The organism is Pseudomonas sp. R4-15 (genome assembly GCF_055768815.1).
Map to the genome: position 1 here is coordinate 168,607 of NZ_CM147293.1, position 56,074 is coordinate 224,680.

The following is a 56,074-nucleotide window of genomic DNA, read 5'->3' on the forward strand; positions in this document are numbered from 1 at the left end:
AGCCGAGCTCGACGATCTCGTAGTCGTGGGTGATCTCCACGCCCGCGCGCCCGAGCATGATCGAAGCCGAACAGTATTTCTCTGCCGACAATTCAACGGCGCGCTTGACCTGTGCCTCCTTCAACCCGCGCCCCTTGACCACGAAATGCACGTGGATGCGGGTGAAGACCTTGGGGTCTTCATCGGCGCGATCGGCGTCCAGAAAGGCTTCGCAGCTCTCTACCGCCTGCCGGGACTTCTTGAGGATGCTCATCACATCGAAGTTGGTGCAGCCACCCAGGCCGAGCAGCAGCATTTCCATCGGACGCACACCGAGGTTACGACCACCATGATCGGGCGGGCCATCCATCACGACCACGTGGCCGCTGCCCGACTCTCCCAGGAACATCGCCTCACCGGCCCACTGGATTCGCGCTTTCATCGTTTCGTACCCGCCGCGTCTGCTCAGCCAAAGGCTGGGAAAGATAGGGGCTCGGCGCCCCGGGCGCAAGGCCTCCTGGGATGCCCCTTGCCCCCTCAGAGAAGCGCAGCAACGCCAAACCGTTCACAAAAAACGCACTGCGTCCGAGCGTCGTCTTATATGACGCTATTGCAACAGGCAGAATATCCTTTCAAGCCGCAAGGACATGCACTTTCCGCCGCTGGCCACAGACAAAGGACCCCGGGCATGGTAGCCATCAATCCTCTCACGCGACCCCGCCATTTCGACATTCTCCTCGCCCACGCTCACCGGCGCCGTCACGCGGCCAAGAGCACCATCATCTATGCGGGTGATCCCTGCGATTCGCTGTTCCTCATCGTGAAGGGCTCCGTCACCGTACTGATCGAGGACGACGATGGCCGTGAGATGATCATCGCCTACCTCAATGCCGGAGACTTCTTTGGCGAGATGGGGCTGTTCGACACCGACGGCGAGGAGCATCCCCGCAGCGCCTGGGTGCGCACCCGCAGCGAATGCGAAATCGCCGAGCTGAGCTACAGCAAGTGCCGGGAACTCGCCAAGCAGTCCCCGGAAATACTCCTGGCGATCGGCCGGCAGCTCGCCGAACGGCTGCGCAATACCACCCGCAAGGTTGGAGACCTGGCCTTTCTAGACGTCACCGGCCGTGTCGCGCGTACGCTGCTGGACCTGTGCAAGCAGCCCGACGCCATGACCCACCCCGACGGCATGCAGATCAAGATCACCCGCCAGGAGATCGGCCGCATCGTGGGCTGCTCAAGGGAAATGGTCGGCCGCGTGCTGAAAAGCCTGCAGGAGCAAGGTCTGGTACACGTCAAAGGCAAGACCATGGTGGTGCACGGGACGCGCTAGCACTCCGCACCCAATGGAAAAAGCCCGCGAATGCGGGCTTTCTTTTGCGATCAGGCGAAGAACAATCGCTGCAGGGCATCGCCCGGATCATCGGCGCGCATGAATGCTTCTCCGACGAGGAAGGTATAGACCCGGTTGATCGTCATCAGCTCGACGTCGGCGCGGTTGAGAATACCGCTCTCGGTGACCACCAGACGATCCTGGGGAATCTCCGGGAGCAGCTCCAGGGTGGTTTCCAGGCGTACGTCAAAGGTATGCAGGTTGCGGTTGTTGATGCCCACCAAGGGCGTCGACAGACGCAGCGCCCGCTCCAGTTCCTGCGCATCGTGCACCTCGACCAGCACGTCCAGGCCCTGGGCCTGGGCCGTATCGGCCAGTTCATGCATCAACACATCGTCCAGCGCCGCTGCGATCAGCAGCACGCAGTCCGCGCCCAGTGCTCGCGCCTCGACCACCTGGTAAGGATCGATGAGGAAGTCCTTGCGGATCACCGGCAGCGAACAGGCCGCGCGGGCCTGCTGCAAATAGGCGTCGCCGCCCTGGAAGAAATCCACGTCGGTGAGTACCGACAGGCAGGCCGCACCGCCCGCCTCGTAGCTACGGGCGATCTCCGCGGGAACGAAATGCTCGCGCAACACACCCTTGCTCGGTGAAGCCTTCTTCACTTCGGCGATCACCGCCGGTGACTTGCGCGCAGCACGCTCCTGCAGCGCCTGGGCAAAGCCGCGCGGCGCATCGGCCTGGGCGGCGCGCGTCTCCAGCTCGGCGAGGGACACCTGGCCACGGCGTTCGGCAACCTCTTCGGCCTTGCGTGCGAGGATCTTCTCCAGCACGGTCGGAATACTCATCCTGCATTCTCCTGGCGGTAGACGGCGGTAAAGGAGACCAGCTCGTCGAGTTTCTCCCGGGCCAGCCCGGTGTGCAGCGCATCCTGGGCGAGGCGTACGCCATCGGCCAGGTTAGCAGCATGATCCGCGGCGTAGAGGGCCGCGCCGGCGTTGAGCACGATCATGTCAGCGGCCTTCTGGCCACTCTCGGTCTTGCGCTTGCCCAGCGCATCGCGAATCAGTGCCAGCGACTGCTCGGCGCCTTCGACGGTCAGGCCGATCAGGCTCTGGCTCTTGATGCCGAAGTCTTCCGGCTGGATGCGATATTCCTCGACCTTGCCGTCGCGCAGTTCCGCGACGAAGGTCGGTGCGGCCAGGCTGATCTCGTCGAGACCGTCCTGGGCATGCACTACCAGCACGTGCTGGCTGCCCAGGCGCGCCAGCACCTCGGCCATCGGCCGGCACAGGGCCTGGCTGAAGACACCGATGACCTGGTGCTTCACCCCGGCGGGATTGGTCATCGGGCCGAGCATGTTGAACAGGGTACGCAGCCCCAGTTCGCGGCGCGGCCCGATGGCATGCTTCATCGCACCATGGTGAGCCGGCGCGAACATGAAGCCGACCCCGACGCCCTCGACACAGCGCGCCACCTGCTCCGGCTTGAGATCGAGATAGACTCCGGCGGCTTCCAGCAGATCGGCACTGCCGCTCTTGCCGGAGACCGCTCGGTTGCCGTGCTTGGCCACCTTGCCACCCGCCGCGGCGACGACGAAGGCCGCCGCGGTGGAGACGTTGAAGATGTTCATGCCGTCGCCACCGGTACCACAGGTGTCCACCAGGCGCTCGGCGCCGATGCACACCGGCGAGGCCAGCTCGCGCATGGCCTGGGCGGCGCCGACGATTTCGTCGATGGTTTCGCTCTTCATGCGCATGCCCATGAGGAAGGCACCGATCTGCGCGTCGGTGCACTGCCCGGTCATGATCTGCACCATCACCTGCTGCATTTCGTCGGTGCTCAGGTCGAGCTGGGCAACCACCTTGTTCAGCGCTTCCTTGATGTTCATTGGCGTACGCCTCCCTGCTGCTTGAGGAAGTTGGCGAAGAGCTCGTGCCCCTGCTCGGTGAGGATCGACTCGGGATGGAACTGCACGCCCTCGACGTTCAGGGTGCGATGGCGCAGGCCCATGATCTCGTCGACCGAGCCGTCCTCGAGCTGGGTCCAGGCGGTCATTTCCAGACATTCGGGCAGGCTTTCGCGACGCACCACCAGCGAGTGGTAGCGGGTCACGGTGAGCGGGTTGGCGAGGCCGGCAAACACGCCCTGGTCATGGTGGTGCACCGGGCTGGTCTTGCCGTGCATGGCCTGGCGCGCGCGCACCACTTCACCACCGAAGGCCTGGCCGATGCTCTGATGGCCCAGGCAGACGCCAAGGATCGGCAGCTTGCCGGCGAAATGACGGATCGCCTCCAGGGAAACACCCGCTTCGTTCGGGGTGCAGGGTCCCGGGGAGACGACGATGCGCTCGGGCGCCAGCGCCTCGATCTGCGCGATGCTCAGTTCGTCGTTGCGCACCACCTTCACGTCGGCACCCAGCTCGCCCAGGTACTGCACCACGTTGTAGGTGAAGGAGTCGTAGTTATCGATCATCAACAGCATGTCAGCGCCCCTCCACGGACTGCTCGGCCAGGGCCACGGCACGGAACATGGCGCGGCGCTTGTTCAGGGTCTCGACCCATTCGGCGTCGGGTTGCGAGTCGGCGACGATGCCGGCGCCGGCCTGCACGTGCAGTTCGCCGTCCTTGATCACCGCGGTGCGGATGGCGATGGCCGTGTCCATGTTGCCGTTCCACGCGAGGTAGCCGACCGCGCCGCCATAGACGCCGCGCTTGACCGGTTCCAGTTCGTCGATGATTTCCATGGCACGCACCTTCGGCGCGCCGGAGAGGGTGCCGGCGGGAAGGATCGCGCGCAGCGCGTCCATCGCGCTCATCCCGTCCTTGAGTTGGCCGGTGACGTTGGAAACGATGTGCATCACGTTGGAGTAGCGCTCGATCACCATCTTCTCGGTGACCTGCACCGAGCCGGTGGCGGCAACCCGGCCGACGTCGTTGCGTCCCAGGTCGATGAGCATCAGGTGCTCCGCGAGCTCCTTGGTATCGGACAGCAGGTCCTTCTCCAGCGCCAGATCCTCTTCGGCACCGGCGCCGCGCGGGCGGGTGCCGGCGATCGGACGCACGCTGACCAGGCCATCCTCGACGCGCACCAGCACCTCCGGCGAGCTGCCCACCACATGGAAGTCGCCGAAGTTGAAGAAGTACATGTAGGGCGTCGGGTTGAAGCAGCGCAGCGCCCGGTACAGGTCGATCGGCGCGGCGGCGAAGGGGATCGACATGCGCTGGGAGATCACCACCTGCATGCAGTCGCCGGCGAGGATGTAGTCCTTGATGCGCAGCACCGCTGCCTCGTAGTCCTCACGGGCAAAGCTGGAACGGAACGCCGGCTCGGCCCCCGCCGGGGCGTCCAGATCCAGCCCCAGGCGCGGGGTGATCGGCTGACGCAGGCGCTCGCGCAGCTCGGCCAGGCGCGCCTGCCCCGCCTCGTAGGCGTTCTCGACGGCCGGGTCGGCCAGCACGATCAGATGCACTTTGCCGGCCAGGTTGTCGAACACCACCACGGCGTCGGACACCATCAGCAGGATATCGGGCGTGCCCAGCGGATCGGGATTAGGGCAACGCGCCAGCTTCTTCTCCACGTAGCGCACGCTGTCATAGCCGAAGTAGCCGACCAGGCCACCATTGAAGCGCGGCAGGCCAGGCAGCGTGGGCACCGAGAAGCGCGCCTTGTACTGCTCGACGAAGTCCAGCGGATCGCTGCTCTCGCCCTCCTCCACCACCCGGTCATCGCGGTAAATCGCATAGTGGTGGTCGTGGATGCGCAACACTTCGCGGCAGGGCAGACCGATGATCGAATAGCGGCCCCATTTCTCGCCCCCCTGCACGGATTCCAGCAGGTAGGCGTTGGGCGCATCGGCGAGCTTGAGATAGAGCGACAGCGGCGTGTCGAAGTCGGCCAGGGTTTCGAAGGCCAGGGGAATGCGGTTGTAGCCCTGAGCGGCCAACCGCAGGAATTCTTCGCGGGTCATGATCGGTCTCGTGGTGGAGCCAGAAAAAGGGTCGAGCAAGCGGGCCGGGAAAACCGGCAGAAAAGGATCAGGCGCGCCAGCGCCAACGGGCCAGGGCCTTGATGACCTTCATCCACAGCTTGCAGGTAACCACCACGTCATGAATCTCGCATGGGCGGGCAACAGGCGGTCACGTTAGCGCAGCAAGCCCATACAGATCAACCGGGCAACAGCTCGGCCAGGCTGTCCAGTGCCAGCGCCGGCGCTTCCTCGTCGATAGGGCGGCCGTGGTTGTAGCCGTAGCGCAGGGCCACGCAGGGCACCCCGGCCGCCTTGGCGGCACGCACGTCGTTGCGCGAGTCGCCGACGAACAGTGCATCCTGCGCGCCAACCCCGGCCTCTTGCATCACGTGCAGCAGGCCGGCCGGATCAGGCTTCTGCTGCGGCAGCGTGTCGCCGCCAACGATCCAGGCGAAGCGCCCGGCCAGGCCCTTCTCCGCCAGCAGCGGTTCGACGAACTGCGCTGGCTTGTTGGTGACGATCGCCAGTTGCACGCCCTCGGCGGTCAGCCAATCGAGGCATTCGCGCACCCCGGGATAGACCGTGGTCAGCGCATGCCCCCCGGCATACGCCTGCATGAACAGCGCCAGCGCGCGTTCGGCCTCGGCATCGTCTACCGCGGCATGCTCGAGCTGGCCGGCCAGGGCGCGGCGCACCAGCACCTTCGAGCCATTGCCGACCCAGTCGCGCACCCGTTCCACGCCCGCGGGCGGCCGCCCGAGCTGCAACAGCATGGCGTCGATGGCGGCAGCCAGGTCCGGCACCGAATCCATCAGGGTGCCGTCCAGGTCGAACATCGCCAGACGCGGCAGATGTCCGCCGAACAGTGCGCGCAGGCTCATACCGAGCGGGCCTTGGCCAGCGCCTGACGCATGGCGTCGATCACCGTCTTGTAGTCCGGCTGGTTGAAGATCGCCGAGCCGGCGACGAAGGTATCGGCGCCCGCGGCGGCGATCTCGCCGATGTTATTCACGTTGACCCCGCCGTCGATCTCCAGACGGATGTCGCGCCCGGACGCGTCGATCAGCGCCCGCGCTTCGCGCAGCTTGTCGAGGGTGCTGGGGATGAACTTCTGCCCGCCGAAGCCGGGGTTGACGCTCATCAGCAGCACCATGTCGACCTTGTCCATCACGTACTTGAGCACGTCCAGCGGGGTTGCCGGGTTGAACACCAGGCCAGCCTTGGCGCCGCCGTCCTTGATCAGTTGCAACGAGCGGTCGATGTGCTCGGAACCTTCCGGGTGGAAGGTGATGTAGCTGGCACCGGCCTCGAGGAAGTCACCGATGATGCGGTCCACCGGCTTGACCATCAGGTGCACGTCGATCGGCGCGCTGATGCCGTACTTGCGCAGCGCCGCGCAGACCATCGGGCCGATGGTCAGGTTGGGCACGTAGTGGTTGTCCATCACGTCGAAGTGGACGATGTCGGCTCCGGCGGCGAGCACGGCGTCCACTTCCGCGCCCAAACGGGCGAAGTCGGCGGAGAGGATCGACGGGGCGATGGCATAGGGTTGCATGGCGGACCTGCGGGCTGCACGGGGAAAGGCGCGCATTGTACCGGCTCGGGCAGCATCTGGCAGCGCCCCCGACGGGGCGCTGCCCTCGCCATCAGAGGCCCAGGCAGAGGTACTTGATCTCCAGGTACTCGTCCAGTCCGTACTTGGAACCCTCACGCCCCAGCCCGGAAGCCTTCATGCCGCCGAACGGCGCCACCTCGTTGGAGATCAGTCCGGTGTTGACCCCGACCATGCCGTACTCCAGCGCCTCGCCGACGCGGAACGCGCGGGCCAGATCGCGGGTGTAGAAGTAGCCTGCCAGACCGAACTCGGTATCGTTGGCCTGGCGTACCACCTCGGCTTCATCGCTGAAGCGGAACAGCGGCGCCAGCGGGCCGAAGGTCTCCTCACGGGCCACACGCATGTCAGGCGTCACGTCGGCCAGCACGGTGGGCTCGAAGAAGTTGCCGCCCAGCGCCTGGCCGCCCTGCAGCACCCGCGCGCCTTTCTCCAGTGCATCGGCCAGGTGGCTCTGCACCTTGGCCACGGCGTTGCCGTCGATGAGCGGCCCGGTGGTCACACCGGCCTCGACGCCCTCACCCACCTTCAGCTTGGCCACCGCAGCCGCCAGCTTCCCGGCGAACGCGTCATACACGCCATCCTGGACGTAGATTCGGTTGGCGCAGACGCAGGTCTGCCCGGCATTGCGGTACTTGGCGATCATCGCGCCCTCGACCGCCGCATCCAGGTCGGCATCGTCGAAGACGATGAAGGGCGCGTTGCCGCCCAGTTCCAGCGACAGCTTCTTCAGGGTCGGCGCGCACTGCTCCATCAGCTTGATGCCGACACCGGTCGAGCCGGTGAACGACAGCTTGCGCACGACCGGGTTGGCGCATAGCTCGCCGCCGACCTCGCGAGAGCGCTCGGCATCGGCCGGCAGCACGCTGAACAAACCGGCGGGAATTCCCGCGCGCTCGGCCAGCACCGCCAGGGCCAGCGCGCTGAAGGGCGTCTGCGGCGCCGGCTTGAGAACCATCGCGCAACCGGCCGCCAATGCTGGCCCGGCCTTGCGGGTGATCATCGCCGCAGGGAAGTTCCAGGGCGTGATCGCCGCCGTAACGCCAACCGGCTCCTTGGTGACGATCAGCCGCTTGTCCGGCTGATGGCCAGGGATGGTATCGCCGTAGACACGCTTGGCTTCCTCTGCGAACCACTCGATGAAGGACGCGGCATACAGCACTTCGCCACGCGCCTCGCTCAGCGGCTTGCCCTGCTCGGCGGTCATGATCTGCGCCAGGTCTTCCTGGTTGGCCAGCATCAGCTCGAACCATGTGCGCAAGCGCGCGCCACGCTCCTTGGCGGTGAGCGCACGCCAGGCGGGTTGCGCGGCCTCGGCCGCGGCGATGGCACGCCGCGTTTCGGCGGCGCCCATGTTCGGCACGGATCCCAGAGACTCGCCGTTGGCCGGGTTGAAGATTTCCGTGGCGCTGCCGTCATCGGCAGCGCACCAGCGGCCATCGACATAAGCCTGATGACGCAACAGATCGGGGTCGTTCAGTTTCATGCACTACTCCAGCAGCCGGAGGCGCAGGCCATCCGGCAGGTCGGTTCGAGAGCTCACTCGGACGGCGGCAAATCCTTGGTAAAGGTCTGGTCGTTCTCGCCACGGAACATGTGCGCACCGTAGATCAGTGCGCAGAGACCGACGCCGATGGCGAAGGCCCAGCCGGCCCCCTTGATCGCCAGCACCGCACCAATCACCCCGGCGATGCCCAGATCGCGCTGGCTGCGCGCTTCCATGATGCCCAGGCGCACGCTCACGTAGCCCTGGATCAGCAGGGTCAGCGCCAGCGCCACGCCGAGGATCGGCTGCACCAGGGTCACCACCGGCAACAGCAACAGGCCGGTGTTGGTGCCCCAGCGGAACGAACCGACGCCGCCATAGATCGACTTCATCGCCTTGGCGCCACCCTTGAAGCGTTCGGTGATCACCACCTGCATGGCCGACCACTGTGGCCCGCACATGGCCACGTCCGGGCCGAGGATGCTCATCAACGCGTTACGCCCGCCGAAGATCAGGTGCGAGCGGTTCGGGTTGAAGTCGACCTTCTCGTCGCGGCGCACGTGATCGGCCTCGGAAAGAATCGCCCGGGCCCCGAGTACGTCGCCGAACACCACCAGGTAGGCGGCGAACACCGTCGGGATCGCCGTGACGAACATCATCAACGGCGGCATGCCCAGGCCGAACACGGTGTAGTCGCTCCACAGGGTGGCGAAGTCCGGCTTGCTGATGCCCCATTCAATGCTCGGCCAGGGAGCCTCGCCGAAGATCGGCGCGACGAACACCGCCAGCAGGATGATCGGGAAGATCCCCAGCTTGGCGAAGTTCCACCAGAAGCGGTTGCGCTTCTTCAGCGCCTGGAAGTGCACGGAGAACACCAGGTAGAAGGCGATGCCGATGGCAATGGAAATGGTCCAGGGGAAGGTGTCGAAGCGACCGCCTTCCTTGAACACCGTGACCACCGCACTCAGGCCGGCGCCCATGATGATGCCGGCCTTGAGCGCCGAGGGCACCAGCGACACGACCTTGCGTGCCGTACCCGTCATCCCCAGGCCGATGGAGAACGCCCCCAGCATCAACTGGAAGGCGATCAACGCGTGGACCCGCTCCGGTCCCTCCGGGAACTGGCTGCAGTAAGCCATCAGCAAAGGAATCGCCGGGGTGATCCAGCCCGGCACCACCGGGTCGCCGAGCAGATGGTGAACGAGATAGAGCAAGCCGTTGAGCATGACCACGGCCAGCGCCACCTCGAAGGGCATGCCGAGGAATTCGGTCATCAGCGGAATCGCCGCCAGGTCCACCGCGCACATGAGCAGACCCTGCATGTAATCGGCGACTTCGAAGCGGTAATGAATGAACGGCAGACGCACCTTGAAAGGCCCCAACGGCCAGTAAGGGGCTTCCACACCCAGTTCTTGTTGATGCAGTTCGGACATTTGAGTCACCCGGTTTTATTAGAGTTGTAAGCAGCGAGCCCCGGCATGACCGGGGCTGTCCATCGGTTGTTGCAGAGAAATCAGTAGGCTGCGCGGTAGATCTGCTCGATATCGCCCGCCGTCAGACGACGCGGGTTGTTGCGCATCAGGCGATCGATCTTGCTGGCCTCTTCGGCCATAGCCGGGATGGCGTCCTCGGGCACCCCGAAGCTGCGCATGCCCTTGGGGATGTCGACGCTGGCGCACAGCTCGGCCATCGCCTCGACGGCGAGGTCGGCCGCGGCCTTGTCGCTCAGGCCTTGGGTCTGCACGCCCAGGGCCGCGGCGATCTCGGCCATGCGCTCGACGCAGGCGAGCTTGTTCCAGGCCATCACGTAGGGCAGCAACAAGGCGTTGCTGACGCCGTGGGCGATGTTGAAACGCCCGCCCAGCGGGTAGGCCAGCGCATGCACGGCCCCCACGCCGGCGTTGCCGAAGGCCATGCCGGCCATCAGGCTGGCGGTGGCCATGTCCTCGCGCGCGGCCATGTCGGCCGGATTGGCGTAGGCCTTGGGCAGCGCCTTGGCGATCAGCTTGATGGCGCCGATGGCCAGCGAGTCGGTAATCGACGAGGCATTGACCGACAGGTAGGACTCGACCGCGTGCACCAGCGCATCGACACCGCTGGCCGCGGTGACGCCGCGCGGGCAAGTCAGGGTCATCACCGGGCTGACCAGCGCCACGTCGGGCAGCAGGTAGTCGCTGACGATGCCCTTCTTCAACTGCGCTTTCTTGTCGGACAGGATCGACACGTTGGTCACTTCCGAACCGGTGCCGGCAGTGGTCGGGATGGCGATCAGCGGCGGGCCCTTGCGCTTGACCTGATCGACGCCGAACAGCTCCTCCAGCGCGCCCTCATGCCCCACGTAGCCGGCCACCGCCTTGGCGATGTCGATGGCACTGCCTCCGCCGACGCCGATCAGGCCGTCGTGTCCACCGTCGCGATAAGCCTTGGCACAGGCCTCGACGATGGCGATCTCCGGCTCCGGCTCGACGCCATCGAAGATCCCGTAGGAGCACTCGCCCAACTGCTTGAGCACGTGGTCGACGGTACCGGACTCGATCAGGATGGCATCGGTGACGATCAGCGGGTGGGTGATCTTCAGGCGGGGCAGTTCGACCGCCAGTTGCTCCACGGCATGTTGGCCGGTCAGCAACTTATTGGCGATCTTGAATGCAGCAATACTCATCGGCAGGCCCTTTTATGCGTTTTTGCTGAACGGGTTCGGGCCCTGCCATAGCGATTCCTGTGCCAGCTCGCGCAAAGCGGCGTCCCACAAGGCTTGCGTCCATTTGCCACAGTTTTTACAGCGCGCCGAGCGATCAGAAAACCAATCAAAAAAACGCCATACGATCCATTTCTAAATCAACCCTGTTCCCAGCGCTTCATCTTCTGCACCAGGGTCGCCTGGCTCAGGCCGAGGACCTTGGCCGCCTCACGGGTGGTCTTGTGCTGCACCAGGGCCTTGCGGATCAGCCGCCGCTCGAGGTTCTCCACCTGCTTGCGCAGCGGCAGCAGGCTGTCATCGGCGTTTTCGCCCCGTGCGGCGCGCATTTCCTCGGGGAGTTCGAACAGCTCGACGCTCTCGCTGCTGCAGGTGACCACCAGGCGCTCGACCAGGTTGATCAGCTCACGGATGTTGCCGGGCCAGGCGTAGTCGGTCAGCGCATCCAGGGCCTCCAGCCCCCAGCTCAGTTCGCGCCCGTAGCGCTGGTTGAACTCGGCCAGGTAGAAGTCCAGCAGCGGCTGGATCTCCTCGCGACGCTCGCGCAGCGCCGGCACGTGGATCGGCACCACGTTGAGCCGGTAGTAGAGGTCCGCGCGGAAGCGGCCTTCCTCGACCATCTTGCGCAGATCATGGTGGGTCGCGGTGATGATGCGCACGTCCACTTCCCTGAGTTCCAGGCCACCGACCGGAATGAAGCGGCTCTCCTCGATCACCTTGAGCAGCTTTACCTGCAGCGCCAGCGGCAGGTCGCCGATCTCGTCGAGGAACACCGTCCCCTGGTGCGCCAGCTCCAGCAGGCCGCGCTTGCCCTTGCTGCCGGCACCGGTGAAGGCGCCCGCCACGTAGCCGAACAGCTCGGCCTCGATCAGGTTCTCCGGCAGCGCCCCGCAGTTGAGAGCCAGGAACGGCTGCGCCGCACGCGCGCTGCGCTTGTGGATGTACTGGGCAATGAGCGTCTTACCCACCCCGGTTTCACCCTGCAGCAACACCTTCACGTCACTCGCGGCGACCTGCCGGGCCAGTGCGAAGACCCGGCCCGAGGCGGGCAGGCTGGCGACAGGCGAGGCGTCGAGCAGGTCATCGCGCGGAGCGGCGTGCAACTTGGCCGTGCTGTTGCGCAACTGGCGCAGTTGCTGCAACTCGTCGCGCTCGTGCTTCATGCGCAGCAGCTCGGTCATGTCACGCACCGTGCTGACCACGTAGCTCACCCGTCCGTCGTCGGCGAAGATCGGCGTGCCGCTGACCAGCAACCGCTTGCCCTGGCCGACGTTCTGCATCAGCGACAGCGCCTTGGCCTCCTTGAGCACACGCAGGGAAACCGATTGCGAGATCAGCCCCTGCTCCACCAGCGCCTGCATGTGCTGGCCGACCACGTCCTCGCTGCGCAGCCCGGTCAGGCGCTCATAAGCCCGGTTGATCGTGACGGTGATACCGTCTGCATCGGTGATGTAGACGCCGTCATGCAGGGCATCGAGCAACTCGCGAAAACCGGGATCATCGAAGTCCATCTGGCGCCTCGGTAGGACTGGGAGAGCGCCGCATTCTACGCCGGGAAATGCAAAAGGCCCCGCCGGCTAACCGGCGGGGCCTTCGAGCAACGGCTATGCGCCGGCTACTCGGGGGTCTGGGTGCGCAGTCGCTCGCTACGTCCGCGCAGCCACTCCAGGGTCAGCAGCAGCACCACCGAGAAGCCGATCAGCAGGGTCGCGGCGGCCGCGATGGTCGGCGAGAGGTTCTCGCGAATGCCGCTGAACATCTGCCGCGGCAGGGTGGCCTGCTCGGGGCCGGCGAGGAACAGCGTCACCACCACTTCGTCGAACGAGGTAGCGAAGGCGAACAGCGCGCCGGAGATCACGCCGGGAGCGATCAGCGGCAGGGTCACCCGGCGGAAGGTGGTCAAGGGCGCGGCCCCCAGGCTGGCGGCGGCACGCACCAGGTTGTGATTGAAGCCCTGCAGGGTCGCCGAGACGGTGATCACCACGAAGGGCACGCCGAGCACCGCGTGCACCATGATCAGCGACAGGTAGCTGTTGCCCAGCCCCAGCGGGGCGAAGAACAGGTAGCTGGCGACACCGACGATCACCACCGGTACCACCATCGGCGAGATCAGGATGCTCATCACCAGCGCCTTGCCGCGGAATTCGCCACGGTTCAGACCGATCGCGGCGAGGGTGCCGAAGGCCATCGCGAGCAGCGTGGCGGCGGGTGCGACGATCACGCTGTTGGTCAGCGCGCGCATCCAGCCGGCGGAGTTGAAAAAATCCGCGTACCAGCGCAGCGAGAAGCCCTGCAGCGGATACACCAGGAAGGTGCCCGAGTTGAACGACAGAGGAATGATCACCAACACCGGCAATACCAGGAACAGCAGCACCAGCGCGCAGAGGATGCGCAGGCCGTAGTACCAGAGGCGCTCGATGGGAGACATGTAAGGGCTGAGCATGGGTTCGACTCCAGTGATCTTTTAGCGTTGTGCCCGGTTCGTGGAGCGCGGCCCGGCCTCTGCCAGAGCCCGCTCCCGCCCTTCGGGCACCCTCTCCCGCAACGGGCAGAGGGTCATCGGATGGCCTGTCCTGCAGACCCGTTCAGCCCAGGCGCAGCTTGCTGGCGCCGACCAGCCAGCTGTACACCACGTAAAGGCCCATGGTCGCCACCAGCAGCAGCCCGCCCAACGCGGTGGCCATGCCCCAGTTGATGGTGCTGTTGGTGTAGAAGGCGACGAAGTAGCTGATCATCTGGTCGTTGGCGCTACCGATCAGCGCCGGCGTGATGTAGTAGCCGATGGCGATGATGAACACCAGCAGGCCACCGGCGCCGACGCCGGCCAAGGTCTGCGGGAAGTACACCCGCCAGAAGCTGGCGAACGGGTGGCAGCCCAGGGAGATCGCCGCGCGCATGTAGGTCGGCGAGATGCCTTTCATCACACTGTAGATCGGCAGGATCATGAACGGCAGCAGGATGTGCACCATCGAGATGTAGACGCCGGTACGGTTGAATACCAACTCCAGCGGCGCATCGATCAGCCCCAGCTTCATCAGCGCGCCGTTGATCAGCCCGCCCGACTGCAGCAGTACGATCCAGGCGGCCACGCGTACCAGGATCGAAGTCCAGAACGGCAGCAGCACCATGATCATCAGCAGGTTGCTGGTGCGGGTCGGCAGGTTGGCCAACAGGTAGGCCAGCGGATAGCCGAGCAGCAGACAGATCACGGTGATCACCGCACCCATCCAGAAGGTACGCGCGAACACGTCCAGATAGATGGCTTGGTCCGGGGTGGTGGCGACGATATCGCCGAAGTCGTCGACGCGATGATCGAGCGCCGCCAACAGATAATAGGGGGTGTATTGGCTGGCGTTGCGGCGAATCACTTGCCAGTAGGCCGGGTCGCCCCAGCGCTCATCGAGGGACTCCAGAGCGTCCTGATAGCTCGCCGGGGTCGGCTCGAGCGGCAGTTTGCGCGCGGTCTTGGCGATCAGGCTGCGGTAGCCGGCGAGTTCCATGTTCAGGCGTTTCGACAGGTCACCGTGGGTCTGGTTGCGGCGCGCCTCTTCCAGGTCCAGCGCCAGCGAACGGAACACCGCTTCCTCCGGCAGGCCACGACCGTCCCAGGCGGCGATGGATTCGACCGTACGCGGCAGCGACTCGATCACCTCGGGGTTATGCACGCTGCGGTAGAGCAACGCGGCGATAGGCACCAGGAAGGTCAGCAGAAGGAACAGCAGCAGCGGCAGGATCAGCAGCTGCGACTTGCAGCGGCTCATCCGTTCGGCACGCGCGAGGCGCTGCTTGAGGGTCAGCCCGGTGGTCACGGCATTGGCCATGGCGAACTCCGCAAAGAATGGATCACATCGAAACGACGGGAGCGCCGCACAGGACGCTCCCGCGGGGCATCAGCGCGCCGCCCAGGCGTTGAAGCGCTGTTCCAGCTGCTCGCCGTAGTCGGCCCAGAAGGACACGTCCATGGCCACCTGATCCTTGATGTTGGCCTCGGTGGTCGGCATGTTTTCCAGCAGGCCGGCATCGAGCAGCGGCACCGCCTGGGTGTTCGCCGGGCCGTAGGCGATGTTCGACGAGTAGACCTTCTGCTGCTCGGGCTGCAGCGTGTAGGCGATGAACTTCAGCGCCTCGTCGGACTGCTTGGCCCCTTTCGGAATGGCCCAGGCGTCGAAGTCGTAGATACCGCCGTTCCACACCACTTTCAGGTTGCTCTCCTTCTGCACCGCAGCGATGCGGCCGTTATAGGCCGAGCTCATCACCACGTCGCCGGAGGCGAGGAACTGCGGCGGCTGGGCGCCGGCTTCCCACCACTGGATGTAGGGCTTGAGTTCGTCGAGCTTGAGGAATGCGCGATCCTGGCCGTCCTTGGTGGCGAGCACCTTGTAGACGTCCTTGGGTGCGACGCCGTCGGCCATCAGGGCGAATTCCAGGGTGTACTTGGCCCCCTTGCGCAGGCCGCGCTTGCCGGGAAATTTCTCCACGTTCCAGAAATCCGCCCAGCTCTGCGGCGCGCTGGACAACTTGTCGGCGTTGTAGGCCATCACCGTCGACCAGACGAAGAAGCCGACGCCGCAAGGGCTGATGGCGCCTTTCACGTAGTCGGACTCGTTGCCCAGGATCGACGGATCGATCTCTTCGAACAGGCCTTCGTCGCAACCGCGCGCCAGCTCCGGCGACTCGACTTCGACCAGGTCCCAGGAAACGCTGTTGGTGTCGACCATGGCTTTCACCTTGGCCATTTCACCGTTGTACTCACCGGCGATGATCTTGTTGCCGGTGCTGGCCTGGTAGGGCTCGTAGAAAGCCTTGACCTGGGCATTCTTGTTGGCGCCACCGAAGGAAACCACGGTGAGGTCGGCGGCCTGCGCCTGGGAAGCCGCGGCCAGGCCCAGGACGAGGGCGGAAAGCGTGAGACGTTGGATCATTGTTATCGCTCCTTGTATGCCAAGTGTTCGAACTCGATGAGGGTGCGCGTTCAGTCCGCCAACTGGGGGTCCAAGGCACGCACATGCTCGACCTGCCAGCCGAGCGGTACCACGTCGCCCACCGCCAGTGCCGGGTCCAGCTCGGCGATCGGCTGCTTCACGACGAAATCGTTCTGCCCGCAAACCTCCAGGCGAATACGCACGTGGTCGCCGAGGTAGACGAACTCCTCGATGCGACCGGAGAAGCGGTTGCTGCACTGTTCGCTGGCCGCCTCGATGCGCACGCGCTCCGGACGGACCGAGAGGCTCACCGGCTCACCGGGAGCACCCACGTTCACCGCCAGTGCCTCGACCCGCTCGCCGCGGCCCAGCAGCACCGTGCAACGCTCGCCGTCGACACGCTCCAGGCGCCCCGGCAGACGGTTGTTCTCGCCAATGAAGTGAGCGACGAAGGCATTGCGGGGCTCTTCGTAAAGGTCACGCGGCGGCGCGATCTGCTGGATCTCGCCCTGATGGAACACCGCCACGCGGTCGGACATGGTCAGCGCCTCCCCCTGGTCGTGGGTGACGTACACCACGGTCACGCCCAGGCGTTGATGGATGTGCTTGATCTCCATCTGCATGTGCTCGCGCAACTGCTTGTCGAGCGCCCCGAGGGGCTCGTCCATCAGCACCAGCTGCGGCTCGAAGACCAGCGCACGGGCCAAGGCCACGCGCTGCTGCTGGCCACCGGAGAGCTGCGCCGGGTAACGGTTGCGGAAGGCGTCGAGTTGCACCATCGACAGCGCGCGCTTGACCCGCTCGGCGGCGTCGGTGCGGTTCATGCCACGCACCGAGAGCGGGAATGCCAGGTTCTCGCCGACGGTCATGTGCGGAAACAGCGCGTAGTTCTGGAACACCATGCCGATGTCGCGCTTGTGCGGCGGCACCCGGTTCAGCGAGCGACCGTCGAGCAGGATCTCGCCAGCGGTCGGCGTTTCGAAGCCGGCCAGCATCATCAGGCTGGTGGTCTTGCCGGAGCCGGACGGCCCCAGCAGGGTGAGGAATTCGCCGCGGCGAATGTCCAGATTGAGGTCCTTGACGATCAACGACTCGCCGTCGTAACTCTTCTGCACGCCTTTGAAGCTGACCAGGACGTCCTGCTGCTCGGCCATACCGCACCCTTGGTTGTGTCTGTCTCAAGGGCTCTAGACTAGGCAAGCGAAGCGGCGGAAAAAATCGGGCGGCAGGAGAGAATGCCGTGGGCCTTGCGGAAGTGCCGTGTAGGCATCGCCCTACACGGCAGGCGTTCAGACCAGGCGGTGTTCCACCGCGTAGCGCACCAGCTCGGCGACGCTGGAAAGCCCGAGCTTCTGCATCAGCCGGGCCTTGTGAGTGCTCACCGTCTTGCCGCTGATCGCCAGGTGCTGGGCGATCTCGTTGACGCCCTCGCCGCGTACCAGGCGCTCGAACACCGAGAACTCGCGCTCGGAGAGCTGCGCGTGGGCCGGGCGCTGGTCGGTCAGGCCGACCTCGAAGACCATGCGGTCGGCCAGTGACGGATCGATGTAGCGGCCGCCGCTGGCGACCTTGCGCAGGGCGGTGAGCAGCAGCGCAGGGTCGCTGTCCTTGGTCGCATAGCCCGCCGCGCCGATCTTCAGCGCACGGGCGGCCATCTGTGCCTCGTCGTGCATCGACAACACCAGCACCGCCGGCGGCTGGCTCAGCGCACGAATCCGCGGAATCGCCTCCAGGCCATTGCAGCCGGGCATGGAGATGTCCAGCAGGACCACCTCGCAGGCGGTCTCGCGCAGGCGCTCCATCAATTGCTCGCCATTGCCCGCCTCGGCCACCACGCAGAGGTCCGGCGCCATGCCGATCAACTGCTTGATGCCCTCGCGAACGATGGTGTGGTCCTCCGCCACCACGACACGGATCATGCCGCCACCTCCTCTTCGACGACCAGTTGCACGCGCAACAGCGTACCTTGTCCGGGGCGGCTGTCGATCTGCAGATCGCCGCCAAGCATCAGCACCCGCTCGCGCATGCCCACCAGGCCGAACGAGTGCCCTTGCGCCAGGGCGGCCGGATCGAAGCCGCAACCATCGTCGGCGACCTGCAGGCACAGCGTGCCGTCGAGGTACGCCAGTTGCACCTCGACGCTGTGCGCCCGGGCATGCCGCATGACGTTGGTGAGCGCCTCCTGCAGTACGCGGAAGAGCCCCACCGCACGCGCATCCGAGAGTTCCGGCAACTGCTCCGGCACGCTGACCAGGCAGGGCGTTCCGGTGCGCGCCTCGAACTGCAGCGCCTGCCATTCGATGGCCGAGGCCAGGCCGGCATCGAGGATCGGCGGACGCAGCGCCGAAGCCACGTCGCGCACCAGGCTGAACAACTGTGCCAGCAGCTTCTTCATCCCGGTCATGCGCTCACCGAGCCCGGCCACCTCGCCGTGGGCCAGTTCGCACATGGAGATCTCCAGCTTGAGCACGGTGAGCACCTGGCCGAGTTCATCGTGCACCTCGCGGGCGATGCGCGCCTTTTCCTCCTCGCGCACGCTTTCCAGGTGCGCCGCCAGCTCGCGCAGTTGCCCGCGCGAAGCCTCCAGTTCCAGCTCGTTGACCTTGTTCTCGCTGATGTCCCACAGCACGCCATCCCACACCGCCCGGTCCTCGCTGCTGCGGCGGGCGCTGGCACGGATGTCGGCCCAGCGCAGTGCGCCGTCACGGGTGAGGATGCGTCCCTGCCAGCGCCAGTCGTGGTTCTCCGCGAAGGCGCGAGCCTGGGTCTCCAGGTAGCCGGACAGATCATCCGGATGCACCAGCGAACGCACGCCACGCGCGGCCAGCGCTTCGCTGTCATAGCCGAGCAGCGCCTCGCAGCCATCGCCAATGAAGGCGAAGCGCGGCGCCAGGTGCTCCTCGGGGCGCTCCAGGCGAAACACCATGCCCGGCACGTTGGCGGCGATGCCCTGCAGGCGGGATTCCCGTTCGAGCAGCGCGGCCTGGGTCCGCCGCCGCTCGCTGACGTCGCTCAGGAAGGCCACCAGGTATTCCGAATCGCCAAAGCGCAGGAAACTCAGGTCCAGCTCCACCGGCAGCCAGCTGCCATCGCTACAGCGGTAGAAGGTTTCCATCGCCGCCGCGCCGCCCTCGCTACGGGTACGCCGCCACAGTTCCAGCCAGCGATCCATGTCCAGCTCCGGCTGCAACTCGCTCAGCGGGCGCTCGCTGAGCCCGCCGGGGGCATAGCCGAGCATGCCTTCGGCGGCATGGTTGGCGTAGCGAATGCTGCCATCCCAGTTGACCCAGAGGATGCCGACACTGCCGTGGTCGACGGCGAACTGGGTCATGCGCAGGGCCTCTTCGGCGGCCTTGCGCTCGGCCGCGGCGCGACGCTCGGCGAGCAGCCGGCGCTCCAGGTCGCGCTGCTGGCGGCGCTGGATCAGGAGCAGCGCCAGCAGGCCGGCCACCAGCAGCAGCAACAGCACGCTGCTGCTACGCCAGAAGGCCAGGTCGCGGGACGTGGCCAGCGTATCCTCCGGCAACCAGCGCCGCTGTAGGCGCTCCATCTCGGCCGAGGGTAGCTGCAGCAGCGCTTCGTCGAGTACCTCGCCGAGCAACGGCGCGTCGAGCCGGGTACCGATACGCAGCAGCTTGGGCAAGCCCAGGTCGCCGACCACCGAAACGCCGGAAAACTCGTACTGGCGCGCCAGCAGGCCGAGCTGCACCTTGTCCACCACCGCATAGTCGGCGCGCTGTTCGAGCACCGCGCGCAGCGCCTGGCGCTCGCTGTTCAGCGGCAGACGGCGCACGCCGGGGTAGGTTTCACGCAGGTAGCCCAGCGCCGTGCTGCCTTCGCGCAAGGCGATGGTCAGCCCGCTGGGCAGACGATCGATATCCACCCGCTCGGCGCCGGCCTCGCCGACCAGCAGCTGCGGCACCCGCATGTAGGGATCGGAGTAGCGCCACACGCGCAGCCCCGCGGGCGTTTGCTGCAGTCCCGGCGCCAGATCGATGCGCCCTTCGCGCAGGGCACGCTCGAGCGCCGCCTGGCTGTCGAAGGCGGTCCACTCCAGGCCAACGCCCAACTCGCGGGCCAGCGCCTCGACCAACTCCACATTGGCGCCGCCCAACTGCTGGCGGCGGCGATCGATCTGCGCAAACGGTGGTTGCAGCACGACCCCGACATGCAACTGCGGGTGCGCGTGCAGCCACTCGCGCGGAGCATCGTTCAGCTCCGGAGCGGGCGCGGCACTGGCGAAGGCACTGCCGGTCAGACAGAAACACAACAGCAGCAGCGGCCAGCGGGGCATGGGAAACTCGGCGCAGAAAGAACGGAGGTTGTACATTACTCCACTCACCGCCGCCGATGAACGCAGCGCCGATGGCGCGTCACCCCGGAGGTCGATTCCGATGCGCGCATATGCCCGAGCCTGGTGCCTGGGAACCCTGTTGGTCCTGCCGTCGTTGCAGGCCGCCGAGCCCACCGCTGCGGCACCGACCGAGCCCAGCGCAGCGCCACGCGCACCGCTACTCACCCGCAGCGAGGAAGCGGCCCAGGGCCTGCAACGCAGCCTGCCCGCCGAAGAGCAGGTACGCCTGCCACTGCCGGACGGCGACTTCCTGGCACTGTGGCGACCGGCGGAAAGCGCTCATCCCAAGGGCCTGGTGGTGATTCTTCCCGGTGCCGACGAGCATGCGGACTGGCCGGACGTGGTCGGCCCGCTGCGCAGGGAACTGCCACACGCCGAATGGCACACCCTCAGCCTGATGCTGCCCGATCCACCCGATCCGCCGCTGCCCGCACCCGCCCCAGCGGCCGATGCGAACAGCGACGCAGCCCCCGCCACCACCGACGCCCCTGCGGCCTCGCCCGAGGCGACCTACGCCGCAGCCATCGCCGCCCGCCTGGGCGCCGCCCGTGCCTATGCGCAACAGGCGCAGCTCAAGCCCGTGGTGCTCCTGACCCACGGCAGCGCCGCCTACTGGGCGGCCCTGGCGTTGAGCAGCGACAACGCGCTGGCCCAGGGCCTGCTGATGATCGACGCCGAACAGCCGGCGCTCGCCGCCGCTGCGCTGCCGCCTCTGCTGAGCGGCCTGAGCCTGCCGGTCGGTGACTACAACTATGCCGAGCACGACCCGGCCGGCCAGCGCCTGCGGCGCCTGGCCAACCTCGGGCACGCCAACTACGCGCAGGTCAATCTGGACGTGCTCGCCGACAGCGACGGCGAAGAGCAGCGATTGGCCAGTCGCGTGCGCGGCTGGTTGTCACACAATTTCCACTAGAAACCACGTTGCTTGCGCACCAGCGCATAGGCCGTGTGCAACTCGCCGGTACGTTCGGTGGCGCGTCGCACCTCGGCCTCGGTGGCGCCCGCACCTGCCAGTTTGTCCGGATGGTGGCGGCTGAGCTGACGCCGATAGGCCCGCTTGATCGCCTGCTCGTCGCTCTCCTCGCCGATGCCCAGCAGCTTCAGGGCCTGGCGGTAGGCATCGTTGCCGCCGGAGGATGGCGGTCCGCCGGTCTTCGGCGCCGGGCGCAAGGCCACCGTCTGCGCTTCGTTCAGGCCCAGCCAGGCGCCCCATTCGACGATCAGACGGCGCTCGACGTTGCCATAGCGACCATCGGCCGCGGCCATGCGCCAGCAGGCGGCTATCAGGCTTTCGACAATCACCCGATCACCGCGCAAGGCCTGCAGCGGCTCGCGCAGCTCGTCCGCGGCCAGCTTGCCTCGGGAGAAGGCATCGATGGCGCGGCGCAACTCATCGCCTTCGAGCCCCAGTGCGCGCATTTCCTCGCGGGCCTGGCGAATGTGCGCTTCCGCGACCCGTCCCTCGCACTTGGCGACCCGCCCCATGAGCATGAAGCGCAGGCTCTGCAGATCGGGCCCACGACGCCCACGCAGGCGCTGGCGCAACTCCCGCCAGGAGCGCAGCTTCAGTTGCCGGTCGAGCACCTGGCCAAGCAGCCCGCCGAGCAGCGCGCCCGGAATGTCGGCAATCGCATAGCCTGCCGCAATGCCACCGAGAGTCCCCAGCCAGAGCATCTCAGGGCGCCTCGGCGAGCATGCGCTCGACATCCGCGAGCCGTTCCGGGGTGCCGACGTCGACCCAGCGGCCCTGTTGGCGCACGCCGCCCACACGCCCGGCAACCATCGCCTGGCGCAGCAGCGGCGCGAGCTTGAAGGCGCCAGCCTGGCAACCCTCGAACAGCCGCGGATCGAGTTGCGCCACGCCGCTGTAGGTGAGCCGCAGGCCCTCGCCGGCCTCGTGCACCCGCCCGGCCGCGTCGAGCAGGAAGTCCCCCGCAGGGTGGTGCGGCGGATTGTCGACCAGCAGCAGCCGCGCCAGGTCGCCCTCCAGCGGACGCTGCAACGTGATGAAGTCGAAGTCGCCCCAGACGTCACCGTTCACCAGCAGGAAGGGCTCATCACCGAGCAACGGCAGCGCCTTGAAGATGCCACCACCGGTTTCCAGCGGCTCGCCCTCGGCGGAGTAATGCAGGCGCAGACCGAAGCGCGCGCCATCGCCGAGATGCGCCTCGATCTGCTCGCCGAGCCAGGCATGGTTGATGACCACCTCGCGAATGCCGGCCGCGGCCAGCGCCAACAGGTGGTACTCGATCAGCGGCCGGCCGGCCGCCGGCAGCAAGGGTTTGGGCGTGTGCAGCGTCAGCGGGCGCATGCGCTCGCCCTTGCCGGCCGCCAGCAGCATCGCCTTCATGCGGCAGGACCACGCAGGTCGGCAAGCAACGTGCGCAGACCGTCCAGCTCGGGACGTCGGGCGAGCACCGCGTCGATGTAGGCGAAGAAGCGCGGCACATCGGCCAGGTAGCGCGGCTTGCCGTCGCGGTGGCAGATACGCGCGAAGATGCCGATGACCTTCAGGTGACGCTGCACGCCCATCAGGTCGCTGGCTCGCAGGAAGTCCTCCAGCGCCGCCGGCAGCGGCAGGCCGAGTGCCCGGGCGCGTTGCCAGTAATCGGCCAGCCAGCCCTGCACACGCGCTTCCGGCCAACTGATGAAGGCGTCCTTGAACAGGCAGGTGATGTCGTAGCTGACCGGGCCGTAGACCGCGTCCTGGAAGTCCAGCACACCCGGTTGGGTTTCACCGGGCATCAGGTTGCGCGGCATGAAGTCGCGATGCACCAGCACCCGCGGCTGCGCCAGCGCGCTGTCGATCAATTGCCGGCAGACCTGATCCCAGGCGGCCTGCTGGGCGGCGTCGAAGCTCAAGCCGAGGTGACGGCCAACGTACCACTCGGGGAACAGTTGCAGCTCACGACGCAGCAGCGCTTCATCGTAGACCGGCAGATCGGCGTCCAGGGGCAGCCGCTGCAGACGCAGCAGGCTGTCGACCGCGGCGCCGAACAGACGGTCGGCATTACCCTCGTCGAGTACGTCCAGATAGATCTGCCGACCGAGGTCCTCGAGCAGCAGGAAGCCTTCCACCAGGTCCTGGGCAAGAATCTCCGGCACGCGCAGTCCGGCGCCCGCGAGCAAGCCGGCGACCTTGACGAACGGTCGGCAGTCCTCCGTGGCCGGCGGCGCGTCCATGACGATCAGGCTGTGGCCATCGGCCTCCCAGCGGAAATAGCGGCGGAAGCTGGCGTCGCTGCTGGCCGGGGTCAGGCGCTCGCCGTCGCGGCTCCAGCCGCGGGCCGCGCAGAGCGCGGGAAGTTGCGCATCCAGCCAGGCCTGCAGCTGCTGCAGGCGTAGATCGTGTGGCATCAAGGGGTTACTCCGCAGAACGCTAGCCGTTGAGCAGGTCATGCTCTATCATCCGGCATCTTATCCGCCCATCGAGAGGCGTGCAGCCCCAGCGGCTTTTCGCGCGCAGGAAGCCTGGATCAAAAGATGGCAGTCATCTCCCCCGCGTTTCGCAAGAAATTCCCTCTCCTGGTAACCGGTGGCCTGCTGGCGATGCAGCCAGTCGCCGCGCAATACGTGGTTGCCGCCGAACAGTTCGATTGCCAGGCCTCGGCCAGCGGCGGCTGGGCCTGCGCACCGCGCCAGTCCAATGCCTCGCTGCCACCGCGTCCGCAACCGCAGGCCGCTGCCGCCAGCAGCGCCAAGCCGGCGAGCCGCACGACGGGCGCCGACGAGGCCGTCGGCAGCCGTGGCAACGCCGCCGTCGCCGGCATCCAGGCCCGCCCGCTGGCCCTCGAGGGCACCGACCACAGCCGTCTGGACTGGGTACCGCGCGAGCAGCTCAGCGCCGCCCAACTGGCCGAAGTGGCGCCGTACTGTGCCGGCACCTACGTCGAGCCCAACCGGCCGGGCATGGACGACGACACGCCGCTCAACCAGGCGCCGCTGTACCTTTCCGCCGACGCCTCGCGCTACGAGCAACAGCAGCAGGTCGCGACCCTCGCCGGCGACGTGGTGATGCGCCAGGGCCGCCTGCAGGTGGAGGCCGACGAGGCCAACCTGCGCCAGCTGGAGAACAAGGGCGAGCTGATCGGTAACGTGCGCATGCGCGACCGGGGCGCGCTGGTACTCGGCGACCGTGCCGAACTGCAACTGGACAACGGCGAGGCGCAGATCGACAACGCCGAGTACGTCATCCACCAGGCTCGTGTGCACGGCAGCGCGCGCTACGCCAAGCGCGAGGCCGACGCGGTGATCCGTCTCAAGGACGGTACCTACACCCGTTGCGAGCCGGGCGAGAACACCTGGGAACTGCGCGGCAACAACGTCACGCTCGACCCCAACACCGGTTTCGGCAGCGCCACCAACGTGACCCTGCGGGTGAAGGACGTCCCGGTGTTCTATACGCCGTACCTGTACTTCCCCATCGACGATCGTCGCCAGTCCGGCTTCCTCATGCCGACCATCGGCAGCGACAGCGACTCGGGCCTGAGCGTCACCACGCCCTACTACTTCAACCTGGCGCCGAACTTCGACGCCACCCTGTATCCCAACTACATGAGCAAGCGTGGCCTGCTCATGGAAGGCGAGCTGCGCTACCTGACGCGCTCCAGCGAAGGGAAGGTCGGTGGCGCCTACCTCAAGGACTCCGAGGGCGAGCGCAAGAACCAGTCCGAGTACCAGGACCAGCGCTGGATGTACCACTGGCAGCACCGCACCGGGCTCGACTCGCGGCTGCTCGCCGAGGTCGACTACACCGATATCAGCGACCCGTACTACTTCCAGGACCTGAACACCAACCTGGGTATCAGTACCGATGACTTCGTCGACCAGCGCGGCGCCCTGACCTGGCGCGGCGACAGCTACACCGCGCGGCTGAATGCGCATGCTTACGAGCGCGCCACGGTCACCGACATCACTCCGTACGACCGCCTGCCGCAGCTCACCCTCGACGGCAAGCTGCCGTTCCAGCCGGGCGGCCTGCAGCTGAGCTACCAGAGTGAACTGGTGCGCTTCGAGCGCAGCCTGAAGAACGGCGACTTCACCAACCGCGACGGCGTTGCCGAAGAGTGGTACGACAATCGCCTGCAGGGGCTGAATCGCGCCGAGGGCACCCGCCTGCACCTCGAGCCGGCGGTCAGCCTGCCGCTGGAATGGCGCTCCGGCTTCCTCAAGCCGACGCTCAAGTACGCCTACACCCAGTACGATCTGGACCTGGACTCCCAGGGCCTGGCGACTCTCCAGCCCGGTCAGGATTATCACGACAACCAGAACCGCGGCGTGCCGATCTACAGCCTCGACAGCGGCCTGTACTTCGACCGCGAGACCAGCCTGTTCGGCACCTCCCGGCAGACCCTGGAGCCGCGCGCGTTCTACCTCTACGTGCCGGAAGAAGACCAGGACGACATCCCGGTCTTCGACACCAGCGAACGCATGTTCACCTACGACTCGCTGTGGCAGGACAACCGCTTCTCCGGCTCCGACCGCATCGGCGACGCCAACCAGCTGTCGCTGGGCGTCACCAGCCGCTGGCTCGACGCCGACGGCTTCGAGCGCCAGCGCGCCAGCATCGGCCAGGCCTACTACCTCGAGGATCGCAAGGTGCAGATGCCCGGCATCGACTACCGCGATCGCGACGATGCGCAATCCTCGGTGTCGCCCATTGCGATGGCCTACCAGTTCCGCTTCAACCGCGACTGGCGCCTGACCTCCACCTTCAACTGGGACCCGGACCAGCACGTCACCCGCTCGGGCAGCGCGATGTTCCACTACCAGCCGGAAGACGAGCCGCGCAAGATCGTCAACCTGGGCTACCGCTATCGCAACGACGCGGTGCGCTTCGACCGTGCCACCGGTACCTGGAAGACCGGCAGCGACTATGGCTCGGAGACCCTTGCGGACGGTTCCGCAAACCCGAACTACATCAAGGACTACTACAAGATCAGCCAGCACGACCTCTCCACCATCTGGCCCCTGGGTCCGCAGTGGAGCCTGATCAGCCGCTGGCAGTACGACTACAACCGCAACCGTACTCTGGAAGCCTTCGGTGGCTTCGAGTACGACAGCTGCTGCTGGAAACTGCGCGTGGTCAACCGCTACTGGATCGACTACGACGAGCGCAGCCTGAACCCCGATCGCAACGATCAGCCCGACCGCGGCATCTTCTTGCAGATCGTCCTCAAAGGGTTGGGCGGCGTGACCGGCAACAACGTCGAGTCCTTCCTCACCCAAGGCATCGAAGGTTATAGCGAACGTGAAGAAAAAGCTTTCTGACAAGTTGCGCCCCCTGCTGTTGGGCGCACTCCTGCTGGGCGCCGGCGCCCAGGCGCAAGTCCAGCCGCTGGACCGCATCGTCGCCATCGTCGACAACGACGTGATCATGAAGAGCCAGCTCGACCAGCGCGTCACCGAGGTCGAGCAGAACATCGCCCGTCAGGGCGCCGAGCAGCCGCCGCACGACCAGCTCGAGCGTCAGGTGCTCGACCGCCTGGTGCTGGAGAATCTCCAGTTGCAGATGGGCCAGCGCGCCGGCATCCGCATTGGCGACGATGAGCTCAACGACGCCATGCAGACCATCGCCCAGCGCAACGGCATGAGCCTCGAGCAATTCCGCTCCGCGGTGGCCAAGGACGGACTCTCCTTCGAGCAGGCCCGCGAGCAGGTACGTCGCGAGATGATCCTCAGCCGTGTGCGCCAGGCGCGTGTCGCCGAGCGCATCCAGGTCACCGATCAGGAGGTGCAGAACTTCCTCGCCTCGGACCTGGGCAAGCTGCAGTTGTCCGAAGAGTACAACCTGGCCAACATCATCGTTCCGCTCCCCGATGGCGCCACCTCCGAAGCCATCGAGGCTGCCGAGCGTCAGGCCAATGAGATCTACCAGCAGTTGCAGAACGGCGCCGACTTCGCCCGTACGGCAATCGCCCGCTCCGCGGGCGACAACGCCCTCGAAGGCGGCGCACTCGGCTGGCGCAAGGCCGCCCAGTTGCCGCCCCCGTTCGACGCCATGGTCGGTTCCATGAACGACGGCGACATCACCCAGCCGATCCGTACCCCCTCCGGCTTCATCATCCTCAAGGTGCTGGGCAAGCGTGGCGGACAGAACCAGATGGTCGACGAAGTACATGTCCGCCATATCCTGCTCAAGCCCAGCGAGATCCGCAGCGAAGCCGAGACCGAACGCCTGGCCGAGCGCCTCTACCAGCGCATCAAGAACGGGGAAAACTTCGCCGACCTCGCACGCAGCTTCTCGGAAGATCCGGGCTCGGCGCTCAACGGTGGCGACCTGGGCTGGGTTTCCCCGGACGTCCTGGTCCCCGAATTCCGTCGCGTGATGAACGAGACCCCGGTCAACGAGCTGTCCAAGCCGTTCAAGAGCCCCTTCGGCTGGCACGTTCTGGAAGTGCTTGGCCGTCGCGCCAGCGACAACACCCAGCAAGCGCGCGAACAGCAGGCACGCAACCTGCTGCGTAACCGCAAGTACGACGAAGAGCTGCAGAACTGGCTGCGCCAGATTCGCGATGAGGCCTACGTCGAAATCAAGCTCTGATCTCGAACGCGTTACCCGAGAATCCGCTGCCGGGCAACCGCAGCGGATTTTTTTTGCCCGGGCCTGCGGATGTTCCGTTCACGGCCTCGGAGAAAATCCAGGCGAAAAAAAACCCCGAACTTCGTATGGGGAGGGGAAGTTCGGGGTCCAACTCCGGACCGCTAGGGCGAGGCCCGGATATCTGCCAACACTAAACACAACAAGGAGCATTTGAACGGCTTCACCCATTCAGCAGCTCAGACTCCCACAAACGGGCAAAAGTTCACTGCACCACGAAGTTTTTAGTGCGCCTCATCCCAGTTGCCGCCCACACCGGCTTCAACCCGCAGCGGTACCGACAGCTCGGCCGCGTCGCTCATCAGTTTCACGACCTGCCCGCGCACCTCGTCCAGCGCGGCCTCGCGCACCTCCAGCACCAGTTCGTCGTGTACCTGGAGAATCACGCGGGCATCCACGCCGGAGGATTGCAACCATTCGTCGACCGCGACCATGGCGCGCTTCATGATGTCCGCCGCGGTACCCTGCATCGGCGCATTGATCGCCGTGCGCTCAGCCGCCTTGCGCATCGCCGCGTTCTTCGAGGCGATCTCCGGCAGGTACAGGCGCCGGCCGAAGAGCGTCTCGACGAAGCCCTGCTCGGCCGCCTGGGCGCGGGTGCGCTCCATGTAGTCGAGCACCCCGGGATAGCGCTGGAAGTAACGGTCGATGTAGGCCTGCGCCTCCTTGCGATCGACGCCGATCTGCTTGGCGAGGCCAAAGGCGCTCATGCCGTAGATCAGTCCGAAGTTGATCGCCTTGGCGCTGCGGCGCTGCTCGGAAGTCACCGCGTCCAGCCCCACGCCCATCACCTCGGCGGCGGTGGCACGGTGGATGTCCAGGTCGTTCTGGAAGGCGTGCAGCAGGCCGGCGTCCTGGGCCAGGTGGGCCATGATGCGCAGCTCGATCTGCGAGTAGTCCGCCGCCAGCAGGCGGTAGCCCTCGGGGGCGACGAAGGCCTGGCGAATGCGCCGCCCTTCGGCAGTACGGATCGGGATGTTCTGCAGGTTCGGATCGGACGAGGACAACCGCCCGGTGGCAGTCACCGCCTGGTGGTAGCTGGTGTGGATGCGCCCGGTGCGCGGGTTGATCTGCTGCGGCAGCTTGTCGGTGTAGGTGCCCTTGAGCTTGCTCAGGCTGCGGTGCTGCATGATCACCTTGGGCAGCGGGTAGTCCTGCTCGGCCAGCTCGGCGAGCACACCCTCGGCGGTGGATGGCTGGCCGCCGGCGGTCTTCGACAGCACCGGGCAACCGAGCTTCTCGTAGAGGATCGCGCCCAGTTGCTTGGGCGAGCCCAGGTTGAATTCTTCGCCGGCGATGTCGAAGGCCTCGCGCTCCAGGCGCTCGAGCTTCTCCGCCAGTTCCAGGCTCTGCTCGCCGAGGCGCTTGGCATCGACCAGCGCACCGTTGCGCTCGATGCGCGCCAGCACCGGCACCAGTGGCATCTCGATCTCGCGCAGCACCTTGGCCAACGACGGGATCGTCTCCAGCTTCTGCCACAGCTTCTGGTGCAGGCGCAGGGTGACGTCGGCATCCTCGGCGGCGTAGGGGCCTGCCTGCTCGATGGCGATCTGATCGAAGGTCAGCTGCTTGGCGCCCTTGCCGGCGATCTCCTCGAAGCGGATGGTGCCGCGGCCCAGATACTTCAGCGCCAGGCTGTCCATGTCGTGGCGGGTGGCAGTGGCGTCGAGCACGTAGGATTCGAGCATGGTGTCGAAGGCCAGCCCGCGCAGCTCGATGCCGTAGCGCATCAGCACGTTCATGTCGTACTTGCCGTGCTGGCAGATCTTCGCCCGCGCGGCATCCTCCAGCAGCGGCTTGAGCGCCGCCAGCACCGCGTCGAGGTCGAGCTGCGTCGGCGCGCCCATGTAGCTGTGTGCCAGCGGCACGTAGGCGGCCTGGCCCTCCTCCACGGCGAAGGACACGCCGACCAGGTCGGCGCGCTGGGCGTCGATGCTGGTGGTCTCGGTGTCGAAGGCGAAGGCGCTGGCGCCGCGCAGACGCTCCAGCCAGGTGTCGAACTGCGCCTGTTCGAGCACCACCTCGTACTCGGCTTCGGCCTGGATCGACGGCTCGCCAGCCGCTTCCTCACCGCTCTCGGCCGCCTTGGCCTCGCGCAGCAGGTCGTCCAGCCAGTTCTTGAACTCCAGCTCGCGGTACAGCGCGATCAACGCCTCGCGGTGCGGCTCACCGGGCATCAGGTCGGTCACCTCCACATCCAGCGTCACATCCGTCTTGATGGTCGCCAGGGTGTAGGAGAGAAACGCCGCATCGCGATGCTCCTCGAGCTTGGCGCCGAGACTCTTGGCGCCGCGGATCGGCAGGCCGGCGACCTGGTCGAGGTTGGCGTAGAGGCCTTCCAGGCCGCCCTCGATACCGTTGAGCAGACCGCAGGCCGTCTTCTCGCCGACCCCCGGCACTCCGGGGATGTTGTCGACCTTGTCGCCCATCAGCGCGAGGAAGTCGATGATCAATTCCGGACCGACGCCGAACTTGTTCTTCACGCCCTCGATGTCGTAGACGCTGCCGGTCATGGTGTTGACCAGGGTGACATGCGGACAGACCAGTTGCGCCATGTCCTTGTCGCCGGTGGAAATCACCACGTCACGCCCCAGCGCCGCGCACTGCCGCGCCAGGGTGCCGATGACGTCATCCGCCTCGACGCCCTCGACGCACAGCAGCGGCAGCCCGAGGGCGCGCACGCAGGCGTGCAGCGGCTCGATCTGCACGCGCAGATCGTCGGGCATGGGCGGGCGCTGGGCCTTGTACTCGGCGAACATCTCGTCGCGGAAGGTCGGGCCCTTGGCATCGAAGACCACCGCGAAGGGGCTCTGCGGGTACTGCCGGCGCAGGCTCAGAAGCATGTTCAGCACGCCCTTCACCGCGCCGGTGGGCTTGCCATTGGATGCGGTCAGCGGCGGCAGGGCGTGGAAGGCGCGGTACAGGTAGGAGGAACCGTCCACCAGGACGAGGGGGGTCTGGCTCATGCAGGGGATCAACCTTTGCGAGAGCGGTCGGCGCCAGGCTGGAGCAAGGTCGCCCACGAGCCTGTGAGGAAACCGCGCCGAAGCCTAGAATGGCCGCACCACATGAATGAATGGGCACAGATTATCATGGCCGGGCCTCGCGGCCGTGTACCGGCCACCGCGCCCCTTCACGTTTTTATGCCTTACAACGGGACAATCGATGTCGGTCTTCACCCCTCTCGCCTTCGACGAACTCGAAGCCTTCCTCGCCGACTACGACCTGGGTCGCCTGCGCGGCTTCCAGGGCATCGCCGCCGGTAGCGAGAACAGCAATTTCTTCGTCAGCCTGGAGTCGGGCGAATACGTACTGACGCTGGTCGAGCGCGGCCCCGTGCAGGACCTGCCATTCTTCGTGGAACTGCTCGAAGTGCTGCACCAGGCGCGACTTCCGGTGCCCTACGCCATCCCCGGACGCGACGGCCACGCCTTGCGGCGTCTCAAGGAGCGCCCCGCACTGCTGCAGCCACGCCTCGCCGGCAACCACCTGCGCGAGCCCAATCCCCACCACTGCCGTGAGGTCGGTGACTTCCAGGGCCGCCTGCACCTGGCCACGTGCGGCGCCCGGATGCTCGAACGACGCAGCGACCGAGGCATCGACTGGATGCTCTCCCAGGCGCCCGCGCAACTCGCCGGCCTCGCCGAGGCCGACCGGCAGATGCTCGAAGCCGTGCTCGCCGAGGTCGGCACGCAACAGCAGGCGATCCAGGCCCTGCCGCGGGCCAACCTGCATGCGGACCTGTTCAAGGACAACGCGCTGTTCGAAGGCGCGCACCTGGCCGGGGTCATCGACTTCTACAACGCCTGCTCCGGGCCGATGCTCTACGACCTGGCCATCGCGGTGAACGACTGGTGCTCCGACGCCAGCGGACGCCTCGATACGCAACGGGCCGAATCCTTGCTCGCCGCCTACGCCGCACAACGCCACTTCAGCGTCGCCGAAGTCGAACTCTGGCCGTTGATGCTGCGCCTCGCCTGCCTGCGCTTCTGGCTGTCTCGGGCGATTGCCGCCGAGGCCTTCGCCGGCCAGGAGGTGCTGATCCATGATCCGGGCGAATTTCTCCAGCGCCTGCGCCATCGGCAGCAGGTGGCTATCCCACTGCCGATGGCGCTCTGAGCGCCCGTCTCAACCGCACTTGGAGTGGCCGCAGTTGAGGCAGGTGGCGCAGCCGTCCATCTGGATCACCGCCTGGGTGCTGCACTTGCTGCATAGCTGCGCCCCGGGCGGAAAACCGTCACCGGGCTCGGCGGTGCTGGCGCCCTGGCTGGCCTCGTAAGCGGCGCGCTTCTCCGCCAGGTAGCGCTTCTGCGCCTCATCCAGGCCCTGCCCCTCCATCAGGCCAATGGCGATGAGATGGCGCTCCAGCACCGCACCGATCTCCGCGACGATCGAGGGCATGTAGACCCCGCCCTTCTTCAGGTAGCCGCCGCGCGGGTCGAACACCGCCTTGAGCTCTTCGACCAGGAAGGTGCAGTCGCCGCCCTTGCGGAACACCGCGGACATGATCCGGGTAAGCGCGACGATCCACTGGAAGTGATCCATGTTCTTCGAGTTGATGAAGATCTCGAAGGGTCGGCGCTGCTCGTGGGGCGTGCCGGCGTTGAGCAGTACGTCATTGACCGTCACGTAGAGCGCATGCTCGAACAACGGCGACTTGATCTTGTAGGTGGAGCCGATCAGTACCTCGGGGCGCTCCAGCGCCTCGTTCATCTGTACCGGCTTGCTACCGCCCTCCTCGGCGCTGGATTCGCTGGCCGTGTGCTCGACACTGGGGTCGACCACCCGGAAACTCTTGATGCGTTGCTCGATCTTCACGGGCATCTCGGAAATCCTCAGTACTTGCCGTAGTAGCCCTCCTTGAGGGCATCGAACAGGTTGGCCGCGGTATTCACCTCACCGTCGTACTCCACTTCCTCGTTGCCGCGCAGCTCGAGGACGCGACCGTCCTCCAGCTCGAAGCGATAGAGGGTGTTGGCGAGATCGCTGTCCTTGACCAGCACGCCCTGGAACGCCGCCGGGTTGAAGCGGAAGGTGGTGCAGCCCTTCAGGCCCTGCTGCCAGGCGTACAGGTAGATATCCTTGAACTGCTCGAAGGGGTAGTCGGTGGGCACGTTGGCGGTCTTCGAGATCGACGAGTCGACCCACTTCTGCGCCGCCGCCTGGATGTCCACGTGCTGGGTCGGCGTCACCTCATCCGCCGCGACGAAATAGTCCGGCAGGCGATGCGTCGCGTCCTCGGCATCCGGCCGCGCCTGACCATCGACCCACTGGCGATAGGCGAGCAGCTCGTAGCTGAACACCTCGACCTTCTCCTTGGCCTTGCGCCCGGGGCGGATCAGGTTGCGCGAATAGTGATGCGCGAAGCTCGGCTCGATGCCATTGGAGGCGTTGTTGGCCAGGCTCAGACTGATGGTGCCGGTGGGCGCGATGGAGCTGTGGTGGGTGAAGCGGGCGCCCTCCGCGGCCAGCGCCGCGACCAGCTCTGGCGCGTGCTCGGCGATCTTCTGCAGGTAGCGCGAGTACTTCGCGTGGAGCACCCGTCCTGGCAACCTGTCGCCGACCGCCACGCCGTCGGCGGCCATTTCCGGACGCTGACGCAGCATCTCGGCGGTGACCTCGAATTCCTCGGCCAGCAGCGGCGCCGGACCTTTCTCCCGGGAGAGTTCCAGCGCCACATCCCAGCCGACCAGCGCCATCTCGCGCGCCACCTCCTCGGTGAACACGCAGGCCTCCGGGCTGCCGTAGCGCAGCTTGAGCAGGGTCAGCGCCGAACCCAGGCCGAGGAAACCCATGCCGTGGCGACGCTTGCCGAGGATCTCCGCGCGCTGCTGTTCCAGCGGCAGACCGTTGATCTCCACCACGTTGTCGAGCATGCGCGTGAACACCCGCACCACCCGGCGGAAGCGCTCCCAGTCGAAGCGCGCCTCGGCGCCGAAGGGATCGAGCACGAAGCCGGTCAGGTTCACCGAACCGAGCAGGCAGGAGCCGTAGGGCGGCAGCGGTTGCTCGCCGCAGTTGTGGGCGTGCAGGCCATTTGCGTCGAAGCGATTGATGCCGGGGATCTGCACATCGTAGACGTCCTCGCAGCCGTCCTCGCTGAGCGACTCGACACAGGCGACGAAGCGGCTGCGGTTGAGCTTGCGCCGATAACCCGCCAGCGCTCGCGCCAGCTTCGCCGCCTTGTCACTGTCGGCAAAGCCGATCAGCGCTGCATAGTCCGCCAGGCCCTCGCCGCTGATGACCAGTTCGTACTGCGCCTGGGTCGGGTAATCGCGCGCCCCACCGCGGCCATCCGGTAGCAGCGCGCTGCCGGCCACCCGGCGCGCGTAGATCGTCGAAAGAATCCCCAGCCGTCCGAGTATCCGCTGCATGGCCTGCAGACACACCCGGTCGGATTGCGCCAGGCGCACGGAGACACCCTTGGCCTGGCTACCCTGGACGCTTCCGTCTGCGTCGAAAAAGCCGCGCAGGAAGCCCCGGCATGCCTCGCTGGAGGCCTTCTCCAGCGCCGGCGTGATCGCCTTGGCGCCCGGCGCCAGGCCCAGCTCGAAGGCTAGATCACGCAGCGCTACGGATTTCAGCCGCCATTCGCCACGCCCGGGCACCACCATCCAGCCGGCGAAGTCGCTGCGGCGGTTACCAGGCAGCGACTCGATGCAGCGCAGCGCCTCCGCCATCAGCGCCTGGGCGGCAGCTCCGCAGGAGGCCGGCGCATTCGCCTGAGCCGCCGCGCGCCACACACTGAGCACCGCGCAGTCGCTTTTCAGGGTGCCGTCACCCAGTAGCAGGCCGAGCAAATAGCCCTGCTCCGCCGACAGCGTGCCCGGCCAGTGCGGGGTCTGCCGATGATCGTTGAGCAGCAGCCGATCGCCGGGTTGCAACTGGCCCGCCGCGCACCATTCGCTTTCCAGGCTCCAGCGAGTCTGTCGCACGACACGGCGCACGCGATGGTCGGCAGTCAGGCGCAATTGCTGACCCTCGCGCAGCGCCAGACGCAGCACCGGTTTGCGCGCGGTGAGGAAGAAGCCTTCAGCCGTACTGGCATGCTCGCTGCCGTCGACACGGGCGACGAAGGGGCGGCCGATCAGCTCGCCGACCTGGCGTGGTCCTTCGCGGGTGTGGACCCAGGTGTCGGCGGTGACGCACGGGTTGGTCGCGCGGATGCGTTCGCACCACCAGTTGTTGTTCAGCTCGTTGACCCGGTCGATGAGGATGAAGCCCGGCTCGGCGAAGTCGTAGGTGGAGGCCATGATCATGTCCCACAGGTGCCGGGCCCGCACGCGCCCGTAGACCCGACAGGCGACCAGGCCGTCCTCGCGCACCCGGTACTCCTCATGAATCGGCCATTCGCGCCAGAGCACCGTGTCGCTGTCGTCGAGGTCCACCTCGGGGAGCTCCTTGGCGTGCAGCGGGAAGATCAGCGGCCAGTCGCCGTCCTCGCGTACCGCCTGCATGAAGCCATCGGTGATCAGCAGGCTGAGGTTGAACTGGCGCAGGCGACCGTCCTCGCGCTTGGCGCGGATGAATTCGCGCACGTCCGGATGGGCTACGTCGAAGGTGCCCATCTGCGCACCACGCCGGCCACCGGCGGAACTGACGGTGAAGCACATCTTGTCGAACACGTCCATGAACGACAGCGGCCCACTGGTGTGCGCACCGGCGCCGGAGACGAAGGAGCCGCGTGGGCGCAGGGTGGAGAACTCGTAGCCGATGCCGCAGCCGGCCTTGAGGGTCAGCCCGGCCTCGTGGACCTTGCCGAGGATGTCGTCCATCGAGTCGCGGATGTTGCCCGAGACCGTGCAATTGATGGTCGAGGTCGCCGGCTTGTGCGCCTGGGCGCCGGCATTGGAGATGATCCGCCCGGCAGGAATCGCGCCGTTGCGCAGGGCCCAGAGGAATTCCGCGTACCAGTGCTCGCGGCGCGGAGCCTCCTCGACCTCGGCCAGCGCCCGCGCCACCCGTTGCCAAGTGGCGTCCACGCTGGCGTCCAGGGGCACGCCATTGCGGTCGCTGAGCCGGTACTTCTGCGCCCAGATATCCTCGGAGGCCGGTTGCAGGGGAATCTCGACCCGTGCCGCCCGCTCGTCCAGGGTGCCGCCTTGATCCGCCTTGTCCATCTCGCGCCTCCTGTCCTGGTGGAAATGAGACCCTAGGCAGTATGGACAAAGACCGAGTGATGCAAATCAACGGCGCGGACAATCGGTTCCTGCGTCAGAGCGACTCCAGGCAGTTCGCCAGCGAGCCGCCCAACTGTTCGAGCAGCACCGGGTAGCCCTCGGCGTCGGCGGGGATGTCCATCCCCAGCGCATCGAGCTGCTCCAGGCGTGCCGGCAGCCCCTCCGTCAGGGTCGCCGCCAGGCGCGGCAGCACCGGCGGCTCGCTGAACACGCAGGACGGCCCGGCCTGTTGCAGCGCGGCGCGCATTGCCGCCACGTGGCGGGCGCCCGGCTGGACCTCGCCGAGCACGCTGAAGACGCCGGCATGCTGCAGTCCATAGTGTTCCTCGAAGTAGCCATAGGCGTCGTGGAAGACGAAGAACGGCTTGTTCGCCAGACCGGCCAGACGCGGACCCAGCTGTGCGTCCACTTGCGTCAGGCGCTTTTCGAAGGTCGCCAGGTTGGCCGCGTAGCGGGCCGCGTTGGCGGGATCGGCCGCGGACAGGTCGGCCGCCATGCTCGCCGCGATCACCCTGGCGTTGGCCGGCGCCAGCCAGAGGTGGGCATCGAGCGCGCCCGGGGCGTGATCGTGATCGGCGTCTGCATCCTCGTGCTCGTGCTCGTGCTCGTGCTCATGGGCCTGCGCAGTCTGCGGGAAATGCCGCAGATACAGCCCAGGCAATTGCTGCAGCGCCACGCTCGGTCCCTTGCGCTGCACCAGCACCTTGCCGAGGAAGGCCTCCAGATTGGGGCCCACCCAGTAGAACAGGTCGGCCTGCTGCAAACGCCGCAGGTCCGAGGGGCGCAGGGCGAAGTGGTGCGGCGAGGCGCCCGGCGGCAACAGCACCTGCGGCTCGCCCACACCGTCCTGCACCGCCGCGGCGATCAGTTGCAGCGGCTTGATGCTGGTGAGCAGGCGCACCTCGGCCTGGGCCAGGGTGGCGGAGAGAAAGAGCGCGAAGGCAACGAGCAGGCGGATCACTGGAGGCAGACCTGGAGGACAAAGGGCAATAGAATAACGTCTCTACCCAAGGACGTCGCCCATGAAGACTCCCCTCGCCTTTCGTCCCCACGACCACAGCCACTGCGTACACAGCGCCCTGGCCGAGGCCGAAGTGCTCTGCGCACGCCAGGGCACACGGCTGACCGCGCTGCGCAAGCGCGTGCTGGAACTGGTCTGGCAGAGCCACAAGCCGCTCGGTGCCTACGACATCCTCGCCGTACTCAGCGCCGACGATGGCCGCAAGGCCGCGCCGCCCACCGTCTACCGCGCCCTGGAGTTCCTCCAGGAAAACGGCCTGGTGCATCGCCTCGCCTCGCTCAACGCCTTCATCGGCTGCAACCACCCGGCACACGCCCACCAGGGACAGTTCCTCATCTGCCGCGAATGCCACTCGGCGATCGAGATGCAGGGCGAGCAGATCAGCGAGGCGATCAACGCAGGCGCGAAGACCCTGGGCTTCGCCGCCGAAGCGCAGATGGTCGAGGTGCTGGGACTCTGCGCGGCTTGCCAGGAGGCGGCATGAGCGATGCGCTGCTGCGCCTGACGGATGTCGCCATCAGCTTTTCCGGCCGCAGCATCCTCGATGGCGTCGACCTGGCCCTGCAGCCGGGGCGCATCGTCACCCTGATCGGCCCCAACGGCGCCGGCAAGACCACCCTGGTGCGGGTCGTGCTCGGCCTGCTCAAGCCGCAGCGCGGCGAAGTCTGGCGCCAGCCGCAGCTGCGCATCGGCTACATGCCGCAGAAGCTGCAGGTGGACGCCACGCTGCCGCTGACCGTGCTGCGCTTCCTGCAACTGCTGCCCAAGGTCGATCGTGCCCGTGCCCGCGCGGCGCTCGAAGAGGTCGGCGCGCCCCAGGTGATCGACAGCCCGGTGCAGGCGATCTCCGGCGGCGAGATGCAGCGCGTGCTGCTGGCCCGGGCGCTGCTGCGCGAACCCCAGTTGCTGGTGCTCGACGAGCCGGTGCAGGGCGTCGACGTCGCCGGCCAGGCCGAACTCTACCGGCTGATCGGACGCCTGCGCGAGCGCCATGGTTGCGCCGTGCTGATGGTTTCCCACGACCTGCACCTGGTGATGAGCGCCACCGACCAGGTGATCTGCCTGAACGGCCACGTGTGCTGCTCCGGGCATCCCGAGCAGGTCAGCACGGACCCGGCCTTCGTCGAACTGTTCGGCAACGATGCCCGCTCGCTGGCCATCTACCAGCACCACCACGACCACGATCACGACCTGCACGGCAGCGTCGTCGCGCCCCACGTACACGGTCCCCACTGCAAACATGACTGACTTTCTCGTCAACGCGCTGCTCGCCGGGCTGGCCCTGGCGCTGGTAGCAGGCCCGCTCGGCTCCTTCGTGGTCTGGCGGCGCATGGCCTACTTCGGCGACACCCTGTCCCATGCCGCCCTGCTCGGGGTCGCACTGGGCCTGCTGCTGGACGTCAGCCCGATGCTTGCAGTGACTGCCTGCTGCCTGCTGCTGGCACTGCTGCTGACCACCCTGCAGCAACGCCAGCCGCTGGCCTCGGACACCCTGCTGGGGATCCTCGCGCACAGCACCCTGTCCCTCGGGCTGGTGGCGCTGAGCTTCATGCAGGATGTGCGCATCGACCTGATGAACTACCTGTTCGGTGACCTGCTGGCGGTCAGCGCCGGCGACCTCGCCTGGATCGTCGGCGGCGGCGCGCTGGTGCTGGTGGGCCTGGCACTGCTCTGGCGGCCGCTGCTGGCGGTCACCGTGCACGAGGAGCTGGCGAAGGTCGAAGGCCTGCCGGTGGCCGGCATCCGCCTGGCGCTGATGCTGCTGATCGCCATCGTCATCGCCGTGGCGATGAAGATCGTCGGCGTGCTGCTGATCACCTCGCTGCTGATCATTCCCGCCGCTGCTGCACAGCGCCACGCCCGCACGCCCGAGCAGATGGCCGCCGGGGCCAGCGCGCTGGGCATGCTCGCGGTGTGCCTGGGGCTGAGCCTGTCCTGGTACCAGGACACCCCGGCCGGGCCGTCCATCGTGGTCTGCGCCGCCGGCCTGTTCCTCGCCAGCTTCGCCCTGCCGCGGCGCGCCTAACGCGCCGTCCCGGCCCTCAGTCCTGCTCGATCACCGCCACCCGCTGGCCGGCGCGCACGGCGCTGCCCGGCTGCGCGAGGATCTCGCGGACCACGCCGGCGCAGGGCGCCAGCAAGGGGATTTCCATCTTCATCGACTCGAGGATCACCAGGGTGTCGCCGGCCTCGACCCGCGCGCCCTCCTCCACCGCCAGCTGCCAGAGGTTGCCGGCGATGTGGCTCTCCACCGCCTGCTGACCGGCGGCCAGCGGCGCGTCGGCCTCCGCTTCCGGCGCCGGCTCCTCCAGCTCGAACTCGGCCTGGCCGTTGGCGATCCAGCGCTGCCGCTCGGCATCGAAGGCCGCGCGCTGGTGCGTGCGGAATGCCTCGATGCCGTCGGCCTCGGCGGCGAGGAAGCGCTGGTAGTCGGCCAGCGACAGCTCGCTCTGCTCGATGCGCAGCGGGTAGCGGCCCAGCGGGAAGTCGCGGCGAATCTGCAGCAGCTCCTCGGCGGACACCGGGTAGAAGCGGATCTGGTCGAAGAAGCGCAGCAGCCAGGGCTTGCCGTGGAAGGCCTCGACCTCGCGGTAGCGGTTCCACATCTGCAGGGTGCGGCCGACGAACTGGTAACCGCCGGGGCCTTCCATGCCGTACACGCACAGGTAGGCGCCGCCGATGCCCACGGAGTTCTCCGCGGTCCAGGTGCGCGCCGGGTTGTACTTGGTGGTCACCAGACGATGTCGCGGGTCCAGCGGCGTGGCCACCGGCGCGCCGAGGTAGACGTCGCCCAGGCCCATCACCAGGTAGCTGGCGTCGAACACCGTGCGATAGACCTCATCGATGTCGGCCAGCTCGTTGATGCGGCGGATGAACTCCAGGTTGCTCGGGCACCAGGGCGCGTCCTTGCGCACCGTGGTCATGTACTTCTCGATAGCCAGGCGGCAGGCCGGGTCGTCCCAGGACAGCGGCAGGTGGACGATGCGCGACGGCACCGTCAGGTCGCCGCTGGCGCAGACGGCGTCCCACAGCCCGGCGACGCTATCGAGCAGGCGCTGCAGCGGCAGCGTCTCGGGCTGGTAGTGCACCTGCAGCGAGCGGATGCCCGGGGTCAGGTCGATCACCCCGTCCAGCGCCTGGGCTTCCAGCGCCTGCATCAGCGCGTGGCCGCGGAAACGCAGCACCAGGTCCAGCTCGGCCGGGCCGATTTCCAACAGCAGGTGGGTATCACCGGAGAGCCGTGCGATCAGCCGGGTGTCTTCGGCGCCCAGGTCGAGGACGATCGGCGAGGCCGGTTCGGTCGCAGGCTTGAGCTCGCAGGCCAGCGGCGCCAGGTTGCGGTACTCCTCGGCCTGGGCCTGCGCCAGGGCGCGCGCCTGGGCGACGTCCACCGGCACGAAGCGCAGCTTGTCGCCGGCCTTGAGCTGGCCCATCTGCCAGAGGTCGGCCTCGATGATGGTCACCGGGCAGACGAAGCCGCCGAGGCTCGGGCCGTCCGGGCCGAGGATCACCGGCATGTCGCCGGTGAAGTCGATGGCGCCGACCGCGTAGGGGTTGTCGTGGATGTTCGACGGGTGCAGACCCGCCTCGCCGCCGCTCTCGCGCACCCACTCGGGCTTCGGCCCGATCAGCCGCACGCCGGTGCGGCTGGAGTTGAAGTGCACTTCCCATTCGGCGGCGAAGAACGCCTGCATGTAGGCCGGGGTGAAGTATTCCGGCGCGCCGTGCGGGCCGTAGATCACCCGCAGTTCACGCAGCGCCGGCAGCGGCGGATAGAGCCCGGCGGGCAGTTGCGCGCCGGCACTGGCATCGGCCAGCGGCGCCAGGTGCAGCACGTCGCCGGCACGCAGCGCGCGACCGGCATGGCCGCCGAACTGGCCGAGGGTGAAGGTGCTCTTGCTGCCCAGGTAGTCGGGCACCTGCAGGCCGCCGCGCAGGCACAGGTAGCTGCGTGCGCCGACGCCGGCCAGGGTGCCGAGCGCCAGGGTGCTGCCGGCGGCGACGTGCAGCGCGGTGTCCATCGGCTGCGCGACACCATCGAGGGTCAGCGGGATCGGCGCGCCGGTCACCGCCAGCACGGCGTCGGTGTTGAAACGCAGGGTCGGCCCGCTGAGGGTGATTTCCAGCGCCGCGGCACCTTCCGGGTTGCCCAGCAGGCGGTTGCCCAGGCGCAGCGCGCGGTTGTCCATCGGCCCCGACGGCGGCACGCCGACCGCCCAGTAGCCGAGGCGACCGGGGGCGTCCTGCACGGTGGTCTGGGTGCCGGCGGCGAGCACCTCGAAGGTCTCGGCGCGGTACACCAGGGACTCCAGGCAGCGGGTCCAGGCGCGGCCCTCGGCGAAGGGCGCATCGGCGATGATCTGCCGCAGGTAGCCACGGTTGCTCTCCACGCCGTAGAGCTGTGTCTGCGCCAGCGCCTCGTCCAGCGCGGCGACGGCGCCGGCGCGGTCTTCGGACCAGGCGATCAGCTTGGCGATCATCGGATCGAAGTACGGCGGAATCTCGCAGCCGGCCTCGACCCAGGTATCGATGCGCAGGCGCCGGCCATCCGCCGGCGGGAAAGCCACGGCGCTGAGCAGGCCGGGGCTGGGCTGGAAGTCGCGGCCCGGATCTTCGGCGTACAGCCGCGCCTGCACGGCGTGTCCACGCGGTTTGAGCGGCGCGGCCAGTTCGGCCAGCGGCGGCAGCTCGCCGGCGGCCAGCTCGATCATCCAACGCACCAGGTCGACGCCCCAGACCTGCTCGGTAACCCCGTGCTCGACCTGCAGGCGGGTGTTCACCTCGAGGAAGTAGAAGCGCCCCGCTGCGTCGTCGTAAACGAACTCGACGGTGCCGGCGCTGCGGTAGCTGGCGGCGCGCGCCAGGCGCACGGCGGCTTCGCAGAGTGCTTCGGCTATGCCTTCGGGGAGGTTCGGCGCGGGGGTTTCCTCGAGCACCTTCTGGTTGCGCCGCTGTACCGAGCAGTCGCGCACGCCCAGGGCGATCACCTCGCCGGCGCCATCGCCGAACACCTGCACCTCCAGGTGGCGGGCGCGCTCGATGTACTTCTCGACGAACACCCCGGCATCGCTGAAGTTGTTCTGCCCCAGGCGGCGCACCGCCTCGAAGGCTTCGCCCAGTTCGGCCGCCGAGCGGCACACGCGCATGCCGATGCCACCACCGCCGGCGGTGCTCTTGAGCATCACCGGGAAGCCCACGGTCGCGGCGGCCGTCTGCGCCGCCTCGATGGATTCCAGCAGGTCGCTGCCTTCGAGCAGCGGCACGCCATGTTCCCGGGCCAGGGCGCGGGCGGTGTGCTTGAGGCCGAACAGGCGCAGCTGCGCCGGCGTCGGACCGACGAAGGCGATGCCGGCGGCCTCGCAGGCCTCGGCGAAGGCGGCGTTCTCGGAGAGGAAGCCATAGCCGGGATGGATCGCCTGGGCGCCGCTGGCACGGGCGACCGCGAGGATCTTCTCCACTGCTAGGTAGGTGGCGGCGGCCGGGCCGTCGCCGAGGCTGTGGATTTCGCCAGCCTGCTGCAGGTGCAGGCTGGCGGCGTCCGCCTCGGCGTATACCGCGACGCCCTGCACGCCGAGCGTGTCCAGGGTGCGCAGGATGCGGCAGGCGATGGCGCCGCGGTTGGCGATCAGCAGTTTGCTAAACATTCGAGGCGTCCTCGAAGTGGGCGGGCCGTCCCGCCGTCATTCGGTGTGCATCCCGGTCGTCCAGGACGGAAAGGCCAGCGGGGTTTGGGCTGGGCTCGATGGGTATCGCTGCGCTCAACCCATCCTACGGGTACACACCCAGCGCCTCGTAGGATGGGTCGGGCCGCGTAGGTTGAGCGCAGCGATACCCATCACCGCCCACACCCTCAATCCCAGATCAGCACTTCGGCCGGCGTTGGGTTCCAGCCGTTGCAGGGGTTGTTCAGTTGCGGGCAGTTGGAGATCAGCACGATCACGTCCATCTCGGCGCGCAGTTCGACGTACTTGCCGGGCGCGGAGATGCCGTCCTCGAACGTCAGGCCGCCCTCGGGGGTGACCGGCACGTTCATGAAGAAGTTGATGTTGGCGCTGATGTCCGGCTTGCCCAGGCGACCGTCGTGCAGACTGGCGCGCAGGAAGTTGTCGCGGCAGCTGTGCATGGAGCGCTTGTCGATGGCGTAGCGCACCGTGTTGCTTTCCTGGGCGCAGGCGCCACCGAGGGTGTCGTGGCGGCCGCAGGTGTCGGCGGTGAGGGTCAGCATCGGGTTGCCGAGGTTCGAGTAGAGCACGCTGCCGGCGACCAGGTAGACGCGGTTCTGCCGACGCAGGGTGCGCTGCACGTCGTAGCGCTCACGCGGGCTGGCGGCGCTGAAGAACAGGGTGTCGATGGCCTGGTTGCCTTCCAGGTCGTGCAGGCGCAGGGTCTGCCCGGCCTTAACCTCGAACAGGTAGGGCTCGCCGGCCGGGATCTCGTGGCGGAATGCGGCGCTGGCGGGCTGCAGGTCGCTGGGGGTGAGATTCATGGCGCGCTCCTCAGATATACAGGCGTTCGGTGTTGTAGAAGGCGCGGCCGTTTTCCGGGCGCGAGGTGCGGCAGAGCACGCTGATGCCGTCGCCGACGGCGCGACGGATCTGCAAACCGACCGGCTTGGGCGCGTACTGCGGATCGGGGTCCATCGGGTGCTGCAGCGCGGTGAGCACCACCAGGGTGTCCATCGGCGCATACAGCTCGACGTAGTCGCCGGCCTGGCTGTTGCCGGGGTGGAAGGCGAAGGCACCATCGGCATCGACGGTGACCTTGCTGAACAGGTTGACCACCATCAGCAGGTCGGCCAGGCCGAGGTTCCACTTGCCCATTTCCACCAGCAGGTTGTCCACGCCGTTGCGGTGGAAGCCGTTGCGCAGCTCCTGATAACGGCCTTGGCCGTACTTCTCGGCGACTTCCTCGGCGTTCAGTACGCCGCCGAAGCTGTCGTGCCAGCCGCAGGTGTCGGCGGTGATCGCGGCGAGCACCCGGCCCATGTCCGAGTACAGGCAATGGCCGACGGTGAGCTTGGCGGTGTGCTGGCCCTTGAGGCTGTCGGGCAGGTTCAGCCGCTCGCTTTTCTCCACGGCGTTGAACAGCATCATCGACACGTTGGCGCCGCCCTCGAGATCGCTCAGGCGCAGCAACTGGCCGCGTTTGAGGACGAACGAGGCGGTTCCGCCGCCGGGCAGGGTTTCTTCGTAGAGCGTCGGACGCAGGGTCGGCTCGGTGTTCATGCGGATATACCTCGGGTCAGCGTGGCGGCAACCTCGGCGGGCACAGCGGCCGGGCCGTCACGGCGGGAAAGCGGAATGTCGTAGGTGATGCGGGCGCCGTAGGCGCCGGGGGCCTGGGGATCGACGCGGGTCTTGTCGAAGACCAGCACGCGACTGCCGAGGGTGAAGCCCTCGGAGAGATCGTGGGTGACCATGAAGACGGTCAGCCGGGTTTCCTGCCAGAGCTCGCGCAGCAGCCCGTGCATGTCCTTGCGGATGCCCGGATCGAGCGCCCCGAAGGGCTCGTCGAGCAACAGCATGCGCGGTTTCATGATCAGCGCCTGGGCGATTGCCAGGCGTTGCTGCATGCCGCCGGAGAGCTGCGCCGGGTACTTGTCCAGGGAATGCCCGAGGCCGACCCGTTCGAGCATCGTGCAGGCTTCGTCACGGGCGCGGCGCTTGGCGCTGCCGAGCAGGCGCCCGAGCAGCGGCGTGCGTGGCAGCTCCAGGCCGAGGGCGACGTTGTCGCGTACCGACAGGTGCGGGAACACCGAGTAGCGCTGGAACACCACGCCACGGCTGGCATCCGGTTCGCTCGGCAACGGCTCGCCGTCGAGCAGGATCTGCCCGCGGCTGGGTTGCTCCTGGCCCAGCAGCATGCGCAGGAAGGTCGACTTGCCACAGCCGGAGGCGCCGACCAGCGAGCAGAATTCTCCCTCGCGCACGGTCAACTGCAGGTTCTCCAGCACCACCTGATCGCCGTATTCCTTCCACAGGTTGCGGATCTCGATCATGCCTTGCCCTCCACGTACCAGGGGAACGCGCGGCTGGAGATCAGGCGCAGCAGGTAGTCCAGGGCCCAGGCCAACAGGGTGATCCAGATGACGTAGGGCAGGATCACGTCCATCGCCAGGTAACGGCGCACCAGGAAGATGCGATAGCCGAGCCCGTCGGTGGAGGCGATCGCCTCGGCGGCGATCAGGAACAGCCAGGCGGAACCCAGCGCCAGGCGCACGGCGATCAGCAGGCGCGGCAGCAGTTGCGGCAACACCACTCGCAGGATCAGCGTCCAGGTGTTGGCGCCCAGGGTCTGCGCCTTGACCAGCAGTTCGACGGGAATCTCCCGGGCGCGCTGCTCCAGGTCGCGGGCGATCACCGGGGTGATGCCGAGGGTGATCAGCACCACCTTGGACAACTCGCCGAGGCCGAAGACGATGAACAGGATCGGCAGGATCGCCAGCGGTGGCACCATCGACAGCACTGCCACCAGGGGCGACAGCGGCGCCCGCAGCAACGGTAGGGTGCCGGCGGCGACGCCCAGGCAGAGTCCGAGCAGCGCCGAGACGCCCAGCCCCATGCCCAGGCGCTCCAGGCTGGACAAGGTGTCGCGCCAGAACAGGTAGTCGCCGCTGCGACGGTCCTCCTCGAAGGCCAGCCGCTGCACGGCGTCGACCATCTGCGCGGCGCTGGGCAGCAGCTTGTCGTTGGGGTTTTCCGCCAGTCGCGCGTTGGAACCGGCGACATAGGCGAACAGCAGCAACGCGAACGGCAGCAGCACCAGCAGCAACCGCCCGGAGCGACCGGGATGGAGATTGATCAGACGCATGATGTTCCTCCGAGGGACGCGCGCCGGCGCGCCCCCCGTCTGCTCAGAGCTTGCCGTCGGCGGCCATCTGCACGTAGGTCGGGTCGAAGCGCAGCTTGACGTTGCCCTTGTCGCCGGTAACCACGTCTCCGGCGAAGCTCATGCCGATGGCGTCCGGGCTGCTGGCGCCCTCGCCGAGGATGCCGTGCTCGAAGCTGAAGTTGGCGACCTTGCTCATGGTCTGCGCCAGCGACGCTTCGGTGACGAACGCCACGGCGTCCTTCGGCGTGTAGAACAGTTGGGTGGTGGCCAGCTGCGCCTTGTAGCCGGCGAGGTCGGTGCCCGAGGCCTTGGCCATCTCGCTCAGCGCGGCTTCGGATTCAGGCGTACCGGCCTGCATCAGCGCCATGATCTCGAACCAGGCGCCAGTCAGCGCCTTGCCCAGGGCGGGGTTGTCCTTCAGCGTCTGGGTGTTCACCACCATCATGTCGAGGATTTCGCCGGGCAGCTTGGAGGAGTCATAGACTTCGCTGACGCCGGGCTGCGCGGCGATTTCCGCGAGCATCGGGTTCCAGGTGGCCGCAGCCACGACATCCGACGTGGAGAAGGCGGCGACGATGTCGGCATCGGAGGTGTTCACCACCTGCACGTCGCGCTCGCTCATGCCGACGCTTTCCAGCGCGCGGGCGAGGAAGTAGTGGGAGACCGAGAGCTCCACCAGGTTGACCGGCTTGCCCTTGAGGTCGGCCAGGGTCTTGCCCTCGCCCTTGATCAGCAGGCCGTCGTTACCGTTGGAGTAGTCGCTGACGATCAGCGCGGTGGAGTCCACGCCGCCGGCGGCGGGAATGGTCAACGCGTCCATGTTGGTCATCGTGCAGCCGTCGAACTGGCCGGCGGTGTACTGGTTGATCGACTCGACATAGTCGTTGAGCTGGGTGACATCGATGCTGATGCCGTATTTCTTCGCCCACTTGTCGACGATCCCGGAGGTGCTGGCGTAGCCCCAGGGCATCCAGCCGGCGTAGAGGGTCCAGCAGACGTTGAAGTGGTCTTTCTTTTCCGCGTGGGCATTGGCCCCGAGAACGGCGACGAGGCCGGCGGCGGCGAGGGAGAGTAGACGGCGCTTACGCATGGGAACCTCCGGTTCGATGGTTAGGCACGGGCAGGAGTCGCGGCACGTTTCGAATCGCTTCGAAAGGCGCGTTCTCCCGGGCTTTTATCCCGCCGTGTAACCTCGATGGAGGTCGACGACTCTCGGACCAGCACCCGCTTTGCGGCGGATCGGAACCCTAGTCGTCCATTGATCAGATTGTGGTGCCGCGATTCCGGGAACATCCCGGGCAAACCCTGCACGTACGAGGTTTTAGCGAATACCGTGCCAAGCGCCGCAGCCGCTGGAAGCCGGGGCTTGAAGCCAGGACAGCGCCGCTCCACGCACAACATCGAGGCAAAAGCATCGCCTCGGCGCACCAGCAGCAGGCACTCCCCACCCTGCAAGCGCCTGTTTCGCGGATGGCACGCTTATCGCTTCATTCTGCGCGCAGCAGCCTCCCGGCTGGCGGGACGACCCGCCCGCGCTGCTCCACTGGACGACCAGGTAACGCGGGGCCTGTTGACGTTTCGTTCGCGAGCCGCGTTGTCGCCAGAAATGGCCTGCGACTAGGCGCAGGCTGAAGCCAATGGTCATTCCCTTGGCAAAGCCTGCAACGACGGCGCAGGCCATTTCTGGCACAACCCGGAGGGCCGGCTCCTATTTTGGCGCGATACGGCGTTGCTCGTCTTGGACTTACCCCGGTAAGCCCTGCGACTCGCGCCTTGTCTCGCGCCAAAATAGGAACCGGCGCGGCCGTGAACGAAACGTCAACAGGCCCTTAAGGACCGTTCGCCATGGCACCGAGTACCTTCAGCAGCATCCCCCTGATCGACGTCGCCGACCTCGACTCGCCCGAGCTTTCCCGCCGCCAACAGGTGGCCGAGCGTCTCGGCGATGCCGCGCGCAACGTCGGCTTCCTGCAGATCACCGGACACGGCATTGGCCGCGAGCTGCGCGGCGACTTGCTGGAACAGGCCCGCCGCTTCTTCGCCCGCCCGCTGGAGGAGAAGATGCGCTTCTATATCGGCCAGTCGAGCAACCACAGCGGCTACGTGCCGGAAGGTGAGGAGCGCTTCGCCGACGGCGGCTTCGATCTCAAGGAAGCCTACGACGTCAATTACGACTACCGCGACGGCCCCCAGCGCTATCCCCTGCTGGGGCCGACCCAGTGGCCGGACTCGACGGCGTTCCAAGACGCGGTGAGCGCCTACTACCGCACGGCCCTGGCACTGGGTGAGCGACTGTTCCGCGGCTTCGCCCTGGCGCTGGGTCTGCCCGAGGACAGCTTCACCGCACTGACCCGCCAGCCGACCAGCCAGCTGCGCCTGATCCACTACCCACTCGATCCCGACCCGCAGGCCGACCGCCCCGGCATCGGCGCACACACCGATTACGAGTGCTTCACCATCTTGCTGCCCACCGCACCCGGCCTGCAGGTGCAGAACGGCGCCGGCACATGGATCGAGGTGCCGCTGATCGAGGACGCCTTCGTCATCAACATCGGCGACATGCTGGAAGTGCTCAGCAACGGCCAGTTCGTCGCCACCGCGCACCGCGTGCGCAAGGTTGCCGAGGAGCGCTACGCCTTTCCTCTTTTCTGCGCCTGCGACTATCCCACGCGTATCGCGCCGCTGCCGGGCCTGGCACGCCGCGGCGACCGCGACTATCCGCCGGTGATCTGCGGCGATCATCTCTTCGCACAGACCGTGCAGACCTTCAGCTACCTGCGCCAGCGCCTGGAGTCCGGCGAACTACGACTGCCCGACGGCAGCCTGGGGCTATCCAGCTTCGGCCCGGGATGTGCCGGAGGTGCCGCATGAACCTGCTGCAACTCGCCCGCCAATACCCCCGGCGTGCCGAAGGCGGCGTACCGGACTGGATGCTCGGGCACTTCCGCCGCCGCTGCATCAGCTTCGCCGACGGCCGCAGTGACGAGCGCACCCAGGTGCACTGGCTACAGAGCCGCCACTTCACTATCGACCTGCGCCTGCCCGACGTCGCGCCGCCGCCCGTGCGCCCGCTGCGGGACTACGACGCCGAGCAGTTGCGCCAATTGGCGAACCATGAGGGCTGGGCCGCGGACAGCCTGTGGGACGGGCAGCGCCTGAGTTGGCAGGGCGGCGTGAGCCTGCAGCTGCACAACCGCTGGCCGGAGCCGGCGCTGCTGCAACGGGTGGGCAACTGCATGATCGAGTTCGCCCCCAGCGGGGCCTACGTCGAGGACTGGCGCCTGCAGGCCAGCGGAGGCCCGCTGATCGGCCTCCGCCTGCTGGAGGAATGCGATGCCGATGACGGTCGCGTACTGCATCGCGGCGGTGGCCTGATCGTCTGCGGGCACCATGCCGGCCTGGTGCGCGGACGCCCCGTCAGCCTGGACGAGCAGGGCGCCAGCCTGCGTGACCGTGCCCGGCAGGCAGCCGGCGACGCGGCGGCGCTGGTGGCGTTGTTCGCCTGCGATACGATGCTGGCGGTGGATCGCGGCGACGGCTATCGCGTCGAGCGCGCCACGCTGCCGGCGAGAAGGGGTGAGCGTCTCCCCCTGGACGGCTTCGAGAAGCTCGCCGATGGGCGTCTAAGGCAATCCTGGGAAACGCCTCAGGGCCCACGGGTGCGCCTGTTCGAGGTAGGCACCCTGGAGCCGGATTGGCAGGCCGCGCCGAACACCGCGCAAGACGCCCAGGCAGGCGCCTGGTTCGGCGCCGAGCGGGAAACCCTGGAGCGCCACCTGCGCATCCTGGAATAAGGGCGCCGCGCCCCAGATCAGCCGGCGGCGCGCGCCAGCGGTGGCAGGTCACCCGACAACCCCAGCGCCTGGCGTACGAACAGGCCCTTGGCCTCCGCCTGCCCTTCCACCAGTTTCAGGCCGGCGTTGCGCAACCAGCGCAGCGGCAGCGTGTCGGCCTGGAACAGCCGCTCGAAGCCTTCCATGGAGGCCATCATCGCCAGGTTGTAGGGCATGCGCCGACGCTCGAAACGCGATAGCCGGCGCAGGTCGCCCAACGCCTCGCCACGGGCGAGTCCGTTCTGCAGTTCCTCGGCCAGCACCGCGGCATCGAGGAAACCGAGGTTGACGCCCTGCCCGGCCAACGGATGGATCACGTGTGCAGCATCGCCGATCAGCGCCAGCCCCTGCTGCACGTAACGCTTGGCATGTCGCTGGCGCAGCGGGATGCACAGTCGCGGGTCGGCGGATTCGATACGCCCCAGGCGCAGCTCGAAGGCCTCGCCGAGGGCCGCGCAGAACGCTGCATCGTCCAGCGCCATCATCTGTTCGGCGCGTGCCGGCGGCAGCGACCAGACGATCGAGCATTCGCGACCTCCCTCGCTGGCGAGGGGCAGGAAGGCCAGCGGACCCTGGTCGGTAAAGCGCTGCCAGGCAGCACGCTGGTGCGGCTTCTCGCAACGCACGCTGGTGACGATCGCGTGGTGCAGGTAATCCCATTCGCGGGTGGCGCAGCCGGTCAGGCGGCGCACCAGCGAATTGGCGCCATCGGCGGCGACCAGCAGCGGGGTACGCACCTCGCGGCCGTCGGCCAGGCTGAGCAGCCAGCCGTCGCCGGAGCGCCGCAACTGTTCCACGCGAACCTGGCCGATACGTTCCACGCCGGTGCTCCGCAGGCGCTCGAGCAGGGCGTCCTGCACCACGCGGTTCTCGACGATGTGGCCGAGTACCTCGGCCTGCACGCTGGCGGCGCTGAAGTGGATCTCACCGGTGCCGGCGCCGTCCCAGACATGCATCTCGGCATAGGGGCTGGCACGCCGGGCGAGCACGCCGTCCCAGGCACCGAGGCGCTGAAGGACGCGCTGGCTGGCCAGCGAAAGCGCGCTGACCCGCGGCTCGAACGGCGCCTGGGCGTCGAACGCCGAGGGCTCCACCGCACCACCATCGACCAGCACGATGTCCAGGCCGCTGTCGGCCATGGCCAACGCCAGGGCACTGCCGACCATGCCGGCACCGACCACCACCAGTTGCGCCTGTCTCGTCATGCTGTCTCGCTCCTCGCTCGCGGCTTGCGCCGCACGTATAGGGTCTTCTGTACTCGCGCGACCAGGGTGCCGGCGTCATCGCGCACCTCGACATGGATCTGCGGCAGGTACTTCTCGCCACCGGCGGTGTGCTCGCGCACCCGCTCCAGCAGCGCGTCGTCCACCACGAAGCACGCGTGTACCGCGCCTCGCCCGGGGCTGACGAATTCGATGTGTGCGGCCTTGTCCCAGACCACGTAGTCGCGCCCGAGCAGCTCCATCAGCATCAGCATGTAGAAGGGATCGGTCATGCTGTACAGGGAGCCGCCGAACTGGGTGCGAACGTAGTTGCGGTTGTACCAGGTCAGCGCCATGCGTACGTCGATCTGGCGGAAGTCCGCGCTGATCCGTCGCACACGAATGCCCGCGCCAACGAAGGGCGGGTAGACGTTCATCAACCAGCGCAGCCAGCGCGCCTTGCGCGCACGACGCACCTCAGAGCGCACGTACGCCCATCCCCATGGCCTGGCGAGCGAACCAGCGCTTGGCCGGCGGCAACAGGTCCAATGCCAGCAGACCGAGGTGGCGGCCGTGGTTGAGCAGCGTGTTGTCGCGCCCGAACAGCCGGGTGACCTGGTCAGAGAACCCCACGGTCAGTGCCTGGTCGCGTTGCTGCCCGGCCAGGTAGGCCTGCAGCACGCCGAAATCACCGGGCAGTGCCTCGCTGGCCAGCACGGCGTCGGCCAGTGCCTGGGTGTCGCGCAGCGACAGGTTGTAGCCCTGCCCGGCGATCGGGTGCATGCCGTGGGCCGCGTTGCCGAGCACCGCCAGGTGCGGGCGAACCTGCTCCTCGGCCTCGCTGAGCACCAACGGATAGGCGTGGCGCACACCGACCTGGCGCAGCGTGCCCAGACGGTAGCCGAAGGCGTCCTGCAACTCGGCGAGGAAGGCGGCATCGTCCAGTGCCAGCAGCCGCTCGGCATCCGCCAGCGGTCGCGTCCAGACCAGCGCGCAGCGCTTCTCCGGCAGCGGCAACAGGGCCAGCGGACCCTCGGCGCTGAAACGCTCGAAGGCCAGGCCCTGGTGATCGTGACCCGGCGTCAGGTTGGCGATCAGCGCGGTCTGCCCGTAGGGCGTCTGCCTGACGTGGATGCCCAACTGCTCGCGCAACCGCGAGCGACCGCCATCGGCGAGCACCGCCAGGTCGCAATCGATCTGGCTGTCGTCGTCCAGGGTCAGACGATAGCCGTCGGCCAGCGGCTGCAGTGCGTTGACCTCTGCCGGACAGCGCCACTGCACCACCTCCGGGTCCAGCGCCCGCCACAGGCAGTGGCCGATCCAGGCGTTCTCCACCACGTAGCCGAGCGCCTCGACGCCCTCTTCCGACGCCGACAGGCGGGTGGCGCCGAAGCGCCCGCGCTCGGACACGTGAATGTCGCGGATCGCCTCGGCACGCTCGGCGATCGCCGTCCACAGGCCGTGACGCTCATAGATTCGCCGGGTACCGAAGGACAGCGCCGAGCAGCGCGCATCGTAGCTGGGCTGGTATTCGTGACCCGGCGCATAGGGCTCGACCAGCAGGATCGACCAACCGCGCGCGCGCGCGCCGGCCTGCAGCGCCAAGGCCAGGCTGGCGCCAACCAGTCCGCCACCGATGATCGCTATCTGATATCGCTTGCTCACGCCACCGTCCCCCGGGCCTCGGCCATCAGTGCCTCGATTTCCGCGACGCGCTTGGGCACGCCGTCGGTCAGTACCTCGCAGCCTTTCTTCGTCACCACCACGTCGTCCTCGATGCGAATGCCGATGCCACGCCACTTGCGTGGCACGCTGGCGTCCTCGGCACCGATGTAGATCCCCGGCTCGACCGTCAGGCACATGCCCGGCTCCAGCACGCGCCAGGCGCCGCCGACGCGGTAGTCGCCAACATCATGCACATCCAGGCCAAGCCAGTGTCCGGCACGGTGCATGTAGAAGCGCTTGTACGCCTCGCTGGCGATCAGCGCCTCCAGCTCGCCTTCGAGCAAGCCGAGTTCCAGCAGCCCCGCGGTGATCACCCGCACGGTCGCTTCATGGGCTTCATTCCAGTGGCGTCCCGGCGCGATGTGCCGGAAGGCTTCCTCGTTGGCCGCCAGGACGATCTCGTAGAGCGCCTTCTGCTCGGCGGAGAAGCGACCGCTGACGGGAAAGGTGCGGGTGATGTCGCTGGCATAGCAATCCAGCTCGCAGCCGGCGTCGATCAGCACCAAGTCGCCGTCGCGCAAGCGCGCATCGTTCTGCTGGTAATGGAGGATGCAGCCGTTGCGCCCGGCCGCGACGATCGAGCCATAGGCGGGCATCTTCGCCCCGCCCTTGCGGAACTCGTACTCCAGCTCGGCCTCGAGGTGGTACTCGTAGAGGCCGGCGCGCGCCGTCTGCATGGCCCGCACGTGGGCGCGCGCCGAGACCTTCGCGGCCTCGCGCATCAAGCGCACTTCGGCGGCGCTCTTGTACAGGCGCATGTCATGCAGCAGCGGGTCGAGGGCGATGAATTCCTTGGGCGGGCGGGCGCCGAGGGCGGCCTTGCCACGGATCACGTTGACCCATTCGAGCAACCGCGCATCGAACTCCGGGTGCGCGCCGATGGCGTAGTAGACGCGGCTACGCCCTTCGATGAGGCCCGGGAGGATGTCGTCGATATCGTCGATGGGAAAGGCGTCGTCGGCTCCATAGCGCTCCACCGCGCCTTCCTGGCCGGCCATCAAGCCTTCCCAGAGTTCACGCTGGGGATCGCGCTCGCGGCAGAACAGCACGTACTCGCCGTGCTCGCGCCCGGGAATCAGCGCCAGCACCGCTTCCGGCTCTGGAAATCCGGTGAGGTACTGGAAATCGCTGTCCTGGCGATAGACATGCTCGACGTCGCGGTTGCGCATCTTCACCGGCGCCGCGGCGAGGATGGCGATGCTGTCGACTTCCATCTGCGCCATCAGCGCCTTGCGGCGCCGGGCGAACTCCGCTCTCGGCAGGCTGGGCATGGGCGCCTCAGTGCAGCGCGGGCTTGTCGGCGGGTGCCGGTGCGGGGGCGGCGCGCGAGCATTCCGCGTAGAGCAGCAACGGGGCCACGCGCAGGTACTCCATGACTTCCATGTAGTCGTTCTCGGCGGCCTCGCTCTCCTCCACGTCGTTACCGACCTGGGCGATCGCGGCCATGTCCTGCAGCACCTCCATCGCCTCCGCCGACAAGGGCGCGTCGCCGGCGATCACCCCGAAGCCTGCGAGGAAGCCCTGGCACCATTGACCGAGGGCGGCGGTGCGCTCGGCCACCGGCAGTTCGTCATCGGGCAACAGCAGCACCACCGCGGCGTCTTCGCCGGTGAGCTCGCCGCGAACCATCTCCTGCAAACCGATCAGGGCCTGGCGCACGGCGCCTTCCGGCTCGCTGCCGAGCAACTCGACGGCGTCACTGAGCCAGGCCTCGGCATCGAAGCCGGCGCCGGCGCAACTGCGCCCGAGCAGCAGGCCGTGCAGTTCGGCGGCGGAGACCAGTTGGCCGGAGTCGGCCAGCAGTTGGGAAAAGGCGGAATAGGCAGAACTGGACATGGCGACCATCGTGGCTGGAAAAAGCGGAAAAGCGGCGATGCAGCGGAATTTCAAACAGCCGCTAGGCGCATCGACGCACAAACAATAGAATCTGGGTTTCGTATCCTAGCAGCCCGGCCCTGCCAGCACAGCCCTGCCATCCGGGCATCGCCGCCAAGGGCGACACCATGGACAATCCCGAAATACGCGCGCTGGCCGAAGGTCTCGACCGTCTGTTGCAGCGCGTACACACACTGCAGGCGGAGAATCGCGCCCTACGCGCCAGCGAACGCGCGTGGCGTGAGGAGCGATCCGCACTCATCGAAAAGAACGAAATGGCCCGGCTTAAGGTCGAAGCGATGATTTCGCGCCTCAAAGCCCTGGAGCAGGACTCATGACCCAGCCTGAAACCCTCAATGTGCAGATCCTCGACAAGGAATACTGCATCGCCTGCCCACCGGCCGAACGCACCAACCTGGAGAGCGCCGCGCGCTATCTGGACGGCAAGATGCGCGAGATCCGCAACAGCGGCAAGGTGATCGGCGCCGACCGCGTCGCGGTAATGGCCGCGCTGAACATCACCCACGAGCTGCTGCACCGCCAGCAGCACCAGGAGCGCGACGCCAGCGCCACCCGCGGTCAGGTCCGTGACCTGCTGGAGCGCGTCGACGCCGCCCTGGCCACCGATCAGGAAGAAACGCGCGATTGATGTTCGCAGCGCCCTTTGCGATATACTGGTGCCGCTCCCTGGTGTGTGCGCCAGTTGGCCACGTCCCTCTCCCGATACGCTACACCCTGGAGAACGTACGCTCGGCCCGTGTGCATGTCCGCCCGACGGAAAGCCTGACGGCCGACGGCGTTCGCCACCTTGAACTTTCGGGTTCAAGGGTCAAGCCGACAGCGGCACTTCGGGGAGTCGCTTCCTTCCTGCCAGCCCTGGCAGTATCCGCATGATCCACGCCAACTCCCTCAGCCGCGTCCAACTGCGCCGCCTGTTGCGTCAAAGCCGCCGCGCCCTCGATGCCAGCCAGCAACGCCAGGCCGCACGCGACCTGTATCGCCAGCTCAGCCATGCACCGGTCTTCCTACGCGCCCGCCATATCGCGCTCTACCTGCCCAGCGACGGCGAGATCGATCCCCGTCCCCTGATGCGTGCAGCCCAGCGCCGGGGCCAGGCGACCTATCTGCCCGTACTCCGCCGCTGGCCGCGCACGGCCATGGTGTTCCAGCGCGTACGCCCCGGCGAACGCCTGCTGCGCAACCGCTTCGGCATTCCCGAACCACGGCCGAACACAGCCCGCCAACGTCGCCCATGGGCGCTGGATCTGGTGTTGCTACCGCTGGTGGGATTCGACGATCACGGCGGCCGTCTCGGGATGGGCGGCGGCTTCTATGACCGCAGCCTGGCATATCTGCATCGCCAGAGCAGCTGGCGCAAGCCGCTACTGCTGGGGCTGGCGCATGAATGCCAGCGTGTGGACAGGCTGACGCTGGCCAACTGGGACGTCCCCC

Annotated in this window: 48 protein-coding genes, 1 other RNA gene and 1 riboswitch (2 of these 50 running past the window's edge); of the genes, 14 read left to right on the forward strand and 35 right to left on the reverse strand. The window is 67.2% G+C overall.

What is annotated here, in order from left to right:
* Window positions 1-421, reverse strand: partial view of an OsmC family protein gene (locus tag ACYRGX_RS00900; protein ID WP_473054738.1) — the 5' portion only. 2 nt of this gene lie to the left of the window's left edge; only the first 421 of its 423 coding nucleotides appear in the window; its start codon is at window positions 419-421; its stop codon straddles the left edge of the window (only 1 of its three bases is visible, at window position 1).
* 246 nt (window positions 422-667) lie between these two features.
* Here ACYRGX_RS00900 and crp point away from each other — a divergent pair, with 246 nt between their 5' ends.
* On the forward strand, window positions 668-1,312 hold the full coding sequence (gene crp, locus ACYRGX_RS00905; RefSeq protein WP_473054739.1) for a cAMP-activated global transcriptional regulator CRP: 645 nt from the start codon (window positions 668-670) through the stop codon (window positions 1,310-1,312).
* A gap of 50 nt (window positions 1,313-1,362) precedes the next feature.
* Here the strand turns inward: crp and trpC are convergent, their stop codons facing one another.
* The 16 genes from trpC to ACYRGX_RS00985 form a co-directional block, all read right to left on the reverse strand.
* Entirely contained in the window at window positions 1,363-2,160 is a 798-nt protein-coding gene (gene trpC / locus ACYRGX_RS00910; protein WP_473054740.1) for an indole-3-glycerol phosphate synthase TrpC, read from the reverse strand.
* Window positions 2,157-3,203, reverse strand: coding sequence for an anthranilate phosphoribosyltransferase (gene trpD / locus ACYRGX_RS00915; protein ID WP_473054741.1), 1,047 nt, complete (start codon window positions 3,201-3,203; stop codon window positions 2,157-2,159). Before trpD ends, trpC begins: the two co-directional genes overlap by 4 nt.
* Window positions 3,200-3,796, reverse strand: a complete 597-nt coding sequence (locus tag ACYRGX_RS00920) for an aminodeoxychorismate/anthranilate synthase component II (RefSeq protein WP_473054742.1) — start codon at window positions 3,794-3,796, stop codon at window positions 3,200-3,202. Before ACYRGX_RS00920 ends, trpD begins: the two co-directional genes overlap by 4 nt.
* Window position 3,797: 1 nt before the next feature.
* Window positions 3,798-5,282 (reverse strand): anthranilate synthase component I, encoded by a 1,485-nt coding sequence (gene trpE, locus ACYRGX_RS00925; protein WP_473054743.1) that lies wholly within the window; start codon window positions 5,280-5,282, stop codon window positions 3,798-3,800.
* 197 nt (window positions 5,283-5,479) lie between these two features.
* Window positions 5,480-6,163 carry a phosphoglycolate phosphatase gene (locus ACYRGX_RS00930; protein WP_473054744.1) on the reverse strand — a complete coding sequence of 228 codons (684 nt, stop codon included), beginning with the start codon at window positions 6,161-6,163 and terminating at the stop codon, window positions 5,480-5,482.
* Window positions 6,160-6,837 (reverse strand): ribulose-phosphate 3-epimerase, encoded by a 678-nt coding sequence (gene rpe / locus ACYRGX_RS00935; RefSeq protein ID WP_473054745.1) that lies wholly within the window; start codon window positions 6,835-6,837, stop codon window positions 6,160-6,162. Before rpe ends, ACYRGX_RS00930 begins: the two co-directional genes overlap by 4 nt.
* Before the next feature lie 91 nt (window positions 6,838-6,928).
* Window positions 6,929-8,380, reverse strand: coding sequence for an NADP-dependent succinate-semialdehyde dehydrogenase (gene gabD / locus ACYRGX_RS00940; protein ID WP_473054746.1), 1,452 nt, complete (start codon window positions 8,378-8,380; stop codon window positions 6,929-6,931).
* Between the two features lie 53 nt (window positions 8,381-8,433).
* Window positions 8,434-9,813, reverse strand: coding sequence for a hypothetical protein (locus ACYRGX_RS00945; protein ID WP_473054747.1), 1,380 nt, complete (start codon window positions 9,811-9,813; stop codon window positions 8,434-8,436).
* An 80-nt stretch (window positions 9,814-9,893) separates the two neighbouring features.
* Window positions 9,894-11,042, reverse strand: a complete 1,149-nt coding sequence (locus tag ACYRGX_RS00950) for an iron-containing alcohol dehydrogenase (protein ID WP_473054748.1) — start codon at window positions 11,040-11,042, stop codon at window positions 9,894-9,896.
* Window positions 11,043-11,218: 176 nt separating this feature from the next.
* A complete protein-coding gene (locus ACYRGX_RS00955) occupies window positions 11,219-12,589 on the reverse strand; it encodes a sigma-54 interaction domain-containing protein (protein ID WP_473054749.1) in 1,371 nt (456 codons plus the stop codon).
* Window positions 12,590-12,693: 104 nt separating this feature from the next.
* Window positions 12,694-13,521 (reverse strand): ABC transporter permease, encoded by an 828-nt coding sequence (locus tag ACYRGX_RS00960; protein ID WP_473054750.1) that lies wholly within the window; start codon window positions 13,519-13,521, stop codon window positions 12,694-12,696.
* 142 nt (window positions 13,522-13,663) lie between these two features.
* The gene (locus tag ACYRGX_RS00965; protein ID WP_473054751.1) at window positions 13,664-14,899 is read right to left on the reverse strand and encodes an ABC transporter permease; all 1,236 of its coding nucleotides are present in this window, start codon (window positions 14,897-14,899) and stop codon (window positions 13,664-13,666) included.
* A 69-nt stretch (window positions 14,900-14,968) separates the two neighbouring features.
* Window positions 14,969-16,000: an ABC transporter substrate-binding protein gene (locus tag ACYRGX_RS00970; protein ID WP_473054752.1), complete on the reverse strand. Its 1,032-nt coding sequence runs from the start codon at window positions 15,998-16,000 to the stop codon at window positions 14,969-14,971.
* A 50-nt stretch (window positions 16,001-16,050) separates the two neighbouring features.
* Window positions 16,051-17,154: an ABC transporter ATP-binding protein gene (locus ACYRGX_RS00975; protein WP_473054753.1), complete on the reverse strand. Its 1,104-nt coding sequence runs from the start codon at window positions 17,152-17,154 to the stop codon at window positions 16,051-16,053.
* A 135-nt stretch (window positions 17,155-17,289) separates the two neighbouring features.
* Window positions 17,290-17,919, reverse strand: a complete 630-nt coding sequence (locus tag ACYRGX_RS00980) for a response regulator transcription factor (RefSeq protein ID WP_473054754.1) — start codon at window positions 17,917-17,919, stop codon at window positions 17,290-17,292.
* On the reverse strand, window positions 17,916-20,294 hold the full coding sequence (locus tag ACYRGX_RS00985) for a PAS domain-containing sensor histidine kinase (protein ID WP_473054755.1): 2,379 nt from the start codon (window positions 20,292-20,294) through the stop codon (window positions 17,916-17,918). Before ACYRGX_RS00985 ends, ACYRGX_RS00980 begins: the two co-directional genes overlap by 4 nt.
* Before the next feature lie 100 nt (window positions 20,295-20,394).
* Here ACYRGX_RS00985 and ACYRGX_RS00990 point away from each other — a divergent pair, with 100 nt between their 5' ends.
* A complete protein-coding gene (locus ACYRGX_RS00990; RefSeq protein WP_473054756.1) occupies window positions 20,395-21,267 on the forward strand; it encodes a DUF3530 family protein in 873 nt (290 codons plus the stop codon).
* On the opposite strand, the gene ACYRGX_RS00995 is transcribed toward ACYRGX_RS00990, so the two are convergent.
* From ACYRGX_RS00995 to ACYRGX_RS01005, 3 genes are read right to left on the reverse strand one after another with little or no spacing between them, the layout of a single operon-like run.
* Window positions 21,264-22,028 carry a TerB family tellurite resistance protein gene (locus ACYRGX_RS00995; RefSeq protein ID WP_473054757.1) on the reverse strand — a complete coding sequence of 255 codons (765 nt, stop codon included), beginning with the start codon at window positions 22,026-22,028 and terminating at the stop codon, window positions 21,264-21,266. The two genes, ACYRGX_RS00990 and ACYRGX_RS00995, sit on opposite strands and share 4 nt — an antisense overlap.
* A 1-nt stretch (window position 22,029) precedes the next feature.
* The gene (gene murU / locus ACYRGX_RS01000; protein WP_473054758.1) at window positions 22,030-22,704 is read right to left on the reverse strand and encodes an N-acetylmuramate alpha-1-phosphate uridylyltransferase MurU; all 675 of its coding nucleotides are present in this window, start codon (window positions 22,702-22,704) and stop codon (window positions 22,030-22,032) included.
* On the reverse strand, window positions 22,701-23,711 hold the full coding sequence (locus tag ACYRGX_RS01005) for an aminoglycoside phosphotransferase family protein (RefSeq protein ID WP_473054759.1): 1,011 nt from the start codon (window positions 23,709-23,711) through the stop codon (window positions 22,701-22,703). The genes murU and ACYRGX_RS01005 overlap by 4 nt, the downstream gene beginning before the upstream one ends.
* Before the next feature lie 126 nt (window positions 23,712-23,837).
* Between ACYRGX_RS01005 and ACYRGX_RS01010 the strand changes: the two genes are divergently transcribed.
* Both ACYRGX_RS01010 and ACYRGX_RS01015 read left to right on the forward strand, forming a co-directional pair.
* A complete protein-coding gene (locus tag ACYRGX_RS01010; RefSeq protein WP_473054760.1) occupies window positions 23,838-26,624 on the forward strand; it encodes an LPS-assembly protein LptD in 2,787 nt (928 codons plus the stop codon).
* Window positions 26,605-27,897, forward strand: a complete 1,293-nt coding sequence (locus tag ACYRGX_RS01015; protein WP_473054761.1) for a peptidylprolyl isomerase — start codon at window positions 26,605-26,607, stop codon at window positions 27,895-27,897. Before ACYRGX_RS01010 ends, ACYRGX_RS01015 begins: the two co-directional genes overlap by 20 nt.
* Window positions 27,898-28,178: 281 nt before the next feature.
* Here ACYRGX_RS01015 and polA read toward each other — a convergent pair whose 3' ends face one another.
* Window positions 28,179-30,920, reverse strand: a complete 2,742-nt coding sequence (gene polA / locus ACYRGX_RS01020; RefSeq protein WP_473054762.1) for a DNA polymerase I — start codon at window positions 30,918-30,920, stop codon at window positions 28,179-28,181.
* Between the two features lie 199 nt (window positions 30,921-31,119).
* Here polA and ACYRGX_RS01025 point away from each other — a divergent pair, with 199 nt between their 5' ends.
* Window positions 31,120-32,073, forward strand: a complete 954-nt coding sequence (locus ACYRGX_RS01025; protein ID WP_473054763.1) for a homoserine kinase — start codon at window positions 31,120-31,122, stop codon at window positions 32,071-32,073.
* A gap of 9 nt (window positions 32,074-32,082) precedes the next feature.
* Here the strand turns inward: ACYRGX_RS01025 and ACYRGX_RS01030 are convergent, their stop codons facing one another.
* From ACYRGX_RS01030 to znuA, 3 genes are all read right to left on the reverse strand, one after another.
* Window positions 32,083-32,778, reverse strand: coding sequence for a TSCPD domain-containing protein (locus ACYRGX_RS01030; protein ID WP_473054764.1), 696 nt, complete (start codon window positions 32,776-32,778; stop codon window positions 32,083-32,085).
* 11 nt (window positions 32,779-32,789) lie between these two features.
* Entirely contained in the window at window positions 32,790-36,074 is a 3,285-nt protein-coding gene (locus ACYRGX_RS01035) for an LAGLIDADG family homing endonuclease (protein ID WP_473054765.1), read from the reverse strand.
* Window positions 36,075-36,168: 94 nt separating this feature from the next.
* Window positions 36,169-37,095, reverse strand: a complete 927-nt coding sequence (znuA, locus tag ACYRGX_RS01040; RefSeq protein WP_473054766.1) for a zinc ABC transporter substrate-binding protein ZnuA — start codon at window positions 37,093-37,095, stop codon at window positions 36,169-36,171.
* A 61-nt stretch (window positions 37,096-37,156) separates the two neighbouring features.
* On the opposite strand from znuA, the gene ACYRGX_RS01045 reads away from it, so the two are divergent.
* Genes ACYRGX_RS01045 through znuB form a run of 3 tightly spaced genes read left to right on the forward strand, consistent with a single transcriptional unit; the run spans window position 37,157 to window position 39,181 of the window.
* Window positions 37,157-37,639, forward strand: a complete 483-nt coding sequence (locus tag ACYRGX_RS01045) for a Fur family transcriptional regulator (protein WP_473054767.1) — start codon at window positions 37,157-37,159, stop codon at window positions 37,637-37,639.
* Window positions 37,636-38,403 (forward strand): zinc ABC transporter ATP-binding protein ZnuC, encoded by a 768-nt coding sequence (gene znuC, locus ACYRGX_RS01050; protein ID WP_473054768.1) that lies wholly within the window; start codon window positions 37,636-37,638, stop codon window positions 38,401-38,403. Before ACYRGX_RS01045 ends, znuC begins: the two co-directional genes overlap by 4 nt.
* Window positions 38,396-39,181 carry a zinc ABC transporter permease subunit ZnuB gene (znuB, locus tag ACYRGX_RS01055; RefSeq protein ID WP_473054769.1) on the forward strand — a complete coding sequence of 262 codons (786 nt, stop codon included), beginning with the start codon at window positions 38,396-38,398 and terminating at the stop codon, window positions 39,179-39,181. The genes znuC and znuB overlap by 8 nt, the downstream gene beginning before the upstream one ends.
* A 16-nt stretch (window positions 39,182-39,197) precedes the next feature.
* On the opposite strand, the gene uca is transcribed toward znuB, so the two are convergent.
* From uca to ACYRGX_RS01085, 6 genes are all read right to left on the reverse strand, one after another.
* Window positions 39,198-42,800 carry an urea carboxylase gene (gene uca, locus ACYRGX_RS01060; RefSeq protein WP_473054770.1) on the reverse strand — a complete coding sequence of 1,201 codons (3,603 nt, stop codon included), beginning with the start codon at window positions 42,798-42,800 and terminating at the stop codon, window positions 39,198-39,200.
* Between the two features lie 206 nt (window positions 42,801-43,006).
* Window positions 43,007-43,642 carry an urea amidolyase associated protein UAAP2 gene (locus ACYRGX_RS01065; RefSeq protein WP_473054771.1) on the reverse strand — a complete coding sequence of 212 codons (636 nt, stop codon included), beginning with the start codon at window positions 43,640-43,642 and terminating at the stop codon, window positions 43,007-43,009.
* A 10-nt stretch (window positions 43,643-43,652) separates the two neighbouring features.
* A complete protein-coding gene (locus tag ACYRGX_RS01070; protein WP_473054772.1) occupies window positions 43,653-44,381 on the reverse strand; it encodes an urea amidolyase associated protein UAAP1 in 729 nt (242 codons plus the stop codon).
* A complete protein-coding gene (locus ACYRGX_RS01075; RefSeq protein ID WP_473054773.1) occupies window positions 44,378-45,154 on the reverse strand; it encodes an ABC transporter ATP-binding protein in 777 nt (258 codons plus the stop codon). Before ACYRGX_RS01075 ends, ACYRGX_RS01070 begins: the two co-directional genes overlap by 4 nt.
* Window positions 45,151-45,966, reverse strand: a complete 816-nt coding sequence (locus ACYRGX_RS01080) for an ABC transporter permease (RefSeq protein WP_473054774.1) — start codon at window positions 45,964-45,966, stop codon at window positions 45,151-45,153. Before ACYRGX_RS01080 ends, ACYRGX_RS01075 begins: the two co-directional genes overlap by 4 nt.
* 43 nt (window positions 45,967-46,009) lie before the next feature.
* A complete protein-coding gene (locus ACYRGX_RS01085; protein WP_473054775.1) occupies window positions 46,010-47,077 on the reverse strand; it encodes a putative urea ABC transporter substrate-binding protein in 1,068 nt (355 codons plus the stop codon).
* 71 nt (window positions 47,078-47,148) lie between these two features.
* Window positions 47,149-47,249: riboswitch (guanidine-I (ykkC/yxkD leader) on the reverse strand.
* 583 nt (window positions 47,250-47,832) lie between these two features.
* Between ACYRGX_RS01085 and ACYRGX_RS01090 the strand changes: the two genes are divergently transcribed.
* Both ACYRGX_RS01090 and ACYRGX_RS01095 read left to right on the forward strand, forming a co-directional pair.
* On the forward strand, window positions 47,833-48,858 hold the full coding sequence (locus tag ACYRGX_RS01090) for an isopenicillin N synthase family dioxygenase (RefSeq protein WP_473054776.1): 1,026 nt from the start codon (window positions 47,833-47,835) through the stop codon (window positions 48,856-48,858).
* On the forward strand, window positions 48,855-49,781 hold the full coding sequence (locus tag ACYRGX_RS01095) for a hypothetical protein (RefSeq protein ID WP_473054777.1): 927 nt from the start codon (window positions 48,855-48,857) through the stop codon (window positions 49,779-49,781). The genes ACYRGX_RS01090 and ACYRGX_RS01095 overlap by 4 nt, the downstream gene beginning before the upstream one ends.
* A gap of 17 nt (window positions 49,782-49,798) precedes the next feature.
* Here the strand turns inward: ACYRGX_RS01095 and ACYRGX_RS01100 are convergent, their stop codons facing one another.
* The 5 genes from ACYRGX_RS01100 to ACYRGX_RS01120 are packed head-to-tail and all read right to left on the reverse strand — an operon-like array spanning window position 49,799 to window position 54,583.
* Window positions 49,799-51,025, reverse strand: a complete 1,227-nt coding sequence (locus ACYRGX_RS01100; protein WP_473054778.1) for a 2-octaprenyl-3-methyl-6-methoxy-1,4-benzoquinol hydroxylase — start codon at window positions 51,023-51,025, stop codon at window positions 49,799-49,801.
* Entirely contained in the window at window positions 51,022-51,459 is a 438-nt protein-coding gene (locus ACYRGX_RS01105) for a DUF4442 domain-containing protein (RefSeq protein ID WP_473056607.1), read from the reverse strand. The genes ACYRGX_RS01100 and ACYRGX_RS01105 overlap by 4 nt, the downstream gene beginning before the upstream one ends.
* Window positions 51,460-51,499: 40 nt before the next feature.
* Window positions 51,500-52,687 carry a 2-octaprenyl-6-methoxyphenyl hydroxylase gene (gene ubiH, locus ACYRGX_RS01110; RefSeq protein WP_473054779.1) on the reverse strand — a complete coding sequence of 396 codons (1,188 nt, stop codon included), beginning with the start codon at window positions 52,685-52,687 and terminating at the stop codon, window positions 51,500-51,502.
* Entirely contained in the window at window positions 52,684-54,018 is a 1,335-nt protein-coding gene (gene pepP / locus ACYRGX_RS01115; RefSeq protein WP_473054780.1) for a Xaa-Pro aminopeptidase, read from the reverse strand. The genes ubiH and pepP overlap by 4 nt, the downstream gene beginning before the upstream one ends.
* Before the next feature lie 7 nt (window positions 54,019-54,025).
* Entirely contained in the window at window positions 54,026-54,583 is a 558-nt protein-coding gene (locus ACYRGX_RS01120; protein ID WP_473054781.1) for a UPF0149 family protein, read from the reverse strand.
* Between the two features lie 167 nt (window positions 54,584-54,750).
* On the opposite strand from ACYRGX_RS01120, the gene ACYRGX_RS01125 reads away from it, so the two are divergent.
* The 4 genes from ACYRGX_RS01125 to ACYRGX_RS01140 all read left to right on the forward strand — a co-directional run.
* On the forward strand, window positions 54,751-54,960 hold the full coding sequence (locus ACYRGX_RS01125) for a TIGR02449 family protein (protein ID WP_473054782.1): 210 nt from the start codon (window positions 54,751-54,753) through the stop codon (window positions 54,958-54,960).
* Entirely contained in the window at window positions 54,957-55,271 is a 315-nt protein-coding gene (locus ACYRGX_RS01130) for a cell division protein ZapA (RefSeq protein WP_473054783.1), read from the forward strand. Before ACYRGX_RS01125 ends, ACYRGX_RS01130 begins: the two co-directional genes overlap by 4 nt.
* Before the next feature lie 32 nt (window positions 55,272-55,303).
* Window positions 55,304-55,481, forward strand: a non-coding RNA gene (ssrS, locus tag ACYRGX_RS01135) — 6S RNA.
* Between the two features lie 31 nt (window positions 55,482-55,512).
* A protein-coding gene (locus ACYRGX_RS01140) for a 5-formyltetrahydrofolate cyclo-ligase (protein ID WP_473054784.1) crosses the window boundary here: on the forward strand, window positions 55,513-56,074 show its 5' portion. 65 nt of this gene lie beyond the right edge of the window; only the first 562 of its 627 coding nucleotides appear in the window; its start codon is at window positions 55,513-55,515; the stop codon falls past the right edge of the window.

Bases quoted from the DNA above. Each gene is read 5' to 3' on its own strand.
- ACYRGX_RS01085 (WP_473054775.1), bottom strand. From the start codon at position 47,077: ATGCGTAAGCGCCGTCTACTCTCCCTCGCCGCCGCCGGCCTCGTCGCC.
- ACYRGX_RS01090 (WP_473054776.1), top strand. From the start codon at position 47,833: ATGGCACCGAGTACCTTCAGCAGCATCCCCCTGATCGACGTCGCCGAC.
- polA (WP_473054762.1), bottom strand. From the start codon at position 30,920: ATGAGCCAGACCCCCCTCGTCCTGGTGGACGGTTCCTCCTACCTGTAC.
- ACYRGX_RS00955 (WP_473054749.1), bottom strand. From the start codon at position 12,589: ATGGACTTCGATGATCCCGGTTTTCGCGAGTTGCTCGATGCCCTGCAT.
- ACYRGX_RS01095 (WP_473054777.1), top strand. From the start codon at position 48,855: ATGAACCTGCTGCAACTCGCCCGCCAATACCCCCGGCGTGCCGAAGGC.
- ACYRGX_RS01005 (WP_473054759.1), bottom strand. From the start codon at position 23,711: ATGCCACACGATCTACGCCTGCAGCAGCTGCAGGCCTGGCTGGATGCG.
- ACYRGX_RS01120 (WP_473054781.1), bottom strand. From the start codon at position 54,583: ATGTCCAGTTCTGCCTATTCCGCCTTTTCCCAACTGCTGGCCGACTCC.
- ACYRGX_RS00920 (WP_473054742.1), bottom strand. From the start codon at position 3,796: ATGCTGTTGATGATCGATAACTACGACTCCTTCACCTACAACGTGGTG.
- ACYRGX_RS01035 (WP_473054765.1), bottom strand. From the start codon at position 36,074: ATGGACAAGGCGGATCAAGGCGGCACCCTGGACGAGCGGGCGGCACGG.
- ACYRGX_RS00995 (WP_473054757.1), bottom strand. From the start codon at position 22,028: ATGCTCTGGCTGGGGACTCTCGGTGGCATTGCGGCAGGCTATGCGATT.
- ACYRGX_RS01130 (WP_473054783.1), top strand. From the start codon at position 54,957: ATGACCCAGCCTGAAACCCTCAATGTGCAGATCCTCGACAAGGAATAC.
- ACYRGX_RS01125 (WP_473054782.1), top strand. From the start codon at position 54,751: ATGGACAATCCCGAAATACGCGCGCTGGCCGAAGGTCTCGACCGTCTG.
- ACYRGX_RS00985 (WP_473054755.1), bottom strand. From the start codon at position 20,294: ATGCCCCGCTGGCCGCTGCTGCTGTTGTGTTTCTGTCTGACCGGCAGT.
- ACYRGX_RS00950 (WP_473054748.1), bottom strand. From the start codon at position 11,042: ATGAGTATTGCTGCATTCAAGATCGCCAATAAGTTGCTGACCGGCCAA.
- murU (WP_473054758.1), bottom strand. From the start codon at position 22,704: ATGAAGGCGATGCTGCTGGCGGCCGGCAAGGGCGAGCGCATGCGCCCG.
- ACYRGX_RS00990 (WP_473054756.1), top strand. From the start codon at position 20,395: ATGCGCGCATATGCCCGAGCCTGGTGCCTGGGAACCCTGTTGGTCCTG.
- znuC (WP_473054768.1), top strand. From the start codon at position 37,636: ATGAGCGATGCGCTGCTGCGCCTGACGGATGTCGCCATCAGCTTTTCC.
- ACYRGX_RS00980 (WP_473054754.1), bottom strand. From the start codon at position 17,919: ATGATCCGTGTCGTGGTGGCGGAGGACCACACCATCGTTCGCGAGGGC.
- ACYRGX_RS00965 (WP_473054751.1), bottom strand. From the start codon at position 14,899: ATGGCCAATGCCGTGACCACCGGGCTGACCCTCAAGCAGCGCCTCGCG.
- ACYRGX_RS01075 (WP_473054773.1), bottom strand. From the start codon at position 45,154: ATGATCGAGATCCGCAACCTGTGGAAGGAATACGGCGATCAGGTGGTG.
- ACYRGX_RS01105 (WP_473056607.1), bottom strand. From the start codon at position 51,459: ATGAACGTCTACCCGCCCTTCGTTGGCGCGGGCATTCGTGTGCGACGG.
- ACYRGX_RS01065 (WP_473054771.1), bottom strand. From the start codon at position 43,642: ATGAATCTCACCCCCAGCGACCTGCAGCCCGCCAGCGCCGCATTCCGC.
- rpe (WP_473054745.1), bottom strand. From the start codon at position 6,837: ATGCAACCCTATGCCATCGCCCCGTCGATCCTCTCCGCCGACTTCGCC.
- ACYRGX_RS01010 (WP_473054760.1), top strand. From the start codon at position 23,838: ATGGCAGTCATCTCCCCCGCGTTTCGCAAGAAATTCCCTCTCCTGGTA.
- ACYRGX_RS00960 (WP_473054750.1), bottom strand. From the start codon at position 13,521: ATGCTCAGCCCTTACATGTCTCCCATCGAGCGCCTCTGGTACTACGGC.
- znuB (WP_473054769.1), top strand. From the start codon at position 38,396: ATGACTGACTTTCTCGTCAACGCGCTGCTCGCCGGGCTGGCCCTGGCG.
- trpC (WP_473054740.1), bottom strand. From the start codon at position 2,160: ATGAGTATTCCGACCGTGCTGGAGAAGATCCTCGCACGCAAGGCCGAA.
- crp (WP_473054739.1), top strand. From the start codon at position 668: ATGGTAGCCATCAATCCTCTCACGCGACCCCGCCATTTCGACATTCTC.
- ACYRGX_RS01045 (WP_473054767.1), top strand. From the start codon at position 37,157: ATGAAGACTCCCCTCGCCTTTCGTCCCCACGACCACAGCCACTGCGTA.
- ACYRGX_RS00930 (WP_473054744.1), bottom strand. From the start codon at position 6,163: ATGAGCCTGCGCGCACTGTTCGGCGGACATCTGCCGCGTCTGGCGATG.
- pepP (WP_473054780.1), bottom strand. From the start codon at position 54,018: ATGCCCAGCCTGCCGAGAGCGGAGTTCGCCCGGCGCCGCAAGGCGCTG.
- ACYRGX_RS01080 (WP_473054774.1), bottom strand. From the start codon at position 45,966: ATGCGTCTGATCAATCTCCATCCCGGTCGCTCCGGGCGGTTGCTGCTG.
- ACYRGX_RS01025 (WP_473054763.1), top strand. From the start codon at position 31,120: ATGTCGGTCTTCACCCCTCTCGCCTTCGACGAACTCGAAGCCTTCCTC.
- ACYRGX_RS01070 (WP_473054772.1), bottom strand. From the start codon at position 44,381: ATGAACACCGAGCCGACCCTGCGTCCGACGCTCTACGAAGAAACCCTG.
- ACYRGX_RS00945 (WP_473054747.1), bottom strand. From the start codon at position 9,813: ATGTCCGAACTGCATCAACAAGAACTGGGTGTGGAAGCCCCTTACTGG.
- gabD (WP_473054746.1), bottom strand. From the start codon at position 8,380: ATGAAACTGAACGACCCCGATCTGTTGCGTCATCAGGCTTATGTCGAT.
- trpE (WP_473054743.1), bottom strand. From the start codon at position 5,282: ATGACCCGCGAAGAATTCCTGCGGTTGGCCGCTCAGGGCTACAACCGC.
- ACYRGX_RS01030 (WP_473054764.1), bottom strand. From the start codon at position 32,778: ATGCCCGTGAAGATCGAGCAACGCATCAAGAGTTTCCGGGTGGTCGAC.
- ACYRGX_RS00975 (WP_473054753.1), bottom strand. From the start codon at position 17,154: ATGGCCGAGCAGCAGGACGTCCTGGTCAGCTTCAAAGGCGTGCAGAAG.
- trpD (WP_473054741.1), bottom strand. From the start codon at position 3,203: ATGAACATCAAGGAAGCGCTGAACAAGGTGGTTGCCCAGCTCGACCTG.
- ACYRGX_RS00970 (WP_473054752.1), bottom strand. From the start codon at position 16,000: ATGATCCAACGTCTCACGCTTTCCGCCCTCGTCCTGGGCCTGGCCGCG.
- uca (WP_473054770.1), bottom strand. From the start codon at position 42,800: ATGTTTAGCAAACTGCTGATCGCCAACCGCGGCGCCATCGCCTGCCGC.
- ACYRGX_RS01100 (WP_473054778.1), bottom strand. From the start codon at position 51,025: ATGACGAGACAGGCGCAACTGGTGGTGGTCGGTGCCGGCATGGTCGGC.